This window comes from Streptomyces sp. NPDC052721 (assembly GCF_040678315.1).
Lineage (GTDB): Bacteria > Actinomycetota > Actinomycetes > Streptomycetales > Streptomycetaceae > Streptomyces.
Window position 1 is genome coordinate 14,410 of the sequence record NZ_JBFATL010000006.1, and the last position, 56,910, is coordinate 71,319.

Sequence of the window (56,910 nt, forward strand, 5' to 3'; positions counted from 1 at the left end):
CCGGCTCCCCCGCCACCCGCGGCTGCCCCACCCCGCACGGCCCCGGCACCGACACCGACACCGGCACCGGCACCGGCACCGGCACCGGCACCGGCCCACACCCTGGCCGGCACCCCGCGCGCAACCGCCAGACTGTCGCCGACTCCCGGCCCGCCGTCACCGCCAGGCTCACCCACCACCTCCGGCTCCCCCGCCACCCGCGGCTGCCCCACCCCGCACGGCCCCGGCACCGACACCGACACCGGCACCGGCACCGGCACCGGCACCGGCACCGGCACCGGCCCACACCCTGACCGGCACTCCCGCACCATCACAGACTGCTGCCGACTCCCGGCCCACCTCACCGCCAGGCTCACCCACCACCTCCGGCTGCCCCGCCCCGCACGACCCTGGCACCGACTCAGGCCCACACCCTGGCCGGCACCCCGCGCACACCCCCCAGGCTGCTCAGACTCGCCCGCCCCGCGCGACCCCGGCGAGTGTCTCCAGCGCGTGTCCCAGCCGGGCCTCCGACACCGACCCGAGCCCGAGTCTGACCGCGTCCGGTGTCCGGCTGGGGTCGACGCAGAAGGCCGTACCCGGGGTGACGGCGATGCCGTGCGTCCGTGCGGCGGCCGTGAAGGTGTCCGCCCGCCAGGGTGCGGGCAGCTCCCACCAGGCGAAGTAGGCGGCCGGGTCGGACCGTACGGCGAACCCGGCCAGCTTCTCGGCGACCAGCCGCTGCCGGCGCCGCGCGTCCTTCCGTTTGGCGGCCACCAGCCGCTCCACGGTGCCGTCGCCGAGCCAGCGCACGGCCGCCTCCAGCGCGAAGGAGCCCGCGCTCCACCCGCCGGAGCGGACGGCCCGCGCCACCGCCTCCACGCGGTCGTCCGGTACGACGGCGAAGCCGACGGTGAGGCCGGGCGCGACTCGCTTGGACAGGCTGTCGACGAGGTGGACCAGGCCGGGTGCCAGCGCGGCGAGCGGGGGCGTGCCGCCGGTGTCCAGGAAGGCCCAGATCCGGTCTTCCACCACCGGTGTCCCCAGCCTGTGGACACAGTCGGCCAGCTCCCGCAGCCGCCCAGCGCCGATCGTGCGCGAGGTCGGGTTGTGCAGGGCCGGCTGGAGGTAGAGGGCGGACAGCGGGGCGCTGCGGTGGGCGGCGGCCACCGCCTCCGGCAGGGGCCCTTCCACGTCCGTGGCGAGCGGGACGAGGACCAGGCCGAGGCGCGCCGCGATCTCCTTGACCAGCGGATACGTCAGCGGTTCCACCCCGACCCGGCCGCCGGGCCGGACCAGCGCGGCGAGGGTGGCGGCGATGGCCTGACGGGCGTTGCCGGTGAACAGGATCCGCTCCGGGCCCGTCCGCAGCCCGCTGTGGGCGAGCAGGGCGGCGACCGCCTCCCGGGCCGCGGGGGTGCCCGCCGCCGGGGCCGGCCGCAGCGCCTGACCGAGCGCGTCGGGCCGCAGCAGCGAGGCCAGGGCCGGGGCGAGCAGCTCGGCCTGGCCGGGCACGGAGGGGTAGTTCAGCTCCAGGTTGACGAGCGGGGCGCCGGCCGCCTCGGTCAGGGCGATCCCGGGCTGTCCGTCCGGCGCGGTGGCCCGCACGAAGGTGCCGCGTCCGACCTCGCCCACCACCAGCCCGCGGCGCACGAGTTCGGCGTAGACCCGTCCGGCCGTCGACGGCGCGATGCCGTGCCGGCGCGCGAACGCCCGCTGGGGCGGCAGCCGTTGGCCGGGCCGCAGCCGTCCACCGGTGATGTCGGCGGCGATCCGGTCGGCGATGCGCCGGTAGTCGTCCACAACTCCCCCTGTTCGCCGTCTGATTGGATTGCACCGAGGGCAAAGACCTTATTGCACCGAGCGATGGCGGCACCCTAGGGTCGTTGCCATGCCCTCCTTCCTCGCATTCGAGGACAAAGACCCCGGAATCTCCTCCCGGGTTCCCCTGGTCCTCGTCCACGGCCACCCCTTCGACCGCACGATGTGGCAGCCGCAGCTCACCGAGTTCGCCGCGGCCCGCCGGGTGATCGCCCCCGACCTGCGCGGCTACGGCGCCTCCCCCGTGACCCCCGGCAAGGTCCCGCTCGCCCGCCACGCCGAGGACATCGCGGACCTCCTGGACCACCTGGGCGTGGACACCTTCGTCCTGGCCGGCCTGTCGATGGGCGGCCAGATCGCGATGGAGTGCGCCGCCCGCCTCGGCGACCGGATCCGGGGCCTCGTCCTCGCCGACACCTTCCCCGAGGCCGAGACCCCCGAGGGCCGGAGGAGCCGCGAGGCCATGGCCGGCCGGCTGCTCGCCGAGGGCATGCGCGGCTACGCCGACGAGGTGCTGGAGAAGATGGTCGCCCCCTACGCCGACCCGGAGGTCAAGGCCCACGTGCACCGCATGATGACGGCCACCTCCCCCGAGGGCGCCGCCGCCGCGCTGCGCGGCCGGGCCGAACGCCCCGACTACCGCGCCCTGTTGGCGACACTGCCCGTGCCGGCCCTCGTCCTGGTCGGCGCCGACGACACCTACACCCCGGTCGCCGGCGCCGAGGCGATGCACGCGGCCCTCCCCGACTCCGTCCTGCACGTCATCGAGGGCGCCGCCCATCTGCCCAACCTGGAACGGCCGGAGGAGTTCAACCGCGCGCTGGCGGAGTTCCTGGCGCGGCTGGACGGGTGAAACGTAGGCTCGCTCCGTGACCCAGCACCCCGGACGCAGGCCCGGCACCTGGTGTGCCGGGCTGCTGCTCGCCGGGGTGAGCGTGGTCGTCGGCTGCCGGGTCGCCGACACCGACGGCATCACCCCGGTACCCCAGCTGCTCGCCTTCCTGCCCTGGCTGCTCGCGCCGGCCGGCTTCGCGCTGCTGTGCGCGCTGCTCGCCCGCTGGTGGCCGGGCCTGGTCTGGGGGGTCGCCGTCCTCGGGCTGCTCGCCTGGTACCTGGAGCCGTACGGCAAGACCGCCGAGCCCGGCGGGCCACCCCTCGCCCGGCTCCGCGTGCTCACCGCGAACGTCGAGTCCGGCCGCGGCACGCCCGCCCTGGTCCCGGTCCTGCGCGACCGGCGGCCGGACGTGGTCTTCGTCCAGGAGTGCGAGGCCGGCTGCCGGGCCACCCTGGAAGGGGACTTCGCGAGCGTCTACCCGCACCGCCGGGCCGTCGAGCAGGACGGCTCCAAGGGCTCGGTCGTCCTGAGCCGCTTCCCGCTCGAACCCGCCGCGGGCGTCCGCGGCACGCTGGGCATGCCCGGCGCCGTGGCCGACGTGCGCGGCCACGCCGTACGCCTCCAGCTCGCCCACCCCATGCCCCCGCTGCCGGACCAGGTGGGCCTGTGGCGCCGCGAACTCGCAAGGCTCCGCGCCTTCGCCGCCGCCCACGACGACCGCCCCACGATCCTCGCCGGGGACTTCAACGCCTCCCAGGACCACGCGGCCTTCCGGCGCGTCCTCGACACCGGGCTCACCGACGCGGCCCGCCTCGCCGGCCACGACCGCACCCCCAGCTGGCCCTCCCGGACCGCCTCCGCCATCGGCGTCCAGATCGACCACGTGCTGGTCTCCCGGGACTTCACCGCGACCGGCGCCCGCTTCCTGCGCGTGCCCGGCACCGACCACCGCGCCCTCGTCGTGGACCTCACCCTGCACCGACGGGACTGAACCGTGCACCGACGGGCCTGACCCGGATGGATCAACCCGGTGATAATGGGCGCATGTCCCGAGAGTTCCCCATCAGCCTCACCCCTCCCGACTGGCTGGTCCGGAACCTCAAACCCCAGCCGGCCCCCGTCAACTGGGCCGCCGTGGCCCGCGCCGCCGTCGCCATGGCCCTCCCCATGGCGCTCGGCCTCGCCGCCGGCCGCCCGGCCTACGGCGCCCTCGCCTCCATGGGCGCCCTGTCCGGCGTCATCGGCGACACCGCCGACGCCTACCGCATGCGCGTCCTCAACATCGCCGTACCGCAGCTCTTCGGCGCGGCCGGCGTGACCCTGGGCACCCTGGTGTACGGGCACGGCTGGTACGCGGTGGCCGCGGTCACCGGCGTCGCCCTGCTCTCCGGCATGATCTCCACGATCGGCGCGGTCGCCTCGGTCTCCGGCCTGGTCCTGCTGCTGAACTGCGTGGTGGGCGCGGGCCTCCCCCTCCCCTCCCCCTGGTGGCTGGCCCCGACCCTGCTGACCGGCGGCGGCCTCCTCGTCCTCGTCCTCGGGCTGCTGGCCTGGCCGCTGCGCGCGGGCGTGCCCGAACGGGCCGCGGTCGCGGCGACCTACCGCACGGTCGCCACCCTCCTCGCCACCGCCGGCACCGACCGCACCGAGGAGTACGAGGAGGCCCGCCGCACCGTCACCCAGTCCCTGAACGAGTCCTACGACCTGATCCTGGCCCGGCGCGCCCGCCACCACGGCCGCAGCCCGGACCTCACCCGCCTCCTCGCCCAGCTGAACGCGATCACCCCGGTGATCGAGGCGGCCCCCGCGGCCCACCTGGCGGCCCGCCCGCTCCCCCCGCAGATCCCGGAAGCCCTCCACCACCTGGCCCACGCCGTCGCCACCGGGGCGAGCACCCTCCCGGCCCTGCACCTCCCCGTCCCCACCACGGAGACGGCCCGGGCGGTGGACCACGCCCTGCGCCACACCGCCGAGGTCGTCACCACCCCCGACGTGGACCCCCGGGGCATCGACGACCGCCTGGGCCGGCCGGCCGCCCTCGGCATCCGCACCGCCCGCGCGGCCCGCAACGTCGTGCTGTCCGCCAACTCCTGGCGCTACGGCGTACGCCTCGCGGTGTGCATCGGCATCGCGCAGGCCCTGGTCTCCCTGATCCCCGTCCCGCGCTCCTACTGGGTCGCCCTGACCATCACCTTCGTCCTCAAGCCCGACTTCGGCTCGGTCTTCTCCCGCGCCCTGCTGCGCGCGCTCGGCACGGTCGCCGGCCTGCTGATCGCGGCCGTGGTGCTGGCCGAGGTCCCGCTCGGCTGGTGGGACGTCCCCGTCCTCTTCCTCCTCGCCCCCCTCATCCCGGCCCTCACCCCCCGCGGCTACGGCTACCAGACGGCCGCCATCACCCCGGTGATCCTCATCCTCTCCGACGTCCTCAACCACCAGGGCACGGCGCTGCTGGTGCCCCGGCTGGCCGACTCCCTCCTGGGCTGCGCCGTCGCCCTGACCGCCGGCTACCTCCTGTGGCCCGAGAGCTGGCACACCCGGGTGGGCGACCGCCTCGCCGACGCGGTGGCCGACACGGCGGCGTACGTCGAGGCCGCCTTCGGCCCGCACGCCGACCCGCCCGCCCGGGCCCGCATGCGCCGCCGCCTCTACCGCGACCTGTCCGTCATCCGGACAGAGTTCCAGCGGGCCCTGACCGAACCACCGCCGACCGGCCGGCGCGCCGCAGCGTGGTGGCCGCTGGTCGTCGCCGTGGAACGCATCGTGGACGCCACGACGGCCGCCCGCGTCCGCGTCCGTCACGGGGCGCCGGCGCCCTCCACGGCCGAGATCACCCAGGTCAGCCTGCAACTGCGGGAACTGTCGGAGGGCGTACGGAACGCGGAGACCCTCATCGCCGTCCGCACCGACCTGACCGGCCCGGCGGGCAGCGTCCTGGAACCCCTGCGCCAGGAGGTCGCCGCGGCCCGCGCGATCGCCTCCCCGCGCTGACCGCTCCCGCGATCCGGGGCCGCTAACCTTACGTGTCCGTCCTGGCCAGGGATTGACGGCTACACCTCACGAAGGGTTGCGCACATGGGCATTCTCACTCTCCTGCGGAACGCATTCGGCCGCTCACGCACAGCACGAGCCACCGAGCCGGAGGGTGCGACCGAGACCCCCGCGCACTCCCCCTCGGTCCCGGAACCCCGCCACACCTCCGAGGAACACGAACTGGTGGCGGCGGCTTTCGACAAGGTGAAAACCCCGGCGCAGCCGACGGACAAGCCTGAGGAAAGGACGGAGGAAGGGCCCGAGGAGCCGACTCCGGCCACGGCCGAGCAGAAGACCGAGGAGAAGCCTCCGCTCCCGGCCACCACCGAGATCCAGGACGAGGCCGAGGAGAAGGACACGCCGACCGCCCCGGCGGAGGCTGAGCCGAAGGCCGAGGAGACGACCGAGCACCCGGCCACGGCCGAGGTCCAGGACGAGGCGGAGGAGAAGTCTCCGGCCACGGCCGAGGTCCAGGACCTGACCGAGGAGAAGACCGAAGAGAAGCCCCCGCTCCCCGCCACCACCAAGATCGAGGACGAGGCCGAGGAGAAGTCTCCGGCCACCACCGAGATCCAGGACGAGGCCGAGGAGAAGGACACGGCGACGACCCCGGCGGAGGCTGAGCCGAAGGCCGAGGAGACGACCGAGCACTCGGCCACCACCGAGATCCAGGACGAGGCCGAGGAGAAGGACACGCCGACGACCCCGGCGGAGGCTGAGCCGGAGGCCGAGGAGACGACCGAGCACCCGGCCACGGCCGAGGCCGAGGCCAAGACGCAGACCACCGAGGAGCCCGGGCCGGCGGCTGAGCAGAGCGTGCCCGCGGAGGAGAAGCCCGCGCGGGAACCGACCGCAGCGGTTCCTGCTCCGGAGCCGGGGGCCGGCACGGCTACGGAACCGTCGCCGGCCAGCACGGAGACGACCGAGCCGGAGACGGCGGCGGAGCAGACGACCGGGCCTGCTCCGGAGGCGGAAACGGAACCGGCGGCCGAGCCGGAGGCGGAAGCGGCGGTTGAGGCTCAGCCGAAGGCGGACGCGGAAGCGGAGGCCGACGAAGCCGCCGAGGCGACCACCGCCCCGCAGGCCGCCGACGGCGAGGACACGCCACAGGGGCCACCCGCGGCCGACGACGAGAGCCGCACGGGTGGTGCGGGTGGGAACACGGACGCCGAAGGCGAAGCCGAGGCGGTGGGGAAGCTCGACCCCGCCGTCCCGCTCACCCGGGTACAGTCCCGCACCCCCTCCCTCACCACCGCCTACAAGGCCGCCGCGGCCACCCTCAGCAAGACCGGCCTCACCGGCACCCGCGCCAAGGTCTACCTCGTGCTCGACCGCTCCGCGAGCATGCGGCCGTACTACAAGGACGGCTCCGCCCAGGCCCTCGCCGACCAGACCCTCGCCCTCGCCGCCCACCTCGATCCGGAGGCCACCGTCCACGTCGTCTTCTTCTCCACGGAGATCGACGGCACCACCGACCTCACCCTCGCCCCGGACCACGAGACGAGGATCGACGACGTCCACGCCGGCCTCGGCCGCATGGGTCGTACCAGCTACCACGCCGCCGTACAGGCGGTCGTGGCGCACTACGAGAAGAACGCCACGCCCGGCACCCCCGCCCTGGTCGTGTTCCAGACCGACGGCGCCCCGGACGCCAAGACCCCCGCCACCCAGTCCCTCACCGAGACGGCGGCCGGCCACCCCGCCCTCTTCTTCTCCTTCGTCGCCTTCGGTGACCACGACAACAAGGCCTTCGACTACCTCCGCAAGCTGAAGACCGGCAACACGTCCTTCTTCCACGCGGGCCCGACCCCCCGCGAGCTGACCGACACGGAGTTCTACGAGGGCGTACTGGCCACCTGGCGCCCGTGACTCCACCCGGGGGGTGGACGTCCGTCCACCCCGTCCACCCCCCGAAACGCATGTGAGTCGATCTTCGGCGGGCCAGTAGGATTTCGACTTATGGCGGCCACTGGATCCGAGAAGCAGGGTGGTAAGGCGTACTACGTCTCCACCCCCATCTACTACGTCAACGACGCTCCTCACCTGGGCCACGCCTACACGACCGTCGCAGGCGACGTGCTCACCCGCTGGCACCGTCAGCGCGGCGAGAAGGTGTGGTACCTCACCGGCACGGACGAGCACGGTCAGAAGATCATGCGCACGGCCGAGGCGAACGGGGTGACGCCCCAGCAGTGGGCGGACAAGCTCGTCACCGAGGCCTGGAAGCCTCTCTGGGAGCACCTGGAGATCGCGAACGACGACTTCATCCGCACCACGCAGAAGCGGCACACCGACCGCGTCCAGGAGTTCGTGCAGGACCTGTACGACAAGGGCGAGATCTACAAGGGCGGCTACGAGGGCCCGTACTGCGTCGGCTGCGAGGAGTACAAGCTCCCCGGCGAGCTGCTCGACGGCGAGGGTGAGTTCGCGGGCCAGAAGCTGTGCCCGATCCACAAGAAGCCGGTGGAGATCCTCAGCGAGGAGAACTACTTCTTCCGCTTGAGCGAGTACACCGACAAGCTCCTCGCCCACTACGAGGCCAACCCGGACTTCATCCAGCCCGAGTCCGCGCGCAACGAGGTCGTGAACTTCGTCCGCCAGGGCCTGCAGGACCTCTCCATCTCCCGCTCGACCTTCGACTGGGGCATCCCGATCCCCTGGGACGACAAGCACGTGATCTACGTGTGGGTGGACGCGCTGCTGAACTACGCCACGGCGGTCGGCTACAACGAGAACCAGGAGAAGTTCGAGGCCACCTTCCCCGCCGACGTCCACCTGGTCGGCAAGGACATCCTCCGTTTCCACGCGGTGATCTGGCCCGCCATGCTGATGGCCCAGGGCCTCCCGCTCCCCGGCAGGATCGCGGCCAACGGCTGGCTGATGGTCGGCGGCGAGAAGATGTCGAAGTCGAACCTGACCGGCATCAAGCCGCAGGACCTCACCTCGCACTTCGGTGTGGACGCCTACCGCTGGTACTTCCTGCGGGCCATCGCCTTCGGCCAGGACGGCTCCTTCTCCTGGGAGGACTTCTCCGCCCGGTACACCTCCGAGCTGGCCAACGACTACGGCAACCTCGCCTCCCGCGTGGCCGCCATGGTCGGCAAGTACTTCGGCGGCACGCTGCCGGAGCCGACGGCCGACGGCGAGGCGGAGAAGGCGATCCACGACGGCCTGGCCAAGGCCGTGGCCGAGGCGGACCGCCGTATCGGCGAGGAGTTGGACTTCCAGGGCGGCATCCTGGCCGTCTTCGACTTCGTCAAGCAGGTCAACGGCTACATCACGGAGCAGGAGCCGTGGAAGGTGGCCAAGGACGAGTCCGAGGAGGGCAGGGCCCGCCTCGCGACGATCCTCTACACGGCCGCGGAGGCCCTGCGCGCGGTGGCCGTGCTGCTGAACCCGGTCATGCCGGAGACCTCCCAGAAGCTCTGGGACTCCCTGGGCGCGGAGGCCGGCCTCGGTGCCCTGGCCGAGCAGCGGGTCCAGGAGGCGGGCGAGTGGGGCAAGCTGCCGGCGGGCTCCACGATCACCAAGGGCGCGGTCCTCTTCCCGCGTCTGGAGGAGAAGCCGGCCGCCTGAGCCGTGATGCGAGCGGAATGGCCCGGGAAGCGCGCGCTTCCCGGGCCGTTCCGTTGCCGCGGAGGAGTCCTTGGGGGTCTGTCGTACGTGCCTTACGCCTCCTCAGTGGCCGCCGCGGCGGGAAAAGTGGCCGCTCGTCGCGCATGAGCGGCCGGAAGCCGGAAAGATCTTCCCGTGGACATCCCCGAACCCCATCGCCGGCTCCTCGCGGACGTCGTCGCGGCGGGCGGCCCGTACGGTCTGGTCCTGGCCGGCGGCTACGCCCTCCAGGCGCACGGACTGCTCCGCCGCCCGCACGCCAACCTGGACTTCGCCACCGAGAGCGCCGAGGCCATGGAGCACATCGCCGGTGCCGTCGGTGCGGCCCTGGAGGCGCGGGGGCGGCGGGTGCGGGCCGGCGCGGTCACCGCGCGCACCGCACAGCTGACGGTCACGGACCCGCCGACCGGCGAGCCGTGCGCGCTCGCGCTGCACAAGGAGGCGTTCTGGCAGCCGCCGGAACTGACCGGGTACGGTCCGGCGCTCTCCCTGGCGGACGCCGTCGGCACGAAGATCCGGGCCCTGTACGACCGGGGCGCCGCCGTCGACCTCATCGACGCGCAGGCCGCGGCGGCCCGGTTCTCCCTGCCCGATCTGGAGGAACTCGGCCGCCGGCACGCCCATGACCCGTTCGACCTGCCGACGCTGCAGTCCCGGCTGACGGGCACGGACTTCTACTCCGACGGGGACTTCCTCCGCCACGGCCTGGACGAGCCCCGGATCGTCGCCCTGCGCGCCTGGGCCCAGCACTGGTCCGACGACATCGCCGAGCGGCTGCTGGAGGAGGGCGCGTCCCCGGACACCGATACGGACGAGCAGGGCGAGTGAGCCGGCTCAGCCGCCGTCGTGCGTCTCGTCCGGGGCCACGCCCAGGGCTGCCCGGTGTGGCAGGGTGGCCGCCCTCGTACCCGGCGTCCGTCCAGGTGCCGTCGACGTGCACCTTGACGTGGATGTGCACACAGCGCGGCCCTGGTACCAGCCGGGGAAGACCGTCCGGAAGGTGACGTACCCGCGCTCGGGCCCGGAGACGGCTGTGCGCGCCGATCGTCAAGAGCGGGTCAGGACAGATCGGCGCGCACGGCCGGGCGCCTGCTCGGTTGCCTACTTGGGCTGCGGCTTCCGGATGGTCAGGTGCAGCTCGCGCAGGCGGGACTCGTCCAGCTCGGTCGGGGCGCCCATCATCAGGTCCTGGGCGTTGCCGTTGAGCGGGAAGGCGATCGTCTCGCGGATGTTGGGCTCGTCCGCGAGGAGCATCACGATCCGGTCCACGCCCGGGGCGATGCCGCCGTGCGGCGGGGCGCCGAAGCGGAACGCGCGCAGCATGCCCGCGAACTTCTCCTCGACGGTCTCCCGGTCGTAGCCCGCGATCTCGAAGGCCTTGAGCATGATCTCCGGCTCGTGGTTCCGGATCGCGCCGGAGGACAGCTCGACGCCGTTGCAGACGATGTCGTACTGCCAGCCGAGGATGTCCAGCGGGTCCTGGGTCCGCAGGGCCTCCAGACCGCCCTGCGGCATCGAGAAGGGGTTGTGCGAGAAGTCGATCGCGCCGGTCTCCTCGTCCTTCTCGTACATCGGGAAGTCGACGATCCAGCAGAAGCGGAAGACGCCCTCCTCGAAGTGGCCCGCGCGCTTGGCCGCCTCGACGCGGACCGCGCCCATGATCTTCGAGACCTCGTCGTACTCGCCCGCGCCGAAGAAGACGGCGTGGCCGGGGGCCAGGGAGAGGCGCTTGGTCAGCTCCGCGACGTTCGCCTCGGTGAGGAACTTCGCGATCGGGCCGGACAGCGAGCCGTCCTCGGCCACGCGCACCCAGGCCAGGCCCTTGGCGCCCTGCTCGACGGCGTACTCACCGAGCTGGTCGAAGAACTTGCGGGGCTGGCCGGAGACGTCCGGCACCGGCAGCGCGCGCACGTGCTTGCCCGCGAAGGCCTTGAACTCCGAGCCCTCGAAGACGTCGGTGATGTCGACCAGCTCCAGCTGGGCACGCAGGTCCGGCTTGTCCGAGCCGTACTTCAGCATCGCCTCGCGGAACGGGATGCGCGGGAAGGGGGAGGTGACGTGACGGCCGCCTCCGAACTCCTCGAACAGCTCCGTCATGAGCTTCTCGATCGGCTGGAAGACGTCCTCCTGCTCGACGAAGCTCATCTCGACGTCGAGCTGGTAGAACTCGCCGGGCGAGCGGTCGGCGCGGGCGTCCTCGTCGCGGAAGCAGGGCGCGATCTGGAAATAGCGGTCGAAGCCGGAGATCATCAGCAGCTGCTTGAACTGCTGCGGGGCCTGCGGCAGCGCGTAGAACTTGCCCGGGTGCACACGGGAGGGGACCACGTAGTCGCGGGCGCCCTCGGGGGAGGTGGCGGACAGGATCGGCGTCGCCATCTCGTTGAAGCCCATCGCCGCCATCTTCTGGCGCATCGCGGAGATCACGGCCGTACGCAGCATGATGTTGCGGTGCATGCGCTCGCGGCGCAGGTCCAGGAAGCGGTACTCCAGGCGCCGCTCCTCGTTGACCCCGTCCTCGGTGTTGATCGTGAAGGGCAGGGGCTGTGCCGCGCCGAGCAGCTCGACCTCGGCGACCTCGACCTCGATCTCGCCGGTGGGCAGGTCGGGGTTCACGTTCTCGGTTCCACGTGAAACAACGCGGCCGTCGACGCGGACCGTGGACTCCTTGGAGATCTTGTCCAGAGCCTCGTACGCGGGGGTGCCCGGGCGCGCGACCAGCTGCGTGATGCCGTAGTGGTCACGGAGATCGATGAAGAGGATGCCGCCCAGGTCGCGCCGATTGTGCAGCCAGCCACTCAGCCGGACGTCGGTGCCGACGTCAGAGGCGCGGAGCTGGCCGCAGGTGTGGGACCTGTACCGATGCATCGTCGTTCATCCAGTCTTTGCGGATCGGGTGTCGCCAGGCGGGTACGGCCTAGGCCACCCCAAGGGTACCGGGCACCCCAAGATCGGCTCCCACCATGACCGCGCTCACCGCTCGCCCGCCTACGGTGGCAGGCTTCACCCACCTCTCCATAAAGTGGGGCAATGCGCACAGGCGAGCCTCTGCCGTCCGTGGAGGACGTCCTCACCGCCCTCGCGACCGGGCTCTGGCACTGGGACACGGACACCGGGCTGGTCACCGTGGACGCGGAGGCGGCACGGCTGCTCGGCCTGCCCGCGGAGCCGACCACCCTCACGGAGGCCCAGACCCGGGCCCGCTTCCATCCCGTCGACTGGAACGAGATCACCGGCGTGGTGCGGCTGGCCGTCGCCGAGGGCACCCTCGCCGAGGTGCGCATCCGGATCATGGACGGGGACGGCAACATCCTGCGGGTCGTCCGCAGCCGGTCGAAGCCGTCCTTCGACCCCGACCGGCACACGTACGAGCTGATCGGCACCCTCCAGGAGGTGACCGAGCCGACCCCGGGCACGGCGGCCGCCCGCAGCGCGGTCACCGGTGACTGGCGGCGCTCCCGGGAGGCGTTCCTGCTGGACGCGGGCCGGGCGCTGGCGGAGGCACGGTCCACGGCGGAGGTGCTGCGGGTCGCGGGCGGCCTGTCGATGCCGGGGTTCTCGCCCGACGGGCTCGTGGTGTTCGGCGTCGAGGGCGACCGGCTGACGATCACCGGGCAGCACGGGCACACCCCCGCCGACATGGGCCCCTTCTCGAACATGCCGCTGGAAACCGACTATCCGGCGGCCGAGGTGGTCCGCACGGGCCGCGCGGTGTATCTGTCCTCGCCCGAGGCCTACCGGGACCGCTACCCGGCGACCTGGCCGCTCGCCCGGCACCTCGGGCGCCGCTCCTGGGCGTTCCTGCCGCTGACGGCCGGCGGGCGCACGATGGGCGCCTGGATGGCCGCCTTCACCTATCCGGTGGCGTTCACCCCGGATGAGCGCGCGGTCCTGACGACGGTCGCCCGGATGCTCGCCCAGGCGCTGTCCCGGGCCGGTGCCGCCGAGTCCGCGCGGGAGCTGACGGAGGGCCTCCAGCGCTCCATGCTGCCGTCGCTCGGCCCCGAGGTCCCCGGGATGCGGGTGGCCGCCCGGTACATCCCGACCGGCGGCGGACTCCAGGTCGGCGGCGACTGGTACGACATGATCCCGCTGCCCTCCGGCCGCTTCGCCCTGGTCATCGGGGACGTCCAGGGCCATGACGTGCGCGCGGCCGGCCTGATGGGCCAGCTGCGGATCGCGCTGCGCGCCTACGCCTCCGAGGGGCACCGCCCGGACGCCGTCCTCTCCCGCGCCTCCCGCTTCCTGCACGGCCTCACCCATGCCGCCGGGGAGGACGCGCTGTCCGACCTCCGCTTCGCGACCTGTCTGTACGTGGAGGCGGACCCGCCGACCGGCCGGCTGGAGATCGCCCGCGCCGGGCACCCGGACCCGGTGATCCGGATGGCGGACGGCACCGTGATGACGCGGCCGACGGCGGGCGGGCTGCCCCTGGGCCTCGATCCGGACGCCGACTACCCGACGACCCGGTTCACGCTCGAACCCGGCGAGACGCTGATGCTGTGCACCGACGGCCTGATCGAGACCGGCGGGCACGACATGGAGAGCGGCTGGCGCCGGCTGCGCGCGATCCTGGAGGACCACCAGGGCGACCTGGAGTCGCTGGCCGACGCGCTGGTGCAGGGCGTGCACGGGCCGTCCTCGCACCACACCACCGGCCCGCTGGCCGACCGCCGCGAGGACGACATCGCGCTGTTGTTGCTGTGCCGGCCGGGTGAGGGCCGCGCGCGCGGCGACACCGCCGCGGTACGGCCGGCGGTGCGGCGCACGCTGCTGTCGGTGGCGCAGGACGAGCCGGAGCGGATCGCCGAGGCCCGCCAGCACCTGCGCGGGCTGCTGCACGACTGGGCGTCGGCCGAGCAGGTGGACTCGGCGGTGCTGCTGGTCTCCGAGATGGTCACCAACGTGCTGGTGCACACGGACGCCGACGCACTGCTGCTCGCGGAGGTCATGGGCGAGGGGCCCGGGCGGCGGCTGCGGGTGGAGGTCTTCGACACCGGCGACGACCTCCCGCACAAGCGCCGCCCCGGCGAGCTGGCCTCCTCCGGACGCGGTCTGATGCTGATCGAACTCCTCGCGGACGGCTGGGGGGTGGACCCGCGGGGCGAGGGCAAGAGCATCTGGTTCGAGCTCTACGAGCCGGGGGACTCCGGGGCCGGCGCGTCGGAGGAGGTGGCCTGACGCCCCCGCAGCTCCTGGACGGCCCCGAAGGCCGCCGCGGTCAGCGGGACCGCGAGGAGCATGCCGAGGATGCCCGCGACGGAGGCGCCCGCGGTGATCGTCAGCATCACCACGGCCGGGTGCATCTGCACGGTCCGGCTCTGGATCACCGGTTGCAGCACATGCCCCTCCAGCACCTGCACCGCGAGCACCACCCCGAGCACCCACAGCGCGATGACGAAGCCCCGGTCGGCGAGGGCGACCAGGACGGCCACCGCGCCGGAGAGGAAGGCGCCGAGGTAGGGGATGTAGGCGGCGACGAAGACGAGCGCGCCGAGCCCGATCGCGCCGGGCACCCGGAGGATCAGCAGGCCGACGGTGATGCACAGGGCGTCGATGAGCGCGATGAGGGTCGTGCCGCGCATGAACCCCTCCACCGCGGCGAAGGACCGCCGGGCGATGGCCTCCAGGACCTCGGCGCTGCCGCCCGGGGCGACCGATCGCAGGGTGGCCACGGCACGGTGGGAGTCGCGCAGGAAGAAGAAGACGAGCAGCAGGGCGAGCACGGCCATGGCGATGGACTCGGCGACGACGCTGACGCCGCTGACGACGTTGGACGCGGCGGTGCTGCCGAACCTGCCCAGCAGCTGACGGGCGTTGGCGGCGAGGTCGTCCAGACTCGTGCCGGCGGCGCCGAAGTGCCGCGCGACGCCCTTGGCCGCGTCCCGCAGCGAGGCGAGGATCTCCGCGCCGGTGTCGACGAGCGCGGCGGCGACGATGTACACGGCACCGCCGACGACGGCCACGACGGCGACACAGGTGAGCCCGGCCGCCACCGACGCCTGCACCCCGGCCCGCACCAGCCGCCGGTACAACGGCCCGAGCAGCGCGGTCCCGAGCAGGGCGAGCAGCACCGGCGTGACGGCCGTACGGAACTCCGCGCACAGCCGCACCCCGACCCACCCGACCCCGGCGGCGAGCAGCAGCACGGCACACCAGGCGGCGAACCGGCGGACAGCGACGGGTAGGAACTGCACGCGTCCAGCGGATCACGCGGCGCCGGAACTGTCCTGTGACGCGGGTCCGGGCGGGTGAGGAAACGCCGACCCCGGCCGACGTGCGGCCGGGGTCGACGGGAGCCGGCGGTGTCCGGCGGCTCGTTCATGGCCGCCGGCTTCGCCGGGGAGGGGTCAGATGCCGCCCTCGGACATCCCGTGGACCGCCGGGATGCTGCCGAGCCGGCCCTTCTGGAAGTCCTCGAAGGCCTGCATCAGTTCGTCCTTGGTGTTCATGACGAACGGGCCGTAGTGGGCCATCGGCTCCCGGATGGGCTGTCCGCCGAGGAGGACGACCTCCAGGTCCGGGGTGTGCGAGTCCTGCTTCTCGTCCGCGCGGACGGTGAGCGAGGACCCGGCGCCGAAGACGGCCGTCTGGCCCAGGTGGATCGGGCGGCGCTCGGCACCGACGCTGCCGCGGCCCGCGAGGACGTACGCCAGACCGTTGAAGTCCTCCCGCCACGGCAGGGTGATCTCCGCGCCCGGGGCGACGGTCGCGTGGATCATCGTGATCGGGGTGTGGGTGATGCCGGGGCCCTGGTGGCCGTCCAGCTCACCGGCGATGACACGCAGCAGCGCGCCGCCGTCGGGGGTGGTGAGCAGCTGGACGTTGCCGCCGCGGATGTCCTGGTAGCGCGGGGCCATCATCTTGTCCTTGGCGGGGAGGTTCACCCACAGCTGCAGGCCGTGGAAGAGGCCGCCGGACACGACGAGGGACTCCGGCGGTGCCTCGATGTGCAGCAGGCCCGAGCCCGCGGTCATCCACTGGGTGTCGCCGTTGGTGATCGTCCCGCCGCCGCCGTTGCTGTCCTGGTGGTCGAAGACGCCGTCGATGATGTAGGTGACGGTCTCGAAGCCGCGGTGCGGGTGCCAGGGTGTGCCCTTGGGCTCGCCCGGCGCGTACTCCACCTCGCCCATCTGGTCCATCATGATGAACGGGTCGAGGTGGCGGTAGTTGATCCCCGCGAACGCCCGGCGCACCGGGAAGCCCTCACCCTCGTAACCGCTCGGGGCGGTCGTGACGGCGAGCACGCGGCGTGCCACGGCGTCGGCGGGAGCGGTCACACGGGGCAGCGTCAACGGGTTCTCGACGGTCACTGCAGGCATGGTGGGTACCTCCTTGGTACGCCCACTTTAGTTGAGCGTTGAACTTCTTGCCACCCAGAACAGAGAAAGCCCGGAGGGCATTCCCTCCGGGCTTCCGCGTGTGCGGGCGCGGATCAACCGCCGTCCGCGCGGCGATGGCGTCTAGCCGTACATGCGGCGCATCGCGAAGTCGACCATCTGCTCGACCGCCTTCGCGTCGAAGACCATCCGGTGCTCGCCCTCCATGTCCAGGACGAAGCCGTACCCGGTCGGCAGCAGGTCGATCACCTCGGCGCCGGTGATGACGAAGTACTTGGACTCCTTGCCGGCGTACCGGCGCAGCTCCTTCAGCGAGGTGAACATGGGGATCACCGGCTGCTGGGTGTTGTGCAGCGCCAGGAAGCCGGGGGTGTCGCCGCGCGGGCAGTACACCTTCGACGTGGCGAAGATCTGCTGGAAGTCCTCGGCGGACATCTGCCCGGTCGTGAAGGCCCGCACCGCGTCCGCGAGCGAGGGCGGCGACGGCTCCGGGTAGAGCGGCGGCTGCTGGCCGTACCCGCCGACACCACCCGGCATCTGCTGCTGCGACGAGGCGTACTGCTGCTGGGCAGCGCCCCCGTCCATGGGCTGGCCGTATCCGTACATGCGCGCAAGCGTACCGAGAGCGGGGGCGGGGGGTGGGCGCCGGGGAAATCAACGGAGAGATACCGGGCGGTCACCTGTCTTTCGCGGAACACCGCAAGGACGGGCGTCCTGTTCACGGGCGTGGCCGAGTAGACCCTTCTCACACTTGGCCCGGCAGGGGTTGCTTCTTATTACCGGCGGGTAGCATCATCGTGGCTACTTGTTGGTACGTGAACTAGGTGCGAGGAGCAAGTGCCTCGCCGATCCCTCTACGGAGCCGTCGCCATGGGGCACTACAAGTCGAATCTCCGCGACATCGAGTTCAACCTCTTCGAAGTACTGGGGCGCGACAAGGTGTACGGCACCGGCCCGTTCGAGGAGATGGACGTCGAGACCGCCAAGAGCGTCCTGGAGGAGCTGACCCGCCTCTCCGAGAACGAGCTGGCCGAGTCCTTCGCCGACGCCGACCGCAACCCGCCGGTCTTCGACCCGGCGACCAACACCGCGCCGGTCCCGGCGTCCTTCAAGAAGAGCTACCAGGCCTTCATGGACTCCGAGTACTGGCGGCTCGGCCTGCCCGAGGAGATCGGCGGCACCACCTCGCCGCGCTCCCTGATCTGGGCCTACGCCGAGCTGATCCTGGGCGCCAACCCGGCCGTGTGGATGTACTCCTCCGGCCCCGCGTTCGCCGGCATCCTCTTCGACGAGGGCAACGACGTCCAGAAGCACATCGCCAAGATCGCCGTCGAGAAGCAGTGGGGCTCCACCATGGTGCTCACCGAGCCCGACGCGGGCTCGGACGTCGGCGCCGGCCGCACCAAGGCGGTCCAGCAGGAGGACGGCTCCTGGCACATCGAGGGCGTGAAGCGCTTCATCACCTCCGGTGAGCACGACATGTCGGAGAACATCCTCCACTACGTGCTCGCGCGTCCCGAGGGCGCCGGCCCCGGCACCAAGGGCCTGTCCCTCTTCCTCGTCCCGAAGTACCTCTTCGACTTCGAGACCGGCGAGCTGGGCGAGCGCAACGGCGTCTACGCCACCAACGTCGAGCACAAGATGGGCCTGAAGGCCTCCAACACGTGCGAGATGACCTTCGGCGACAAGCACCCCGCCAAGGGCTGGCTGATCGGCGACAAGCACGACGGCATCCGCCAGATGTTCCGCATCATCGAGTTCGCCCGCATGATGGTCGGCACGAAGGCGATCTCCACGCTCTCCACCGGCTACCTGAACGCGCTGGAGTACGCCAAGGAGCGCGTCCAGGGCCCGGACCTGGCCAACTTCATGGACAAGACCGCGCCGAAGGTCACCATCACCCACCACCCCGACGTGCGCCGCTCGCTGATGACGCAGAAGGCGTACGCGGAGGGCATGCGCGCCCTCGTGATGTACACCGCCTCGATCCAGGACGCGATCCAGATCAAGGAGGCGAACGGCGAGGACGCCTCCGCCGAGCACGCCCTGAACGACCTGCTCCTGCCCATCGTCAAGGGCTACGGCTCCGAGAAGGCCTACGAGCTGCTCGCCCAGTCGCTGCAGACCTTCGGCGGCTCGGGCTTCCTGCAGGAGTACCCGATCGAGCAGTACATCCGGGACTCCAAGATCGACACCCTGTACGAGGGCACCACGGCGATCCAGGGCCAGGACTTCTTCTTCCGGAAGATCGTCCGCAACCAGGGCGCCGCGCTGAACTCCCTCGCCGAGGACATCAAGAAGTTCCTGGCGCTCGGCACCGGCGGCGAGGAGCTGGCCGGCGCCCGCGAGCACCTGGCCAAGGCGGCCGTGGAGCTGGAGGCGATCGTCGGCCTGATGCTGACCGACCTCGCCGCCACCGAGCAGGACACCAAGAACATCTACAAGGTCGGCCTGAACACCACCCGCCTGCTCATGGCCTCCGGTGACGTGGTCGTCGGCTACCTGCTCCTCAAGGGCGCCGCGATCGCCGCCGAGAAGCTGGCCACGGCCTCGGCGAAGGACAAGGCGTTCTACACCGGCAAGATCGCCGCGGCGAAGTTCTTCGCGGCGAACGTCCTGCCGGGCGTCACGCTCGCCCGCAAGGTCGCCGCGGGCGTCGAGCTGGACCTGATGGAGCTGGACGAGGCGGCGTTCTAGCCGGCCCGTCCGGACGTTCCGGACGACCCCGTCGATTCCTCGCACGGGCCCGCTCCTCACCAGGAGCGGGCCCGTGCACGTCGTTAAGGTGAATCCCATGAGCGCACCATCCCGCCCGTCACCCGCCGCCGCCCCTCCAGGGACCGCTGCGCGCGCACCACTCACCTTCGACCGCGGCCACACCGACGACCTGATGTCCTTCCTGGTGGCGAGCCCGACGCCGTACCACGCCGTGGCGAACACCGCCGAGCGGCTGGAGAAGGCGGGCTTCAGGCAGGTGGCGGAGACGGACGCCTGGGACGGGACGTACGGCGGCAAGTACGTGCTGCGCGGCGGCGCGATCGTGGCCTGGTACGTGCCCGAGGGCGCCGAGCCGCACACCCCCTTCCACATCATCGGCGCGCACACCGACTCCCCGAACCTCAGGGTCAAGCCCCGCCCGGACAGCGGGGCGCACGGCTGGCGCCAGGTCGCCGTCGAGATCTACGGCGGCCCGCTGCTGAACTCCTGGCTGGACCGGGATCTGGGCCTGGCCGGCCGGCTGAGCCTGCGCGACGGCTCCTCGGTCCTGGTCGACGTGGACCGGCCGCTGCTGCGCGTGCCGCAGCTCGCCATCCACCTGGACCGTTCGGTCAGCTCCGAGGGGCTCAAGCTGGACAAGCAGCGGCACCTCCAGCCGGTGTGGGGCCTCGGCAACGACGTGCTGGACGGCGACCTCATCGCCTTCCTGGAACAGGAGGCCGGGCTGACGGCGGGCTCGGTGACCGGCTGGGACCTGATGACGTATCCGGTGGAGCCGCCCGCCTACCTCGGCCGGGACCGCGAGCTGGTCGCCGGTCCGCGGATGGACAACCTGCTGTCCGTGCACGCCGGTGCCGCCGCCCTCGCCGCCGCGGCGACCTCCGGCGCCGCGCTCACCCGCATCCCGGTGCTGGCCGCCTTCGACCACGAGGAGAACGGCTCCCAGTCGGACACCGGCGCGGACGGCCCGCTGCTCGGCACCGTCCTGGAGCGCTCGGTCCTCGCGCGCGGCGGGTCGTTCGAGGACCGGGCCCGCGCCTTCGCCGGAACGGTCTGTCTGTCCTCCGACACGGGTCACGCCGTGCACCCCAACTACGCCGAGCGGCACGACCCGACGCACCACCCGCGGGTCAACGGCGGCCCGATCCTCAAGGTCAACGTCAACAACCGCTACGCCACGGACGGTTCGGGCCGCGCGGTGTTCGCCGCGGCCTGCGAGAGGGCGAACGTCCCCTTCCAGAGCTTCGTCTCCAACAACTCCATGCCGTGCGGCACCACCATCGGCCCGATCACCGCGGCCCGGCACGGCATCCGCACGGTCGACATCGGCGTGGCGATCCTCTCCATGCACAGCGTCCGTGAACTGTGCGGTGCCGACGACCCGTTCCTCCTGGCGAACGCCCTGACCGCCTTCCTGGAGGGCTAGTCGGGGCCTCGCCGGGTACCCGGACGGCACCGGAGATTCCGGAACCAGAAGGGGAGGCGAGGTCTCATGGGTCTCGGCGGATGCATCATCCTCATCGCCGTGGGGGCCATTCTGACGTTCGCGACCGACTGGCACATGCAGGGCGTCAACCTCACCGTCGTCGGCCTGATCCTGATGGCCGTGGGCCTGATCGGCGTGGCGACGTTCAGCGGAATAGCCCGCCGCCGCCGCGTGGTGGTACCGCCGACGACCCCGGTGGTGGAGGAGGAACCGCGCCACCACCGCGTCGACGGCTACTCCGACGGCTACGGCGTCTGACGGCTGAACCCACCTGTCACTGAAGGTGGGTTCAGCCGCTTCCCGGCGACGTGCCTGCCGACCGCGCCGCTCAGCCCTGCCCGGGGGCGGTCTCGTCCATCCCGGCCAGCACCAGCGGCAGGCGGTCCGTTCCGTTCTCCGTGAGACGGACCGGGACGCCCCAGTCCTGCTGGTGGACGTGGCAGGCCGGGTATTCGTTGGCGGGGTCGTCGTCGCAGGAGGCCGCCATCGCGGAGACGTGCAGGACGCCCTCCGGGACGGCCGGGTTCAGTTCCAGGTCGCGGGACAGGTCGGTGTCCGCGCCCTCGCCCTTGAGCAGCAGCTCGGGCGGGGTGGCGGAGACCAGCAGCCGGGTCGAGGGGCCGTAGCTCGTGTCGAGCTTCTGGCCGGCCGGGGCCTGGAAGATCACGTCCAGGCGCAGGCGGCCGGGGGCGACCTCGGTCGCGGCGCGCTGGGTGCGGTGGGCGACCGGCTCCACGCGCACCGCCTCCTCCGGCAGCCGCAGCCGGGTCAGCCGGTGCCGGGCCGACTCCACGACCACGATGTCCTCGCCGACGAGGACGGCGTCGCTGGGCTCGCGCAGGTCGGTGGCGAGCGTGGTGACCTCGCCGGTCGCCGGGTCGTAGCGGCGCAGGGCGTGGTTGTAGGTGTCGGCGACGGCGACCGAGCCGTCCGGCAGGGCGGTGACGCCCAGCGGGTGCTGGAGCAGGGCCTGGTCGGCGGCGCCGTCCCGGTGGCCGAAGTCGAACAGGCCGGTGCCGACGGCGGTGTGCACGTCCCCTTCGAGGCCGACCCAGCGCAGGGCGCTCGTCTCGGAGTCGGCGAGCCAGAGCCGGTCGGCGGTGGCCGCGAGGCCGGAGGGCTGGGCGAACCAGGCCTCGGCGGCGGGCCCGTCCACCAGTCCCTCGTTGGTGGTGCCGGCCGCCACGGCGACCGTGCGCGCGGCCGGGTCGTACGTCCACAGCTGGTGGACGCCCGCCATCGCGATCCACACCCTGCCGCCGAAGACCGCCACGTCCCACGGCGAGGAGAGGTCCACCTCGCGGGCCGGGCCGGAGGTCGCCGAGCCCTGCCACCACTGCCTGCCGGTGCCCGCCAGGGTGGTCACCCCGCCGGTGGCCAGGTCCACGCGGCGCAGGGCGTGGTTGACGGTGTCGGCGACCACCACCGAGCCGTCGTCGAGGAGAGCGAGGCCCTGCGGCTCGTTGAAGGACGCCTCCCGCGGGCCGCCGTCGGCGAACCCGCGCGTGCCGGAGCCGAGGCGCCGTACGACGGTCTCGGCGTCCTCGGCCAGCTCCACCAGCTGGTGCCGGGTGGTGTCGCTGACCAGGAAGGTGCCGGATGGCAGCAGCAGGGCCTTGCCGGGGAAGCGCAGCACCGTCGGCTCCGGCTCCGGTGCGACGTACGGCCCGTCACCGCGGCGCAGGGTGCCCTTGGCCTCGTGCTCGGCCTCCAGCTCGGTCACCAGCCGCTCGATGGCGTGCACATGCCCCTCGCCCGCGTGCTGCGCGACGACGTACCCCTCGGGGTCGATCACCACGAGCGTCGGCCAGGCGCGCACCGCGTACTGCTTCCAGGTGGCCAGCTCGGGGTCGTCCAGGACCGGGTGCGCCACGCCGTAGCGCTCGACGGCGTCCACGACCGCCTGGTGCTCCGCCTCGTGCACGAACTTCGGCGAGTGCACCCCGATCACCACGAGCGTGTCCCGGTGCTTCTCCTCCAGCTCGCGCAGCTCGTCCAGGACGTGCAGGCAGTTGATGCAGCAGAAGGTCCAGAAGTCCAGGACGACTATGCGTCCGCGCAGGTCGGCGAGGGTGTACTGCTGGTCCCCCGTGTTCAGCCAGCCGCCCTTGCCTATCAGCTCGGGGGCGCGGACTCGGGCGCGTCGGGGTGCGGAGTCGGTCATGGCTCCAAGGGTGCCACCTGACGCCGACAGCCGTTCCGGCGCCTGTGGAAAACCCGGGCCGGGCACCGCTCGCCCGTGGCCGGCGGTCTGGTGGGTGGGCCGTACGTCGACCGATGTGTCGATGACCGGTCTGCCCTCACCCTTGCGGGTGCCCCGGAAGCGGATCGGGCCGGAGGCGGGGTCGACGTCACGCGGCAGCGGAAGGCTCACGTCCGTGACGCGCTCCCGCCGCAGTGTGCCCTTCGCGCACTCGCCCCGCGCGCACAGCCGTAGGAGCCGCCCGTGAGATCGCCGTACCCCTGGCGGTCGAACAGCACGCCGACCCCGGAGACGACGTCATAGCCGGCGCACGGCCCCCGGTACGAGCACCCGGAACCGGCCGCGAGCAGGACTGCCCCCACGGCGGGCAGACCTGCCCGCCTGATCGGTCTCACCACTTCTCGTCCCCTCCGCGCCCCCCGGGGCCGACCCGACGAACCGGCACATCCTGTGACGATCGACCCGCGCCGGGGAAGCATGACCCGTATGAGATTCCTCGTACGCGACCGGATCCTCGGCATCGGTGACGACTGGTGGATCGAGGACGAACACGGCCGGAAGGTGTTCCTCGTCGACGGCAAGGCGATGCGCCTGCGGGACACCTTCGAGCTGAAGGACACCGAGGGGCGGGTCCTGATCGACATCCACCAGAAGATGTTCGCCCTGCGCGACACCATGGTGATCGAACGCGACGGCGAGCCTCTGGCCAGGATCCGGCGCAAGCGGCTGTCCCTGCTGCGCAACCACTACCGGGTCTCCCTGGCGGACGGCACCGAACTCGACGTCAGCGGAAAGATCCTGGACCGCGAGTTCGCCGTCGAGTACGACGGCGAACTCCTCGCGGTGATCTCCCGCCGCTGGCTGACCGTACGCGACACGTACGGCGTGGACGTCGTACGGGAGGACGCCGACCCGGCGCTGCTGATCGCCGTGGCGGTGTGCGTGATCCACCTCGCCGAGAAGGAGAGGGAGGGGGACTGACGGGGACTAGGTCCTGTCGTCAAACTCCCGTCGTCCGCCCGGAGGGCGGGCCGCGAGGCGTCAGGTGCGTGCTCTCGGCGTGCCGGGCCCCGGCCCTCGTACTGGATGTACTTGGGTCGGGGCCCGGTGCGGCGAGAGTGCGTGCATGGCGTCGCGCGGCAGACGGGAGTTTGACGACAGGGCCTAGGTCCGGCGCCGGGGTGGTTGCAGGCCCAGCACCCGGTCCTTGAGCGCCGGGAACTGTTCGCGGGTCGCGCCGGCCTTCGCCGGGTCCAGGTCGACCGTGAGGACCTCTTCTGCGGAGCCGGCCTCGGCGAGCACCTCGCCCCACGGATCCACCACGATCGAGTGACCTGCCTGCGGAACTCCGGCGTGCGTCCCGGCCGTTCCACAGGCGAGCACGAACGCCTGGTTCTCCACCGCCCGCGCCTGAGCCAGCAGCGTCCAGTGCGCGCGTCGCCGCTCGGGCCAGCCCGCCGGGATCACCAGCGTCTCGGCGCCGGCGTCGACCAGACCGCGGAAGAGTTCGGGGAAACGGAGGTCGTAGCAGGTGGCCAGGCCGAGCGTGGTCCCGGGCAGCCTGACCGTCACCAGGTCCCGGCCCGCGCCCATCAGCACCGCCTCGCCCTTGTCGAAGCCGAAGCGGTGGATCTTGCGGTAGGCCGCGGCCAGATCACCGGAGGGGGAGAAGAGGAGAGACGTGTTGTAGAGGGTGCCGTCCCCCGTGGCGGAGCCGCTGTCGGATGCCGCCCGCTCAGGGATGGAGCCGGCGTGCAGCCACACGCCCGCGTCGCTCGCCGCCTTGGCCATCGCCTCGTACGTCGGCCCTTCGAGCGGCTCGGCCGCACGGCCGAACTCCTCGAAGGCGAAGGCACCGGTGGTCCACAGTTCGGGCAGGACGACGAGGTCGGCCCCGCTCTGCTCCCGCACCAGCGCGGCCACGCGCCGCCGCCGGGAGTCGACCGGTTCGTCCTCGTCCACGGCGATCTGGATCAGCGAGGCGCGCACACTACCACCGTCCTGGCATTCGAGTCGTCCACACAGGCCTACGATCGTCACACGAAAGCACTGCCGGGGTGCCTTTCAGCAGCGTAACTTGGGGGTGCCCCCAGTTCGAGCGCAGCCGAGAACCTGGGGGACTCTCAAGACACCCGCCGAAGTGCAGCCGCCCGCTGGCAATGCCGCCACAACCTGCCCGTGTACCGACCGCCGAGGGGTCCCGTTCCGTGAGTCTGCATCCCACCCTCCAGCCCTACGCCGACGCCTGGACCCACTCCATCGAAGCGATATCCGAGATGGTGCAGTCGCTCGTCGAAGGCGAGTGGAACCGGCGGACGCCCTGCCCCGGCTGGTCGGTGCGGGACATCGTGTCCCATGTCATCGGCCTGGACTGCGAGATGCTCGGCGACCCGCGCCCCATCCACTCCCTGCCGCGCGACCTCTTCCACGTCACCACCGAGCACCAGCGCTACATGGAGATGCAGGTCGACGTCCGCCGCCACCACACGGCGCCGGAGATGACGGCCGAGCTGGAGTACACGGTCATCCGCCGCAACCGCCAGCTGCGGAACGAGGCCCGGGACCCCGCCACCCTCGTGCGCGGACCGCTGGGCACGGAGGTCACCCTGGAACAGGCCTACCGCGCCCGGGCGTTCGACGTGTGGGTGCACGAGCAGGATCTGCGCGCGGCTCTCGGCCGCCCCGGCAACCTGGACTCGCCGGGCGCGTACGTCACCCGGGACGTCCTGCTGGAGGCGCTGCCCAAGGTCGTCGCGCACGACGCGAACGCCCCGCGCAGCTCGGCGATCGTGTTCGACGTGCACGGCCCGGTCGAGTTCCTGCGCACGGTACGCGTCGACATCCAGGGCCGCGGCACCGTGGAGACCGCCCCCGCCCTCGGCCCCGCGGCCACCCTCACCCTCGACTGGGAGACCTACGTCCGCCTGGCCTGCGGCCGGGTGAGCCCCGAGGCGGTGGCGGACCGGGTGAAGACGGAGGGCGACCAGGACCTGGCGGCGGCCATCCTGCGTCACTTCGCGGTGACGCCGTGACGGCATCCGGCCGGCCTCCCGGCCGGCCGGAGACGGGTGGGCACGCGGGAGAACCCCCGGCTCACGCCGCGGGCACGTGCACCGTCTCCACCCGGCTGGCGACCAGCCGCTCCCGCTCGCGCCGCGCCGCACGCCCCCGCAACCGCAGGATCTGACCGACCCCGAGCGCCTGGAGCACGAACACGGCGCTGAACGCCACCGTGTAGTCGTCCCCGGTCGCGTCCAGCAGCACGCCGATCGCGAAGAGCGTCGTCATGGAGGCGATGAAGCCACCCATGTTGGTGATGCCGGACGCCGTGCCCTGTCGCTCGGGCGGGTTGGCCGGCCGGGCGAAGTCGAAGCCGAGCATCGACGCCGGGCCGCACGCGCCGAGCACCGTGCACAGCACCAGCAGCAGCCACATCGGCGCGTGCTCCCCGGGGTAGGCCAGGGTCGCCGCCCACAGTGCCGCGGTGGCGGCCACCGTGCCCAGCGCCAGCGGCAGCCGCGCCGCGTGGTGCCGGGCGACGATCTGGCCGTAGACCAGGCCGATCACCATGTTGGACAGCACGACGAGAGTGAGCAGTTCACCGGCCGTGGCCCGGCTGAGGCCCTGTGCCTCGACCAGGAACGGCAGGCCCCACAGCAGCAGGAACACCATCGCCGGGAACTGGGTGGTGAAGTGCACCCACAGGCCCAGGCGCGTGCCCGGTTCCCGCCAGGACGCGGCGATCTGCCGGCGGACGTAGGCCGCGCCCCGGTGCGGGGACGGCTCCGGCTCCTGACCCTCGGGGTGGTCCTTCAGGAACAGCAGGGTGAGCACGAGGACGACCGCGCCCGCCAGCGCGCTGCCCGCGAACGCCGGGGTCCAGCCGATGCCGTGCAGCAGCCGGGACAGGACCAGGGTGGAGACCAGGTTGCCCGCCATCCCGACCAGGCCCGCGAGCTGAGCGACCAGCGGCCCGCGGCGGGCCGGGAACCAGCGGGTGCCGAGCCGCAGCACGCTGATGAAGGTCATCGCGTCACCGCAGCCCAGCAGCGCCCGGGAGGCGAGCGCGGTGCCGTACGAGGGGGAGAAGGCGAAGCCCAGCTGCCCGGCGGTGAAGAGCACCGCACCGATGCTCAGCACCTTCTTGGTGCCGAGGCGGTCCACGAGCAGGCCGACGGGTATCTGCATGCCCGCGTAGACCAGCAGCTGGAGGATGGAGAACGTGGACAGCGCGGAGGCGCCCACGTGGAAGCGGTCGGCCGCGTCGAGACCGGCCACCCCCAGCGACGTACGGAAGATGACGGCGACGAAGTAGACGGCCACGCCCGTGGACCACACGGCGACGGCCCGGCGCCCGCCCGGCGGATCGCCCGGAAGGGTGGCGTTGCGCCCGGGAAGGCTCATCGGACCTCACCCCGCGCCAGGTGCGAGAACCAGCTCACGTGCCGGTGCACGATGCCGACGGCCGCCTCCGCGTCGCCGGCGCGCAGCGCGCCCAGGATCTCCTCGTGCTCGGCGAGCGTCTTGGCGATCCGGTCGGGATGGGAGTGCATGACGGCGACGCCCATCCGCAGCTGCCGGTCGCGCAGCTGGTCGTAGAGCCGGGAGAGGATCTCGTTGCCCCCGCTGCGCACGATCTCGGCGTGGAAGCAGCGGTCGGTGACCGCGGCGGCGGCCAGGTCACCGGCGGCGGCCTGCGCCTTCTGCCGCTCCAGCAGCTCGGCCAGCCGCTCCAGCAGGCCCGGCGGCGCGGGTACGGCCTTGCGGGCCGCGTGCTCCTCGACCAGCAGCCGGGTCTCCACCACGTCGGCGATCTCCTGCGCGGAGACCGGAAGGACCAGGGCGCCCTTCTTCGGGTAGAGCCGGATGAGGCCCTCGGCCTCCAGCCGCAGCAGCGCCTCCCGGACGGGCGTGCGCGAGACCCCGACGGCCTCGGCCAGCTCCCCCTCGGTGAGCAGGGTGCCGCCCTCGTAGCGGCGGTCGAGCACACCCTGCTTGACGTGGCTGTACACGCGGTCGGCGGCGGGCGGCGGCTTGAGGGACTGCGGGGCGGACTGCTCGACGGCCGTGTTCATGCCCACAGCATAGATACAACACGTACGCAAGGGCGGGACCGTCCATCATGCGGACGTGACGAAGCGCCCCCGGAGCGGCCGCACAACCTTCTGTGCTACTTACGTGTCACACCCATGCGGCCCCCTTCCGTTGCCAGCTCAACTAGGCCGCACTCCAGGGGCATTCACGACATTTGAGGTATATCACTTTGATTACCGGCATCCAGGGCATCCGCCTCCGCCGAGCCGCCGCCGTCGCCGTCACGTCCGGCGCGCTGCTCGCGACCGGTGCCCTCACCGCAGCGCCCGCACAGGCCGTCACCACGCCGTCGATCGTGGCCAAGGGCGGGTTCGTGATGAACAACGCCAACGCCAAGACGCTGTACACGAAGGCGGCGGACACCAGGCGCTCCACCGGCTCCACCACCAAGATCATGACCGCCAAGGTCGTGCTCGCGCAGCCGAACCTGAACCTCGACGCCAAGGTCACGATCAAGAAGATCTACAGCGACTACGTCGTCAGGAACAACGCCTCCCAGGCGCACCTGATCGTCGGCGACAAGGTGTCCGTCCGTCAGCTGCTGTACGGGCTGATGCTGCCGTCCGGCTGCGACGCCGCCTACGCGCTCGCGGACAAGTTCGGCTCGGGCTCCACCACTTCCGCGCGCGTGAAGTCCTTCATCGGCAAGATGAACTCCGCCGCCAAGAGCCTGAACCTGACGAACACCCACTTCGACTCGTTCGACGGCATCGGCAACGGCTCCAACTACTCGACGCCGCGCGACCTGACGAAGATCGCCAGCAGTGCGATGAAGAACTCCACGTTCCGCACGATCGTCAAGACGAAGTCGTACACCGCGAAGACGATCACCAAGACGGGCAGCACCCGCACGATGAACCCGTGGAAGAACACCAACGGGCTCCTCAGCAGCTACAGCGGCACCATCGGCGTGAAGACCGGTTCCGGCCCTGAGGCCAAGTACTGCCTGGTCTTCGCCGCGACCCGGAACGGCAAGACCGTCATCGGCACCGTCCTCGCCTCCTCCTCCATCTCCCAGCGCGAGGCGGACGCGAAGAAGCTCCTCAACTACGGCTTCGCCAAGCTCGGCTGACACACCGACGACAAGGGCCCGCCGCATCCCGTGCGGCGGGCCCTTCGCCGTGGCACCGGCGTGTCGCGGGCGGTCAGGCCCAGGTGATCAGCCGCTTCGGCTGCTCCAGGACGGCCGCGACGTCCGCCAGGACCTTGGAGCCCAGTTCCCCGTCCACCAGACGGTGGTCGAAGCTCAGGGCCAGGGTGGTGACCTGACGCGGCTTCACCTTGCCCTTGTGGACCCACGGCTGGAGCTTGATCGCACCGACCGCGAGGATCGCCGACTCGCCCGGGTTGAGGATCGGGGTGCCCGTGTCGACGCCGAAGACGCCGACGTTGGTGATGGTCACCGTGCCGCCCTGCATCGCCGCGGGGGAGGTCTTGCCCTCGCGGGCCGTCGCCACCAGCTCGCCCAGCGCCTGAGCCAGCTGCGGGAGCGTCTTGTCCTGCGCGTCCTTGATGTTCGGGACGATCAGGCCGCGCGGTGTGGCCGCCGCGATGCCCAGGTTGACGTAGTGCTTGCGCACGATCTCCTGGTTCGCCTCGTCCCAGGACGCGTTGATGTCCGGGTTGCGCTTGATGGCGACCAGCAGGGCCTTGGCGATCAGCAGCAGCGGGTTGACCCGCAGGCCCTGCATCTCCCGGTCCTGCTTCAGCTCCTCGACCAGCTTCATCGTGCGGGTCACGTCCACCGTCACGAACTCGGTGACGTGCGGCGCGGTGAACGCCGAGCCGACCATCGCCTGCGCGGTGGCCTTGCGGACGCCCTTGACCGGGATGCGGGTCTCGCGCGCGGTGTCGTACGACGCCACGGGCGCCGGGGCCGCGGGAGCGGCGGGCGCCGCCGCGACCGGGGCGGCCGGCTCGGCCGTCCGGGGCGTGGCCGCCGCGTGGACGTCCTCACGGGTGATGATGCCGTCCGGGCCGGACGGGGTGATCGCGGCCAGGTCGACGCCCAGGTCCTTGGCGAGCTTGCGCACCGGGGGCTTGGCCAGCGGGCGGGGCTTCTCGGCGACCGCGCCGCCGTGGCCGTTCAGCTCCGCCTGGATCGCCTGCGCCGGCGCGGGGACGGTGACCTCGGGGCCCTTACGCGGGCGGCGCCTGGTGGAGGAGGTCGCCACGCCGTATCCGACGAGGACCGGCTGGCGGCCCTCCGGCTTCGGCTCGTCCTTCGGCTGGGCGGGCGCGGCCTGCTGCGGGGCGGGTGCCGCCTGCGGCTGCTCGGCGGGCGCCTGAGGCGCGGCACCGCCGGCCAGGGCCACCGCGATGATGGGCGTGCCCACGTCCACCGTGGTGCCCTCGGGGAAGTGGAGTTCGCGGACCACGCCGTCGTAGGGGATGGGCAGTTCGACGGCCGCCTTCGCCGTCTCCACCTCGCAGACCACCTGGCCGTCCGTCACCGTGTCGCCCGGCTGGACATACCACTTGAGGATCTCGGCCTCGGTGAGTCCCTCGCCCACGTCGGGCATCTTGAACTCGCGTACGGACGCTTCCGTCATCGTCGTCACGACCCTCTCCTCAGTACGCCAGCGAGCGGTCGACGGCGTCGAGCACACGGTCCAGGTCCGGCAGGTACGACTCTTCCAGGCGCGCCGGCGGATACGGGGCGTGGTAGCCGCCGACCCGCAGGACCGGTGCCTCCAGGTGGTAGAAGCAGCGCTCGGTGATCCGCGCGGCGATCTCCGCGCCGGAGCCGAAGAACACCGGTGCCTCGTGCACCACGACCAGGCGGCGGGTCTTCTCCACCGAGGCCTGGACGGAGTCGAAGTCGAGGGGGCTGACCGAGCGCAGGTCCAGGACCTCCAGGGACTTGCCCTCCTCGGCCGCCGCGTCCGCCGCCTCCTGGCAGAGCTTCACCATCGGGCCGTAGGCCGCCAGGGTGAGGTCCGTGCCCTCGCGGACCACGCGCGCCTTGTGCAGCGGGGCGGGGATCGCCTCGAAGTCGACCTCGGCCTTGTCCCAGTAGCGCCGCTTGGGCTCGAAGTAGATCACCGGGTCGTCGCTCTGGATGGCCTGCTGCATCATCCAGTAGGCGTCCGACGCGTTGGACGGGGAGACGATCTTCAGGCCGGCCACGTGCGCGAACAGCGCTTCCGGCGACTCCGAGTGGTGCTCGACCGCGCCGATGCCGCCGCCGTAGGGGATGCGGACGACGACCGGCAGCTTGACCTTGCCCAGCGAGCGGGCGTGCATCTTGGCGAGCTGGGTGACGATCTGGTCGTAGGCCGGGAAGACGAAGCCGTCGAACTGGATCTCCACCACCGGGCGGTAGCCGCGCAGGGCCAGACCGATCGCGGTGCCGACGATGCCGGACTCGGCGAGCGGGGTGTCGATGACCCGGCTCTCGCCGAAGTCCTTCTGCAGTCCGTCCGTCACACGGAAGACGCCGCCGAGCTTGCCGACGTCCTCACCCATGATCAGGACCTTGGGGTCGGCGTCCAGGGCACGGCGCAGCGACTCGTTGATGGCCTTGGCCATCGCCATCTTCTCGGCCATGTCAGTGACCCCCTTCATCGGCGAACGACGCCTGGTAGGCGGCGAACTGGGCGCGCTCCTCGTCGACGAGCGCGTGCCCGTCCGCGTACACGTTCTCGAAGATGGCGAAGTGGTCCGGGTCGGGCATGGCGCGGACCGCTTCGCGCACTCGTCTGCCCAACGCCTCGGACTCGGTCTCGAGTTCCGCGAAGAATCCCTCGTCCGCGTGGTTCGATGCCTCCAGGTACCGGCGAAGACGCAGGATCGGGTCCTTCGCCTCCCAGGCCAGCCGCTCCTCGTCGCCCCGGTAGCGGGTGGGGTCGTCGGAGGTGGTGTGGGCGCCCATGCGGTAGGTGTACGCCTCCACCAGGGTCGGGCCCTCGCCGTTGCGGGCGCGTTCCAGCGCCCACTTGGTGACCGCGAGGCAGGCCAGGACGTCGTTGCCGTCGACCCGGACGCCGGGGAAGCCGTAGCCCTGCGCGCGCTGGTAGAGCGGGACGCGGGTCTGGCGCTCGGTCGGCTCGGAGATCGCCCACTGGTTGTTCTGGCAGAAGAACACCACGGGGGCGTTGTAGACCGCGGAGAAGGTGAACGATTCCGCGACGTCGCCCTGGCTGGAGGCGCCGTCGCCGAAGTAGGCGATGACCGCCGAGTCCGCGCCGTCCTTGGCCACGCCCATCGCGTAGCCGGTGGCGTGCAGCGTCTGGGAGCCGATGACGATCGTGTACAGGTGGAAGTTGTTGCTGTTCGGGTCCCAGCCGCCGTTGTTCACGCCGCGGAACATGCCGAGCAGGTTGGCCGGGTCGACGCCGCGGCACCAGGCGACGCCGTGCTCCCGGTAGGTCGGGAAGACGTAGTCGTCCTCGCGGGTGGCCCGGCCGGAGCCGATCTGGGCGGCCTCCTGGCCCAGCAGGGAGGCCCACAGACCCAGTTCGCCCTGGCGCTGCAGGGCGGTGGCCTCGGCGTCGAAGCGGCGGGTGAGCACCATGTCGCGGTACAGACCGCGCAGCTCTTCGGGGGTGATGCCGGCGACGTAGGCGTCGTACTCGGCGTTCTCGACCCGCTTGCCCTCCGGCGTCAGCAGCTGTACGAGCTCCGGGTCGGTGCTCTTCTTGACAGTGCTGCGGGTGGTACGGGTGGTGCGCTTGGTGCCGGTGGCTCCGGTCGCGGCGCCGGTGGTGCCGGTCTTGCCGCCGGTGGTGCCGGCCTTGCCTGCGGCGGTGCGTCGCGGCTTGCGCGCGGCACTGCTCTCCACGGTCACGTGTGCTCCTCCGTCGTTCCGGCCCCCGGGGTTGCCGGTAGGCCAGTGCGGCTCACCTGTTTCGACCACCGGGCACGGGGTGGGTGCCACTCGGCCGGGAACAGGCGTGACAGGTGCCCCGGCGAGCGCCCTGCAACCATCACGTTACCCAGTGCCCCACATTTCTGTGAAACCCCGTTTGACCTGCGATTTTGCTTGGATTTCCAAGTAAATCGAGGTGGTGTGAAAGCGCGCTGGTCACAGCCTTGCGGCAGTCCGGAGCACCCGCACGTTATCCCGCGCACCCAGGTCACGGGAAGAGTTTCATGTGAGACCGGCCTCGCACACGAAGACGGAAAAGTCGCGGTATTTCTACTGCATACGGATGAGACACTCGGCCACGAACGGACGAGGCCCCCGGCCGCATCCCGACGAGGCCCTCGGCGCCGCTCGCACGGAGACGCAAGCGCCCACCTCGTGACCGAAAGCGACCGTCAGCGACTGCCTGTGACAAGCCCCAGCTCACAGGGGCTGCGCGTGCCCTACCATCTGGCGCGTGCCGCGCTCATGTGTACCACCCCCCGTGCCCCACGCACTCCCCTTGGGCGCCCTGCTCCGCCTGTACGCCGCGGGTACCGCCCTCACCTGTGAGCCGGTCGACCAGGGCCTGCTCAACCGCGGCTACCGGCTGTGCACCACGAGCGGCCGTTACTTCCTCAAGCACCACTTCGACCCGGACACCGCCGACCCGGCCGCCATCGAACGCCGGCACCTGGCCACCCAGCGCCTCGCCGCTCTCGGCGTCCCGGTCGCCGTACCGCTCGCGCACCGTGAGGGCCGCACGGTCGCCGTCGTCGGCGGCCACGCCTACGCCCTGCATCCCTGGATCGACGGCAGGCACCGGCACGGCGGCCAGCTCACCCGCGGGCAGAGCGCGCGCCTGGGGGCGCTTCTGGGCGCCGTGCACGCCTGTCTGGAGCGCGTGATGCCACCCAAGGGGCGCACGCGCCCGGCGACGAGCCCCCACCCGGTGGAGAGCGCGGACCCGGCCGACACCTTCGCCCTCATCGACGACCTGCTCGCCCATGTGCGCCGGCACCGCCCCGCCGACGCCTTCGACGAACTCGCCCGGCACCGGCTGCTGGAACGCCGCGCGCTCCTGGAACAGCACGCGGACCGGCGCCCGCCGCGCGGCGGTTCGGTGGGCTGGGTGCACGGCGACTTCCACCCGTTCAACCTGCTCTACAAGGACGACGCCCCGGCCGCCATCGTGGACTGGGACCGGCTCGGTGTGCAGCCGCGCGCGGAGGAGGCCGTACGCGCCGCCGTGATCTTCTTCGTGGCGCCCGGCGGGACCCTGGACCTGCCGAAAGTGCGTGCCTACGCGCGCGCGTACCGGCGCGCGGCCGGCGCCACGCCCTCGGAGCTGGCGGCGGCCGTGCACCGGGTGTGGTGGGAGCGGCTGAACGACTTCTGGATGCTGCGCTGGCACTACGAGCGCGGCGACACGCGCGCGGACACGCAGTTCCCGGCCGCGTCGGCCCTCGCGGTGTGGTGGACCCGCGAGTACGACGCGGTGTGCGACGCGTTCGTGCAATGAGCCACGGCCGGCGATGAACGCGCGCGACAAGGGGCTTTCCTGCGGCGGGCGGCGTCACCTCAAGGTGACGCCGTCCCGGCCGCCGTGGGTGTCCTTCAACCGGTGGTGGTGCCCGTGGTGCCGTCCGTCGTGGTGCCCTCGGTGGTGCCGGCGTCGCCGGTGCCCGCGTCCGTGCCGCCGTCGTCAGTACCCGTACCGGCGTCCGTGCCGCCGTCGTCGGTGCCCGCGTCCGTGCCGCCGTTCGTCGGGTCCGTGGGCTGCGACTGCGAGGTCTGCGGCTGCGACGGCTCGGTGCTCGGGGTGGAACTGGCCGTCTTCGACGGGGTGTACGACGGCGTGGCCGCCGGCGGCCAGCCGGAGCCGGTGCCCGTGTCCGAGCCGGTGTTCGTCTCGGGGTCCGAGGGCTGGTCGGTGTTCTCGTCGGTCGGGGACGGGGAGGGCGACTCGTCCTTCGTGTTCTTGGACTGCGTCTTCGTCGGCTGGATGTCGGTGTCCTTGCCGCCGCTGCCGCCCGCGCCGTTCAGGGCCAGCGCCACGCCCGCCGCGATGGCGATGACCGCGAACACGGCGAGGAGCCACAGCTTGCCGCGTCCGCTGCCCTTGTTGCCGTGCCCCTCGAAGCCGCCGTCGTCGCCGCTGCCGTAGCCCGCGGGCAGGATCGGCTGGGGGATCTGCGCGGTGCCCGAGGCGTCCGCCGGGTGCGGCATGACGGTCGTCCCGGCGAAGCCGCCCGCCGGGGTCTGCCGGCCGTCGTGCGTCTCCACCGGGCCGGTGTTCCAGGTGCCGGTGTGCCCGCCCTGGTCGTAGAGCATCTGCAGGCCGTACTGGACGAGCCCGCGCATCTCCTCGGCCGTCTGGAACCGGTCGTCGGGCTCCTTGGCGAGGGAGCGCATGACCAGGCCGTCCAGCTCCGGCGGACAGGTCCCGTCGGAGACCTGCGACGGCGGCACCGGCATGTCCTGGACGTGCTGGTAGACCACCGACAGCGGGGTCTCGCCGGTGAACGGGGGCCGCAGCGCGAGGAGTTCGTACAGCAGGCAGCCGGTGGCGTACAGGTCGGAGCGGTGGTCGACGGCCTTGCCGAGCGCCTGCTCCGGAGAGAGGTACTGCGGGGTGCCCATGACCATGCCGGTCTGCGTCATCGTCGTCGACGCGCCGTGCAGGGCGCGGGCGATGCCGAAGTCCATCACCTTGACGGCACCGCTGTGGGTGATGATCACATTCGCCGGCTTGATGTCACGGTGGACGATGCCGTGCTGATGCGAGTAGGCGAGCGCCTCCAGCACACCGGAGACGATGATCAGGGCCTGCTCGGGGCCCGGCGCCTCGGCGTTCATCAGCAGATCGCGGATGGTGCGGCCCTCGACCAGCTCCATGACGATGTACGGCACGGACTGGCCGCCCACCATGTCCTCGCCGGAGTCGTACACGGCGACGATCGCGTGGTGGTTCAGGCCGGCGACCGACTGTGCCTCGCGGGTGAAACGGGCCTTGGAGACGGGGTCCTCGGCCAGGTCCGCGCGGAGCAGCTTGACCGCGACCGTCCGGCCCAGGCGGACGTCCTCGGCCGCGAACACCTCGGCCATGCCGCCCCGGCCCAGCCGGTGCGTGAGCCGGTACCGGCCGTCGCCGACGAGCCCGCCGTTGCCCCACAGCTCCGGCGCGTCTGACATGCCGCCGCCAGTCGCCTCGGGGTCGGACGGGCCCTGAGAGCGCTGCGTCTGTGCCATCAGTCCTCGCCGTCGTTTCTGCCCGCGGTGCGCGCGGTGTTGTTACGGTCTCCGTCCGCCACGCTACAGCCTCCGCGGGGGCCACCGGTTCGGAACGGCAACCGGGACCGACCCGAGACGGACCGGTCATGAAACCTCTAGCACGTGCTGTCGTGCAAATTCTGTGCGCCGGTCGTACGTCCCCTGTAACGCTTGCACGACGCTTCTTGCGCGTACGGTCACGGAACGGGCACCGAGCTTGACGTGTCAGTGCCCTCCGGCAGACTTGGCCGGGAATGACACATTCGATCAAGGCCTGTCCGCCGGCTGACGGCGCCGCACGGCCGGTGGGGGACGCGGAGAGATGAGCCAGGACGGCGCACACGGCCGGTACGCGGGGCAGGCGCTGGCCGGGGGCCGCTACCAGCTGCGCGACTTGCTGGGCGAGGGCGGCATGGCCTCCGTGCACCTCGCGTACGACGCCGTGCTGGACCGCCAGGTGGCCATCAAGACGCTCCACACCGAACTCGGCCGGGAACAGGCCTTCCGGGAACGCTTCCGCCGCGAGGCGCAGGCCGTGGCCAAGCTCACGCACACCAACATCGTCTCCGTCTTCGACACGGGCGAGGACGAGTTGAACGGCATGGCGACGCCGTACATCGTCATGGAGTACGTCGAGGGCCGGCCGCTGGGCTCCGTGCTGGAGGAGGACGTCCGGCAGTACGGCGCGATGCCCGCCGACAAGGCCCTGAAGGTCACCGCCGATGTGCTCGCGGCCCTGGAGATCAGCCATGAGAAGGGGCTGGTCCACCGCGACATCAAGCCCGGCAACGTGATGGTGACCAAGCGGGGCGTGGTCAAGGTCATGGACTTCGGCATCGCCCGCGCCATGCAGTCCGGCGTCACCTCGATGACCCAGACCGGCATGGTCGTCGGCACGCCGCAGTACCTCTCGCCCGAACAGGCCCTCGGCCGCGGCGTGGACGCCCGCTCCGACCTGTACTCGGTCGGCATCATGCTGTTCCAGCTGGTCACCGGGCGGCTGCCGTTCGACGCGGACTCGGCGCTGGCCATCGCGTACGCGCATGTGCAGGAGGAGCCGGTGGCGCCCTCCTCGGTCAACCGCGCGCTGCCGCCCGCCGTGGACGCGCTGGTCGCCCGCGCGCTGAAGAAGAACCCGAACGAGCGCTTCCCGACCGCCGAGTCCATGCGCGACGAGTGCCTGCGGGTCGCGGCCTCCTTCCAGGCGGTCCCGCCGAGCATCGTGCCGGGCGCCGGTCCGACGCAGAGCGGCTCGGGTGTCGGCTCCGCGGTGTTCCCGCCGGTCGACCAGGCGACCCCGGCCCCGCACGGGCAGGTGCAGACGCCGTACCAGCCGGCTCCGGCACCGGTCCCGAACCCGTACGGCCACCCGACGCCCGCCCCGGCCTACGGCTACCCGCAGCAGGGCGGCTACCAGACGCCTACCGTGGGCTACGGCCCGCAGGGCGCCGCCCCGGCCCAGCCGCCGTACACGATGGCGCCACAGCAGGCCGGCCGGCCCGGCGGCGGCGGCCGGAGCAGGCGGCCGGTGATCGTCGGTTCGGTAGCGGTGGCGGCCGTCGTGGCCGTCGGCCTGATCGTCGCGCTCACGCTGAGGAACACCGGCGACGACGCCAAGGGCGGCAGCGGCGGATCGAGCGCCTCCGCGTCCGCGTCCCACCGGGCGGGCTACCGCGGTCCGGACACCACCCGGCGGATCGACAAGACCAAGTGCACCGATCCGCAGGAGTCCTACAGCGACCCGGACAAGATCGAGCTGCCCGACTTCCGGTACAAGGACATCGGCTCCGTGAAGGAGTGCCTGCAGGCCGCGGGCTGGAAGTGGGACATCAAGCACGAGAACGACAACACCTGGGGCGAGGGGACCGTCCTCGACCAGTTCCCCGCCCAGGGCACCGACGTCGATCAGGACGACGTGGGCACCATCGAGCTGAGAGTGTCGACGGGCAACCCGCCGCAGTGAGCCGCCCCCGGCGGTTCCGGGTACAGGTCGGGCCCGGCGGTCGTCCGCCGGGCCCTTGGTGTGTCCGGCCGAGCCGGCGGGGCTTACAGGTACGGCCCGCCCGAGCGACCGGCCGTGTGCTGGTCGTCGCCGCCCTCGTGGCCGCTCACGCCCGGCGGGAGCGCGCGGCGCATCTGCTCCAACTGGGCCCGCGCGGCCATCTGCTGGGCGAACAGCGTCGTCTGGATCCCGTGGAACAGGCCCTCCAGCCAGCCCACCAACTGTGCCTGCGCGATCCGCAGTTCCGCGTCGCTCGGGGTGGCGTCGTCGGTGAACGGCAGGGAGAGCCGCTCCAGTTCCTCGACCAGCTCGGGGGCCAGACCGTCCTCCAGCTCCTTCACCGAGCTGGCGTGGATCTCCTTCAGTCGCACCCGGCTGGCCTCGTCGAGGGGAGCCGCCCGCACCTCCTCCAGGAGCTGCTTGATCATGCTGCCGATCCGCATGACCTTGGCCGGCTGTTCCACCTGCTCCGTCACCGGGGTCTCACGGGAGTCCTCGTGCCCGTCGCCACCACCGAGCGCCATCCCGTCCTGACCCACGACGAGGATCTGGGGATTCCCCTGCGACCGTTCGTTCCTCGGCATCTCCATGCCGCCATTCTCTCGCACGCCACCACCTCATCACCGTGGTGCCCCCTTGTGGGGCTGATCCACCGTTTAGACCCGACGGCCTAACCTGGAATGCCTTCTTTGCCATGGAATGTGAGGCTTGTTCCCGTCGGTTTTCCATCGGTCACGGCACCTGGGCACCGGGAGGTCACCGACGTGACTGCACGCCCACGACTCACGTTGCGCTGTCTCCGGCTGCTGGTCGTCCTCACGGCGACGGCCCTGCCGGCGCACGGCACGGCCATCGCGTACGGCGGTACGACCGTCCTGGCCGCGGAGCCGGACACCGCCCGCCCGTCCACCACCGGACACCGGGAGCAGGCTGGAACACGGCAGGGAATCAGGGAGGGCGCGGCCCCGGAACACGCCGCCCCGGAACGCGGACGCCCGGGCCAGGGTCCACCGCAGGAGGCGTCCTCGGACGAGACGTCCCCGGAGGAGGCGTCCCCGGACCCGGAGGAGACATCCCCGGACGAGACGTCCTCGGAGGACGCGTCCGCCGCCGTTGCGATGCCGTCCGACTCCGCCTCGGCGTCGGTCCACCCCTATCGCCCCCTCGCCTCCGTGGAGCCGTCCCGGGCGGGCAGCCGGGCCGGTGAGGGACGGATGCGGCCGGGCCGGCCGGACGGGCCGCAGATCGAGGAGGAGGGCGACGACGACCCCCCGCCCGCCACCCCCGCCGCCCAGCCGGAGGAGCCGGAGACCGCGGAGGTGCCGAGTGTCTCCCCGTCGCCCCTGGAGACCGGCCCCGATGCCACCGGTTCCCCGCAGGGGCCCGCCGCCGAGCAGGCATCCCAGCAGGGCGAGGCCCCCACGGAGCCGTTCCTGCGGATCCTCCCGCTGGGCAGCGGTCTGGTCCTCATCGGCCTGGGCCTGGGGCTGGCCCTCCTGGGCCTGCGACTGCGCAAGAGCTGACCGCCCGGACCTCGCGGCACCGCCGCGCACCGTCCCCGCTACGGCGCGACCAGCAGCACCTTGCCGATGTGGCCGCTCGCCTCCACCAGCCGGTGCGCCTCGGCCGCCTCCGGCATCGGCAGCTCGCGGTCCACGACCGGGCGGACGTGCCCGGCGGTGAGCAACGGCCACACGTGCTCGCGTACGGCGGCGACGATGGCCGCCTTCTCCTCCAGCGGGCGGGCGCGCAGCGAGGTCGCGCTGATCGCGGCCCGCTTGCTGAGCAGCGTGCCGATGTTCAGCTCGCCCTTCACACCGCCCTGCATGCCGATGATCGCGAGGCGTCCGTTGACGGCGAGCGCCTGGACATTGCGGTCCAGGTACTTCGCGCCCATGTTGTCGAGGATGACGTCGGCGCCCGCACCCCCGGTGGCCTGCTTGATCTCGGCGACGAAGTCCTGCTCGCGGTAGTTGATCAGCACGTCCGCGCCCAGTTCGGCGCACCGGCCGAGCTTCTCCTTCGTCCCGGCGGTCACCGCGACCCTGGCGCCGACGGCCTTGGCGAGCTGGATCGCCATGGTGCCGATGCCGCTGGAGCCGCCGTGCACCAGCAGCGTCTCGCCCGGACGCAGATGGGCGACCATGAACACGTTGGACCAGACCGTGCAGACGACCTCGGGCAGTGCGGCGGCGCGCGTGAGGTCGACGCCCTCGGGCGCGGGCAGCAGCTGCCCGGCCGGTACGGCGACCTTCTCGGCGTAACCGCCGCCCGCGAGCAGCGCGCACACCTGGTCGCCGACGGCCCAGCCGGAGACGCCGGGGCCGAGTGCGGCGATCCTGCCGGAGCACTCCAGGCCGGGGTAGGGGGAGGCGCCGGGAGGCGGGTTGTAGAAGCCCTGGCGCTGCAGGATGTCGGCACGGTTGACGGCGCTGGCCACCACCTCGACCAGCACCTCGCCCTCGCCGGGCACCGGATCGGGGACCTCGTCCCAGACCAGCGCCTCGGGACCACCAGGTTCGGGAATCGTGATCGCATGCATGCCGGTGACGCTACTCCCCCAGGGGCCGGTCACCCCGGCGGCAGGGGGCGGATGTCCGGGGTGACCCGCGTTTCGGGGGTGGCGCGGACGATGGTGATGAGCCGGTCCGTCAGCTGGAGCGTGCCGACGGACGGGTCGTCGTAGCCGAGCACCCGGTGTCCGCGGACGACGCTCACCACCAGGTCGTCCGTCTCGCGCAGTGTCTTGCCGACCTCGCCGCGGACCACCGGCCGTTCGACGAGGTCCAGCCCGCTGCCCTGCTGGATCAGGTCCTCCATGACCATGCCGGCCGCGGGGCTGAGCACGGACAGGCCGAGCAGGCGGCCGGCCGCGCCGGAGCTGGTGATGACGGCGTCGGCGCCGGACTGCTTGAGCAGCGGGGCGTTCTCCTCCTCGCGCACCGCCGCCACGATCTTGGCGGTCCGGTTGAGCTGGCGGGCGGTCAGCGTGACGAGGACGGAGGTGTCGTCGCGCTGCGGGGCGACGATGATCTGCCGGGCCTTGTGCACCTCGGCCCGTTTGAGCACGTCACTGCGGGTGGCGTCGCCTATGACGCCGGCGTAGCCCTCGGCGGTGGCCGCGTCGATCACCTTGGAGCTGGGGTCGACCACGACCACCTGCTCCTTCTTCAGCCCGGTCGCGCAGACGGTCTGGATGGCCGACCGTCCCTTCGTGCCGAAGCCGATGACGACGGTGTGGTCGCGCAAGGTGGACCTCCAGCGGTTCAGGCGCCATTCCTCACGGGTGCGTTCGGTGAGGACCTCCAGTGTGGTGCCGACCAGGATGATCAGGAACAGCACGCGCAGGGGCGTGATGACGAGGATGTTGGTGAGCCGGGCGCCGTCGCTGACCGGGGTGATGTCGCCGTATCCGGTGGTGGAGAGGGTGACGGTCGCGTAGTAGAACGCGTCGAGCAGATCGACGGGGCCGTCGGAGCTGTCGCGGTAGCCCTCGCGGTCGGCGTAGACGACCAGCGCGGTGGCGACCAGCACCACCAGGGCCATGATCAGCCGCTTGACGACCTGGCGGATCGGACGCTCCACCACTTTTCTCGGAAGTTGCACCCGATGGGTCACCAGATGTTCGCCCGCCTGGCGGGCGATGGCGTCATGGCCCGGCAGTTTCACGTGAAACACACCCCGATTCCGGCGGTCGCCCAGGGCAGGTCCAGCAGCTCGGCCTCCTCACCCTGTCGGGCCCCGCCCGGCGGTACGACGGCCAGCGCGTCGGCGGCGGCGATGCCCCGGAGCATGGCCGGACCGTTGTAGTGCAGCGGCATGGCGTGGTCACCGCGCAGCACCACGGGGACGAGCCGGGTGTCGTGCGGGTGCCCGTGCACCGCCTCCCTGAGCGGCAGCGTGTACGGCTCGGGGGCGGGATGGGCGGCGAGCGTCCGCAGCAGCGGTTCGGCGAGGGTGAGCAGGCCGGAGACGGCCGCGAGGGGGTTGCCGGGCAGGCCGACGAGGTGCTGGTGGTCCTTGGTGCGGGCCAGCAGCATGGGGTGGCCGGGGCGCACCTTGACCCCGTCGACGAGGAGTTCGGCGCCGACGCGTTCCAGGATCGGGTGGACGTGGTCGACCGGTCCTGCCGCGGTGCCGCCCGTGGTGACGATCAGGTCGGCGGCGGAGCGGGTGACCGCCTTCTGCAGGGCCTTGGCGTCGTCGCCGATCCGGCGTACGGCGATCACGTCGGCGCCGAGCGCGCGCAGCCAGGGCGGCAGCATGGGGCCGAGGGCGTCCCGGATCAGCCCGTCGTGCGGCAGGCCCTCGGTGAGCAACTCGTCGCCCAGGACGAGGACTTCGGCGTGGGGCCGGGGCACGACGGTGACCGTGTCGTAGCCGGCCGCCGCGGCGAGGCCCAGGACGGCGGGGGTGACCAGGGTGCCGACGGGCAGCAACTGGTCGCCGCTGCGGCACTCCTGGCCGCGCGGGCGGATGTCCTGGCCGTGGAACATCTCGCGGATGGTGTGCAGACGGCCCTGGGCGTCGATCCGGCCGTGCTCGGTGCGCAGGACGGCGGTGGTGTCGGCGGGGATGCGGGCACCGGTGGCGATGCGGACCGCCTCGCCGTCGCTGAGCGGTTCGGGCTGCGCGTGCCCGGCGAGCACGTCCTCCTCGCGCACCTGCCAGGGTCCGGGTCCGGCGACCGCCCAGCCGTCCATCGCCGAGGTGTCGAAGGAGGGCAGGTCGGTGAGCGCGTCGAGGGGCGCGGCCAGGGCCAGCCCGAGGGCGTCGCCGAGCGGCACGGAGACGGGGGCGCGGCGGGCACGGGAACGCGCCGCACGCGCGGCGGTCTCCCGCGCCTGGGGCCAGGGCGTGGCCCGGTGCCGTTCTGCGGACCGCTCACCGGTCGACCGGGCGGCCGGGGCGGTCGCCCGGCCGGCGCCGCCGTCCGTGCTGTCGTCCCGGGGCTCCCGGTGGGCATCCCTCACGAGCGCCAGAGCCTCCTCGACGTCGAGGTCGTCGGTGTCTTCGGCGGACGCCTCGGCCCGGGTGCCGGGGGCGGTCATCCGGCGTCCGGGGCGCTCGGGCCCCCGCTCCTCGCGTCCGTGGTGCCCCCACCGCTGTCTTCCTCCCAGCGCAGCGCCAGCGCCGCGGCCTTGCGCGCGGCCTCGGCGACGGCCTCGGGGCCGCCCTTGCCCTGGGCTGCGGCGTAGCCGACGAGGAAGGTGGTCAGCGGGGCGGCGGGCCGGGCCACGCCGTGCGCGGCGTCCCGGGCCAGATCGAGGAGGACGCCGGTGTCGACGTCCAGTTCGATGCCCAACTCGTCCTTGACTGCGGAGATCCATTCATCCAACACGGACCCATGCTCCCTGATGCGTGCCCTGGCCGTCGCGATGTCGTCCCAGGTGTCGCAGTCGAAGGAGGCGAGCGGGTCCGGGAAGCGGGTGAGGCGCAGGGCACCGGTCAGCCGGCGCAGCGGCAGCCCGCTGAGGCCGCCGTGCGCGGCGGCGAGAGCGGTCAGCTCCCGGCGCAGGGCGGCGGTGCGGTAGGCGGCCACGAGCGGCTGGTCTCGGCCGTCGGCGTCGGTGAGCAGCGCACCGTCGGCCTCGGTCTCCTGAAGGGCGGTCACCAGGCGTCGGACGGTGGGCTGGTCCAGAAAGGGCAGGTCGGCGGAGAGAACGACGGTGTGTCCGGCGGTGGTGAGCCGCAGGCCGGCCTCCAGCGCGGCGACCGGCCCGCCGCCGGGCGGCTCCTCACGCGCCCAGCGCACGGGGCGGGCGGTGGGCCGGGGCGTGGCCACGACGACGGTCGTCCCGGCGTCCGCGCAGGCCGCGAGCACCCGGTCGAGCAGCGCGCGGCCACCGACCCGGAGCGCCGGCTTGTCGGTCCCGCCGAGCCGCCGGGCGGCTCCGCCGGCCAGCACGACGGCGTCGTACGGCGCGGGGCTCCCGGAAGCAGGGGCCCCGGGATCGGCGGGGGCGGTGTCGGTCACCCTCCGAGTATGTCCTGCCGGTTCCTCCTTCCGAACCTGTGTCTCACAGGAAGCCGGGTCTCACAGGGTGCGCAGCAGCACCGCCGGCTGTTCCACGCAGTCCGCCACATACCGCAGGAAGCCGCCCGCCGTGCCGCCGTCACACACCCGGTGGTCGAAGGTGAGCGAGAGCTGGACGACCTGGCGGACGGCCAGCTCGCCCTCGTGCACCCACGGCTTGGGGACGATGCGGCCGACGCCGAGCATGGCCGCCTCGGGGTGGTTGATGATCGGGGTGGAGCCGTCGACGCCGAAGACGCCGTAGTTGTTCAGCGTGAAGGTCCCGCCGGTGAGTTCCCCGGGGGTCAGCGTCCCGGTGCGGGCCGCCTCGGTCAGCCGGGCGAACTCGGCGGTCAGCGACTCGGCGTCACGCGCGTGGGCGTCCCGGACGACCGGCACGACCAGGCCGCGTTCCGTCTGCGCGGCGAACCCGAGGTGGACCTGGTCGAGCCGGACCACCTCGCGGGCCTCGGTGTCGACGAAGGAGTTCAGCTCGGGGAAACGGGCGAGGCCGGCCGTGCAGATGCGGGCGAGCAGCGCGAGGAGGGAGATCTTCGGGCCTCCGGCCGCGTTCATCGCGGCGCGTGCGCGCACGAGTTCCGTCGCGTCGGCGTCGACCCAGCAGGTCGCGTCCGGGATCTCCCGGCGGCTGCGGGAGAGCTTGTCGGCGACGGCACCGCGCACGCCCTTGAGCGGGATCCGGGTCCCGCCGCCCTGCGCGACGGCCGCCACGGGGGTCCGTACGGCCGGCTCCTCGGCCGTACGGACCGGTGCGGCCCCGGCCCGCAGCGCGTTCTCCACGTCAGCGCGCAGGATGAGCCCGTCCGGCCCCGACCCGGCCAGCCGCCGCAGATCGACGCCGTTGTCCCGGGCGAGCTTGCGCACGAGGGGGGAGATCACGGGGACCGGGCCCTCGGTGTGCGTAGTGGGTGCGGCGGTGGGCGTGGCTGCGGAGGCGGGTGTCTGTGCCACCGCCGGTGCGGCCACGCGCGCGGGGGCGTGAGCGTCGGCCCGGGCGGTCCCGTGCCGGGCGGCCTGCCCGTTGCCCGGGGCTCCGGTCGGCGCCGCCTGCCCGATGCCGTCGGCCGCGCGCCGGACGCTGTGTCCGTCGGCCGCACCCGTGCCCGCCCGTACCCGGCGCCGGCGTGCCGCCGGGGCCTGGGTGCCGTAGCCCACCAGGACGTTACCGGAACCCTCCGGCTCCGGTTCCCGTTCGCCCACGGCCACCGTCAGCAGCGGGGCGCCGACGGGCAGTTCGGTGCCCTCCTCGCCGTAGCGGGCGGTGACCACGCCGCCGTACGGGCAGGGCACCTCGACCATCGCCTTGGCCGTCTCGACCTCGACCACCGGCTGGTCGACGGCGACCACGTCACCGACCTGGACCAGCCAGCGGACGATCTCCGCCTCGGTGAGTCCTTCACCGAGGTCGGGAAGCTTGAACTCCAGCACTTGAGCCATCAGCCCTCGGCCTCCCACTGCAGCCGGGCCACGGCGTCCAGGATGCGGTCGACGCCGGGCAGGTGGTGCCGCTCCAGCATGGGCGGCGGGTACGGGATGTCGAACCCGGCCACGCGCAGCACCGGCGCCTCCAGGTGGTGGAAGCAGCGCTCGGTGACGCGGGCCGCGATCTCGCCACCCGGACCGCCGAACCCCGTGGACTCGTGGACGACGACGGCGCGGCCGGTGCGCCGGACGGACGCGCAGACCGTCTCGTCGTCGAACGGCACCAGGGAGCGCAGGTCGACGACCTCCAGGTCCCAGCCCTCGGCCTGGGCGGCTTCGGCGGCCTCCAGACAGACCGGCAGCGAGGGGCCGTAGGTGATGAGCGTGGCGCTGCGGCCGGTCCGGCGGACCACGGCCCGGCCGATGGGCTCGACGTCCGTCGGCTGCTCGGGGTTCCAGCTGTCCTTCGACCAGTACAGCCGCTTGGGTTCCAGGAAGACGACCGGGTCGTCGGAGGCGATGGCCTGGCGCAGCAGCCCGTAGGCGTCCGCGACGGTGGCGGGGGTGACGACATGGAGCCCGGGCGTCGCCATGTAGTAGGCCTCGGAGGAGTCGCTGTGGTGCTCGACGCCGCCGATGCCGCCGCCGTAGGGGATGCGGACGGTGATCGGCAGGGGCATCCTGCCGCGCGTGCGGTTGCGCATCCGGGACACATGGCTGATCAGCTGCTCGAACGCCGGGTACGCGAAGGCGTCGAACTGCATCTCCACGACGGGCCTGAGGCCGTACATGGCCATGCCGACGGCGGTGCCGAGGATGCCGGCCTCGGCGAGGGGGGTGTCGGTGCAGCGGTCCTCGCCGAACTCCTTGGCGAGCCCGTCGGTGACGCGGAAGACCCCACCGAGGGTGCCGACGTCCTCGCCCATGACGTGCACGGTCGGGTCGGCGGCCATCGCGTCGCGCATCGCGCGCGTGAGGGCCTGCGCCATGGTGGCGGGCTTGACGGCGACGGTGGTCATCGGGCGCCGCCTTCCCGGGCGCCGGGCTCGCCGTGCTGCTCCTGTTCGGCCTCCAGCTCGGCCCGCAGCAGGGCGCGCTGCTCGCGCAGTTGCGCGGTGGTCTCGGCGTAGACGTGGTCGAAGAGGTTCATGGGGTCGAGTCCGGGGTCCCGGTTCATGCGTTCCCGCAAAGCGGCGGCCATCGTCTCGGCGTCCTGGCGGGCCGCCTCGATGCCGGCGTCGTCCAGCAGTCCGCGCGTGGTCAGTTCGCGTTCCAGCAGCTCGATGGGGTCGTGGGCGCGCCACGCCGCGACCTCGGCCTCGCCCCGGTAGCGGGTGGCGTCGTCGGCGTTGGTGTGGGCGTCGACGCGGTACGTCACCGCTTCCACCAGGGTCGGGCCGCCGCCCGCGCGCGCGTGCCGTACGGCGTCGCTGAGGACCTCGTGCACGGCCGCGGCGTCGTTGCCGTCGACCAGCCGGCCCGGCATGCCGTACCCGACGGCCTTGTGGGCCAGGGAGGGCGCGGCGGTCTGCTTGGCGAGCGGGACGGAGATGGCGAAGCCGTTGTTCTGCACCAGGAAGACGACCGGTGCCTGCCAGACGGCGGCGAAGTTCAGCGCCTCGTGGAAGTCGCCCTCGCTGGTGCCGCCGTCGCCGACCATGGCCAGCGCGACCACGTCGTCTCCCTTGAGGCGGGCGGCGTGGGCGAGGCCGACGGCGTGCGGCAGCTGGGTGGCGAGCGGGGTGCTGAGCGGGGCCACCCGGTGGGCGTAGGGGTCGTAGCCGCTGTGCCAGTCGCCGCGCAGCAGGGTGAGGGCCTCTGCGGGGTCCACGCCCCGGGCGACGACGGCGAGCGTGTCGCGGTAGCTGGGGAAGAGCCAGTCGCGCTCCTCCAGGGCGAGGGCGGCGGCGATCTCGCAGGCCTCCTGGCCGGTGCTGGACGGGTAGACGGCGAGCCGGCCCTGCTTGGTGAGGGCGGTGGCCTGCGTGTTGTACCGGCGCCCGCGCACCAGCTGCGCGTACAGCCGGCGCAGCAGGTCGGGGTCGGCCTTGCCGGCCGTCTCGGTGCCGAGGACGCGGTAGGGCTCGGCGTCGGGCAGCAGCGGCGCGGGGTCCATACGGGGCTGCCAGGCGGGCGGCGGCGATGGCCGGTACGCGCCCCGCTGCTCCAGAACCGTCATGACGGCACCTCCTCGTGGGAGTGGCTACGGGAGGCGCGTCGCCTGTGACCCGCCTCACCAACCGATTGTTCGGTCGTCGGCACATTTTGGCTACAGGTGCCTTCAGGCTGTGGACAAACGGTTCTCCACAGCCTGGAATGACCGCAGGACGTCCACGGCGAGGAAGCGGGGGGACATGGGAGCTGAACAAATGGCTGGCGGGCCGCCGGACGGCACCGCGCCGCCGCCGCGCCCCCTGGACGCCATCGACCAGGACATCCTGAAGATCCTCCAGGCGGACGGCCGGGCCTCGATACGGTCGGTCGCCGAGCGCGTCCACGTCTCGCGCGCCAACGCCTACGCGCGCATCAACCGGCTCGTCGAGGACGGGGTGATCCGGGGGTTCAGCGCGCGCGTGGACCATGAACGGGCGGGTCACGGCACATCGGCGTACATCACACTGAAGATCGTCCAGAACAGCTGGCGCACGGTGCGCGAGCAGCTCAGGCAACTGCCCGGCGCCTCCCACATCGCCCTGGTGGGCGGCGACTTCGATGTGCTGCTGCTGGTGCACACGCCCGACAACCGGGCGCTGCGCGAGCTGGTGCTGACCCGGCTCCAGGCGATCCCCGAGGTGCTCAGCACCCGCACGCTGCTGGTGTTCGAGGAGGAGGACCTGGAGCCGGACGGCTGAGGTCAGTCCTGGCGCAGCCCCGAGAAGACCAGCCGGACGACGGCGTCGGCCACCTCCCGGTCGCTCGCGCCCCGCGCGTCCGGCCGGTACCACTCCACGATCGAGTTGATCATCCCGAAGACCAGCCGGGTGACCAGGCGGACCTCCACGTCGCCGCGTACGTCCCCGTCGGCCGCCGCCGCCTTCAGCAGCTCGGCGACCCGGTGGTCGAAGTCGCGGCGCCGCTCCAGCGCCCAGCGCTCGGTCTCGGTGTTGCCGCGCACGCGCAGCAGCAGCGTCACATAGGGCAGCTCTGCTATGAGCACCTCGACCATGCGGCGCACGACGTGCTCCAGCCGTTCGGCCGGACGCCCCACGCGCGCGTGCTCCTCGTCCAGGATGGCGAACAGGCCGTCCAGGGCGCGGCTGACGGCCCGGCGCAGCAGCTCCTCCTTGCCGCTGACGTGGTGGTAGATCGACGACTTGGAGATGCCGGCCGCCTTGGACAGGTGCTCCATGGAGGTGCCGTCGTAGCCGCGCTCGTTGAAGACGCGGACGGCGACGGAGAGCAGCGTCTCGGGGGTGTAGGTGTCGCGCTTGGCCGTGGTCATGAGGTGCCCTCCCGCTTGTCGGTGGCATACGCGTGGCGGTACAGCGCGAGGGAGGGCGCGTAGCGTCCGCTGGGGTCGCGCTCGTGCATCTCGTCCAGGACGTCGAAGGCGAAGTCGCGGCCGAGCCTGCGGTCCCACTCGAAGGGGCCGAGCGGGTAGTTGACGCCCAGGCGCATCGCGGTGTCGATGTCCTCCTCGGTGGCCACGCCCTTGGCGACGGCGTCGTGGGCGAGGTCGATGATCCGGGCCACCGTGCGGGCGACGATCATGCCGGGTACGTCGCCGATGACGCTGACGTCCTTGCCGAGCGCCTGGAACAGGCCGGTTGCCTCGGCGAGGGTCTGCGGCGAGGTGTCCTGGGCGGCGGACAGGGCGATGCGGGTGGCCGTGCGGTAGTCCAGGGCGAGGTCGAAGTAGACGACGTCCCGGAACTCGGCGGAGGTCTGGCCGTCGGCGAGGACGAGCTGGCCGCCGCTGGGCAGCACCAGTCGGGTGCCGTGGTCCTCGTCCTCCTCGCGGACCCGGATGCCCGCCTCGCGGATCATGGTCAGCAGTTCGGCGGCCGGCCCGAGACCGCCCTCGGCGACGACGTGGGCGGGCGGCTGCTCCTTGTCGGCGGTGTGCGGCTCGGGCCGCTCGGCTCCCTCGGCGTAGTCGTACCAACCGCGCCCGCTCTTGCGGCCGAGCCGGCCGGACTCCACCAGCCGGCGCTGGGCCAGGGAGGGGGTGAAGCGCACGTCCTGGAAGAAGGACTGCCACACCGAGTGGGTGACGGACTCGTTGACGTCCTGGCCGATCAGGTCGGTCAGCTCGAACGCGCCCATCTTGAAGCCGCCCGACTCGCGCAGGACCGCGTCGATGGTCGCGGGGTCGGCGGCCTGGGCCTCGTACACGGCGAACGCCTCTGCGTAGAACGGCCTGGCGATGCGGTTGACGATGAAGCCGGGGGTGTCCGCGCAGGCCACCGGGGTCTTGCCCCAGGCGCGGGCGGTCTCGTACGCGCGCGTGGCCGACGTGACGTCGGTGGCGAACCCGGAGACCACCTCGACCAGCGGCAGCAGCGGCGCCGGGTTGAAGAAGTGCAGGCCGACGAAGCGCCCGGGGTGGCGCAGGGCGCCGCCGATGGCCGTCACCGACAGTGAGGAGGTGTTGGTGGCGAGCAGGCAGTCCTCGGCGACGATCTCCTCCAGCTCGCCGAAGAGCCGCTGCTTGACGTCCAGCCGCTCCAGGACGGCCTCCACGACCAGCCCGCAGCCGGCCAGTTCCGCGAGGCTGTCCGCGGGCTTCAGGCGGGCGCGGGCCGCGTCGCGGTCGGCTTCCGTGAGCCGGTCCTTGGCCACGAGCCGGTCGAGGCGGGCGCCGATCGCTTCGGCCGCGTCCCGGGCCCGGCCGGGTGCGGCGTCGTAGAGCCGCACGGGGTGCCCGGCGACGAGCGCGACCTGGGCGATTCCCTGGCCCATGGTGCCGGTTCCGACGACGGCCACGGGGCTGCTGAGGTCGAGTGCTGTCATGTGCGCGATCCTCCCGCACGGGGTTTTCCACAGATGCGGCGGGACCCCCTTGTACCGACCGATCGTTCGGTTACTCTAGCTCTGACCGTCCTATCCCGCTGCTCTTTCTGCCAGGTCCGAACTCGACGACGAGTTCTCCAGACGAGGAGTTGGTCCCGCATGGCCGCCGAACTGACCGCGCCCGAGCTGATCGAAAAGCACCGGCCGACGCTCGACCAGGCCCTGGAGGCCATCCGCACCCGCGCGTACTGGTCCCCCCACCCCGAACATCCCAAGGCCTACGGCGAGAACGGCAGCCTGGACGCCGCGGCGGGCAAGGCCGCCTTCGACGCCGTGCTGGGGACCCGCCTCGACCTCGGCCAGCCCGGCACGGACGACTGGGTGGGCGGCGAGGTCTCGCCGTACGGCATCGAGCTGGGCGTGACGTACCCGCACGCGGACGTCGACGTGCTGCTCCCGGCCATGCGGGCCGGGCAGCGGGCCTGGCGGGACGCGGGCCCGGAGGTCCGGGCGGTGGTCTGTCTGGAGATCCTCAAGCGGATCAGCGACCGGACGCACGAGTTCGCGCACGCCGTCATGCACACCAGCGGGCAGGCCTTCATGATGGCGTTCCAGGCGGGCGGCCCGCACGCCCAGGACCGCGGCCTGGAGGCGGTGGCGTACGCGTACGCGGAGCAGGTCCGCACCCCGGAAACGGCGGAGTGGACCAAGCCGCAGGGCAAGCGCGACCCGCTGGCCCTCACCAAGCGGTTCACCGCGGTCCCGCGCGGCATCGGCCTGGTCATCGGCTGCAACACCTTCCCGACCTGGAACGGCTACCCGGGCCTGTTCGCCTCCCTGGCCACCGGAAACGCCGTCCTGGTCAAGCCGCACCCGCGCGCGGTGCTGCCGCTCGCGCTGACCGTCCGGGTCGCCCGGGAGGTGCTCGCCGGGGCGGGCTTCGACCCGAACCTGGTGGCGCTGGCCGCCGAGCGCCCCGGCGAGGGCATCGCCAAGACCCTCGCCACCCGCCCCGAGATCAAGATCATCGACTACACCGGGTCGACGTCCTTCGGCGACTGGCTGGAAGCCAACGCCCGCCAGGCGCAGGTCTACACGGAGAAGGCCGGCGTCAACACGGTGCTCGTGCACTCCACGGACGACTACAAGGGCATGCTGTCCAACCTGGCGTTCTCGCTGTCCCTGTACAGCGGCCAGATGTGCACCACCCCGCAGAACCTGCTCATCCCCCGCGACGGCATCACCACCGACCAGGGCCCCAAGACGTTCGACGAGGTCACCGCCGACCTCGCCCGCGCGGTCGACGGCCTGCTCGGCGACGACGCGCGGGCGAACGCGCTGCTGGGCGCGATCGTCAACCCGGACGTCAAGGCCCGCCTGGAGGCCGCGGCCGGCCTCGGCGAGGTCGCCCTCGCCTCCCGCGAGGTCACCCACCCGGAGTTCCCGGGCGCGGTGGTCCGCACCCCGGTCATCGTCAAGCTGGACGGCGCCAAGCCGGACGACGAGGCCGCGTACATGAGCGAGTGCTTCGGCCCGGTCTCCTTCGCCGTCGCCGTCGACTCGGTGACGGACGCGGTGGAGCTGCTGCGCCGCACGGTCCGCGAGAAGGGCGCGATGACGGTCGGCGCGTACACCACCGACGCCGGGACCGAGCGCGCCGTCGAGGAGGTCTGCCTGGAGGAGGCGGCCCAGCTCTCCCTCAACCTGACCGGCGGGGTCTACGTCAACCAGACGGCCGCGTTCTCCGACTTCCACGGCTCGGGCGGCAACCCGGCGGCCAACGCGGCCCTCACCGACGGCGCGTTCGTCGCCAACCGCTTCCGGGTGGTGGAGGTGCGCCGGGAGGCCTAGGCCGTGGGCGCCGCGCCGGTCGCGCTCCAGTGGTACAGCGTCATCGCGACACTGGTGGCCAGGTTGTAGCTGGAGACCTGGGGGCGCATCGGGAGGCGCAGCAGATGGTCGGCCCGGGCGCGCAGTTCCGGCGACAGGCCGGAGCGTTCCGAACCGAAGGCCAGCACGGCGTCGTCGGGCAGCTTCGTGCCGCGGATGTCCTCGCCCTCCGGGTCGAGGGCGAACAGCGGCCCGGCGGGCAGCTCGTCGGCGCCGAGGCGCTCGACGGTGGTCGCGAAGTGCAGGCCCGCGCCGCCGCGCACCACCGTGGGATGCCAGGGGTCGAGCGTGCCCGTGGTGACCACGCCGGTCGCCCCGAAACCGGCGGCCAGCCGGATCACGGCACCCGCGTTGCCCAGGTTGCGGGGATGGTCCAGGACCACGACGGGCGCGGTGCGGGGCGTACGGGCGAGCGCGCGCAGGCCGGCCTCACGGGACGGCCGTACCGCGAGGGCGGCCACGCCGGTCGGATGGGGGCGCGGGACGAGGGAGGCGTACGCCTGGCCGGGCACCTCCACGAGGAGGACGTCCAGCGTGTCGCGTACGTCCCCGGCCAGCTCGTCGGCGAGAGCGAGGGCGGCCCGCCGGTCGGTGGTGACCGCGACCGGCACCTCGGCCCCGAAGCGCAGCGCGTGCTTCAGGGCGTGGAAGCCGTCGAGCAGCACGGCGGTGTCCGCGTGCTCGCGCCAGCGGCTCAGCGGGTCGCTCATGCGGTGAACCCTACGCGGTCCGCCGTGCTTTCCTCCGGGGAGCGCGGCGCGGGGACCGAACGGCCATCGCTCGGGGAGAGCCGGCCCCGCGCGCGTGCCGCCAGGTCGCCCAGCCGGCGCAGGAAGGACGTCGGCAGGAACACCGCGTCTGCGGTGATCATCGCCAGCGAGAAGAACGGCAGTCCGAGGACGACCGCGATCACCGCGTGCTCGGTCATCATCAGCACCAGCAGGACGTTCTTGACCCGCCGGTTGAACAGGGTGAACGGGAAGGCGACCTGCACCATGACGGTCCCGTAGGCCACGATCATCATGATCGTGCCGCTGGACGACATGAGGTCGGCGAGGCCGGGCCAGGGCGAGAAGTAGTCCAGGTGGAGCGGGTAGTAGACGGCGGTGCCGTCCTGCCAGCGCGAGCCCTGGACCTTGTACCAGCCGGCCGTGGCGTAGATCAGACAGGCCTCCGCCATGATCACGACCAGGGCGCCGTTGTGCAGGATGTTGGCGACGACGTCCAGCAGCAACCGCGGCTGCTGCCAGGCCTCCCGGCGTCCGACGGCCCACCACAGGCCGAGCCCCGCCCACGCCGTCCACAGCAGCACCGTGATCAGCCAGTCGTTGTCGAACCGGCCGGTCAGCGTCGCCGTGCCCAGCGCCAGGCCGAGCACCGCCCACAGCACCGGCCCCACCCGGTCGGCCGGCGCCCGCTCGCCCCGCGCGCGTGCCGCCGCGCCGTGGGCCGCGCGCCGCGCGTCGAGGGACCACACCTGTCCGCAGCGCGTGAACACCAGGTAGATGGCCATCAGGTGCAGGACGTTGTCACCGCCGTCACCGACGAACACGCTGCGGTTCTGCAGCGACAGCACGCCCACCATGAAGAGCACGGACGCGGTCCGGGTGCGCCAGCCGAGCACCAGGGCCGCGCTGGCGAGGATGGCCAGCGTGTAACAGCACTCGAACCAGAGCTGTCCGTCCGACCACAGCAGCGCCGTGAAGGCGTCGTTGGCGGCGGTCAGCCGCTGGGCGAGGTTCCAGCCCCACGGTCCGGAGGGGCCGTACAGCTCCTGGCGGTGGGGGAACTCGCGCAGCAGGAACAGCAGCCAGGTCCCGGCGAAGCCGATCCGGATCACGGCGCTCTGGTACGGCCCGAGGGCCGCCTCGGTGACCCGGGCGATACCGCGCGACAGCGTCAGGGAGAGACGGTTCACCGCACACCTCCCGCGGCCTCGTCGGCGGTCACGGACCACCAGGGAAGCAGCCGGTAGACCGGCTTGTCGGACACCCGCTCACGGCTCCATGGCGGCGGCTGCACATTGGTGGTGCTGGAACGGACCTGCACGCGCTGTATCACGCCTTCCCGGCTCGTCGGATCGTCCCGGTACAGGCGCATCACCACGATCCGGCGCAGGTACTGCTCGGACAGGGAGCCGCGCAGGCCGACGGGACGGTTGTCGGCGGCGTGCGTGGCGGAGAAGAAGTCCCAGGCCCGGCGCAGCTCGTTCTGCTGGGCGTGGCTGGGCGCCACGTTGCCGTCGATGGCGGCGCCGTCCTGGGCGGACAGGTCGGTCCACCCGGTGGTGCGCAGGCCGCCGTCCCGCATCCGCACCTCGGCGCGGACCTGTACGGCGATGTTCTGCTGCAGCGGGTTCGGGGCGAACAGCTTCCAGTTCTGCTCGAACTCCGGATACACCCACTCCTCTATCGCCTTGCCGTGCTGCTTCGTCACGGTGTTCGAGGGCGCGAGGCTGAGGAAGACCATCAGCAGGTGCACACAGGCGCCCACGGCGACGACGGCGAGCGCCAGCGCGGCACCGACCTGGTAGCCGGGGGAGAGCGCGGCGACGCCGGTGCGGGGCCGGGGCGCGCCAACGGGCGGCGGGGGCGGCGGCGGCTGCGCGGGTTGTTCCGGGAGACGCGTCCCGGACGGGCCCTGCGGGCCCCGCGGGTCCTCGTCGTACGCGTCCATTCCGTCCCGTCCCCCGTTTCGGCTCATGTGGCTGGTCAGTCGTTCGGCCCGCGCGGTCGTGCGGCCAGGTCGTCCGGCCCAGCGGTCGGCTGAGCGCGGCGGCGCGGGAGCGCGACGCCGGGCACCGGCGTCACATGGTGCACGAGAGCCACGTTCGGCGCTCGCACGGAACGGTACTCAGCCCCGGGCCCCGGGCGCAGCCCCGGGTACGGGCCGGCCAGGTGGTCCTCGCCACGCGGTACGGCCCCTGACGCGGACCGCGGGTACGACCTGCCGTGCCTTGTCCGCCCTTGTCCACAGGCTGTGGGCGCAGTTTTCCACAGCGGTTGACACCCATCGCGGCCCGGCACACCATGGACTACGCATGGACCGAACGATCGGTCGGGACACTGGCCGGGACGTATCGACCGGACAGAGTTCACCGCAGAGCCCGAGGTCAGGGGGATCGCATGGCCACAGCAGCCGCGCAGCGCACGGCCCGCACCGAGGCGGACGGCGCGCCGGACAGCGTCGACACCACGGCCTACCAGCGCGACTTCGACGCGGCCGTGGCCGCCGACGAACGCATCGAACCACGCGACTGGATGCCCGACGCCTACCGCGCGACCCTCGTCCGGCAGATCGCCCAGCACGCCCACTCCGAGATCATCGGCATGCAGCCGGAGGCCAACTGGATCACCCGCGCGCCCTCCCTGCGCCGCAAGGCGATCCTGATGGCCAAGGTCCAGGACGAGGCCGGCCACGGCCTGTACCTGTACAGCGCGGCGGAGACCCTCGGCACCAGCCGGGACGAGCTGCTCGACAAACTGCACAGCGGCCGCCAGAAGTACTCCTCGATCTTCAACTACCCCACCCTGACCTGGGCCGACGTCGGCGCGATCGGCTGGCTGGTGGACGGCGCCGCGATCACCAACCAGGTCCCCCTGTGCCGCTGCTCCTACGGCCCGTACGCCCGCGCGATGGTGCGGATCTGCAAGGAGGAGTCCTTCCACCAGCGCCAGGGCTACGAGCTGCTGCTGGCCCTCAGCAAGGGCACGCCCGAGCAGCACGCCATGGCCCAGGACGCCGTGGACCGCTGGTGGTGGCCGTCGCTGATGATGTTCGGCCCGCCCGACGACGCGTCCCAGCACTCCGCGCAGTCGATGGAGTGGAAGATCAAGCGCCACTCCAACGACGAGCTGCGCCAGCGCTTCGTGGACATCTGCGTCCCGCAGGCCGAGTCCCTCGGCCTCACCCTCCCCGATCCGGAGCTGCGGTGGAACGAGGAGCGGGGGCACTACGACTTCGGTCCGATCGACTGGACGGAGTTCTGGGAGGTCCTCAAGGGCAACGGCCCCTGCAACGAACAGCGGATCACCCAGCGCAGGCGCGCCCACGACGAGGGCGCGTGGGTACGGGAAGCGGCCGCGGCCTACGCGGCCAAGCACACCGGCGGCACCGGTGAGACAGGAGCGACGCGAGCATGAGCACCACCGACTGGCCCCTGTGGGAGGTCTTCGTGCGCTCCCGGCGCGGCCTCTCCCACACCCACGCCGGCAGCCTGCACGCGCCCGACGCCGAGCTGGCCCTGCGCAACGCCCGCGATCTGTACACCCGGCGCGGCGAGGGCGTCTCCATCTGGGTCGTCCCGGCCGCCGCGATCACCGCGTCCTCGCCGGACGAGAAGGACCCGTTCTTCGAGCCGGCCGCCGAC

The 56,910-nt window shown here is 72.3% G+C and carries 46 protein-coding genes and 2 pseudogenes (1 of these 48 only partly in view); 21 read left to right on the forward strand and 27 right to left on the reverse strand.

Annotation, left to right across the window (positions count from 1 at the left end; translation table 11 throughout):
* Nucleotides 1–293: pseudogene (locus AB0L21_RS08195) on the forward strand (hypothetical protein); the annotation flags it as partial.
* 154 nt (nt 294–447) lie between these two features.
* Here the strand turns inward: AB0L21_RS08195 and AB0L21_RS08200 are convergent.
* Nucleotides 448–1,782, reverse strand: a complete 1,335-nt coding sequence (locus AB0L21_RS08200) for a PLP-dependent aminotransferase family protein (RefSeq protein ID WP_365782866.1) — start codon at nt 1,780–1,782, stop codon at nt 448–450.
* Between the two features lie 88 nt (nt 1,783–1,870).
* Between AB0L21_RS08200 and AB0L21_RS08205 the strand changes: the two genes are divergently transcribed.
* The 6 genes from AB0L21_RS08205 to AB0L21_RS08230 all read left to right on the forward strand — a co-directional run bounded on the left by AB0L21_RS08205 (nt 1,871) and on the right by AB0L21_RS08230 (nt 10,108).
* On the forward strand, nt 1,871–2,653 hold the full coding sequence (locus AB0L21_RS08205) for an alpha/beta fold hydrolase (RefSeq protein ID WP_365782867.1): 783 nt from the start codon (nt 1,871–1,873) through the stop codon (nt 2,651–2,653).
* Nucleotides 2,654–2,669: 16 nt separating this feature from the next.
* On the forward strand, nt 2,670–3,626 hold the full coding sequence (locus tag AB0L21_RS08210; RefSeq protein ID WP_365782869.1) for an endonuclease/exonuclease/phosphatase family protein: 957 nt from the start codon (nt 2,670–2,672) through the stop codon (nt 3,624–3,626).
* Nucleotides 3,627–3,679: 53 nt separating this feature from the next.
* A complete protein-coding gene (locus tag AB0L21_RS08215; RefSeq protein ID WP_365782871.1) occupies nt 3,680–5,623 on the forward strand; it encodes an FUSC family protein in 1,944 nt (647 codons plus the stop codon).
* A gap of 84 nt (nt 5,624–5,707) precedes the next feature.
* Nucleotides 5,708–7,534, forward strand: a complete 1,827-nt coding sequence (locus AB0L21_RS08220; protein WP_365782873.1) for a VWA domain-containing protein — start codon at nt 5,708–5,710, stop codon at nt 7,532–7,534.
* A 90-nt stretch (nt 7,535–7,624) separates the two neighbouring features.
* Nucleotides 7,625–9,241: a methionine--tRNA ligase gene (metG, locus tag AB0L21_RS08225; RefSeq protein ID WP_365700014.1), complete on the forward strand. Its 1,617-nt coding sequence runs from the start codon at nt 7,625–7,627 to the stop codon at nt 9,239–9,241.
* 174 nt (nt 9,242–9,415) lie between these two features.
* Nucleotides 9,416–10,108 carry a nucleotidyl transferase AbiEii/AbiGii toxin family protein gene (locus AB0L21_RS08230; protein ID WP_365782875.1) on the forward strand — a complete coding sequence of 231 codons (693 nt, stop codon included), beginning with the start codon at nt 9,416–9,418 and terminating at the stop codon, nt 10,106–10,108.
* 47 nt (nt 10,109–10,155) lie between these two features.
* On the opposite strand, the pseudogene AB0L21_RS08235 reads toward AB0L21_RS08230, so the two are convergent.
* Both AB0L21_RS08235 and aspS read right to left on the reverse strand, forming a co-directional pair.
* Nucleotides 10,156–10,294 (reverse strand): annotated as a pseudogene (locus tag AB0L21_RS08235) (dioxygenase); the annotation flags it as partial.
* 87 nt (nt 10,295–10,381) lie between these two features.
* The gene (aspS, locus tag AB0L21_RS08240) at nt 10,382–12,145 is read right to left on the reverse strand and encodes an aspartate--tRNA ligase (protein WP_365782877.1); all 1,764 of its coding nucleotides are present in this window, start codon (nt 12,143–12,145) and stop codon (nt 10,382–10,384) included.
* 162 nt (nt 12,146–12,307) lie between these two features.
* On the opposite strand from aspS, the gene AB0L21_RS08245 reads away from it, so the two are divergent.
* Nucleotides 12,308–14,458, forward strand: coding sequence for a SpoIIE family protein phosphatase (locus AB0L21_RS08245; RefSeq protein ID WP_365700020.1), 2,151 nt, complete (start codon nt 12,308–12,310; stop codon nt 14,456–14,458).
* Here the strand turns inward: AB0L21_RS08245 and AB0L21_RS08250 are convergent.
* The 3 genes from AB0L21_RS08250 to AB0L21_RS08260 all read right to left on the reverse strand — a co-directional run bounded on the left by AB0L21_RS08250 (nt 14,410) and on the right by AB0L21_RS08260 (nt 17,223).
* A complete protein-coding gene (locus AB0L21_RS08250; RefSeq protein ID WP_365700022.1) occupies nt 14,410–15,474 on the reverse strand; it encodes an AI-2E family transporter in 1,065 nt (354 codons plus the stop codon). The two genes, AB0L21_RS08245 and AB0L21_RS08250, sit on opposite strands and share 49 nt — an antisense overlap.
* A 153-nt stretch (nt 15,475–15,627) precedes the next feature.
* Complete coding sequence (locus tag AB0L21_RS08255) at nt 15,628–16,599, reverse strand: pirin family protein (protein WP_365700024.1); 972 nt, start codon at nt 16,597–16,599, stop codon at nt 15,628–15,630.
* A gap of 141 nt (nt 16,600–16,740) precedes the next feature.
* Nucleotides 16,741–17,223, reverse strand: coding sequence for an SseB family protein (locus AB0L21_RS08260; RefSeq protein ID WP_103813517.1), 483 nt, complete (start codon nt 17,221–17,223; stop codon nt 16,741–16,743).
* A gap of 264 nt (nt 17,224–17,487) precedes the next feature.
* Here AB0L21_RS08260 and AB0L21_RS08265 point away from each other — a divergent pair, with 264 nt between their 5' ends.
* From AB0L21_RS08265 to AB0L21_RS08275, 3 genes are all read left to right on the forward strand, one after another.
* The gene (locus AB0L21_RS08265) at nt 17,488–19,314 is read left to right on the forward strand and encodes an acyl-CoA dehydrogenase (protein ID WP_365700334.1); all 1,827 of its coding nucleotides are present in this window, start codon (nt 17,488–17,490) and stop codon (nt 19,312–19,314) included.
* Between the two features lie 97 nt (nt 19,315–19,411).
* Nucleotides 19,412–20,761, forward strand: a complete 1,350-nt coding sequence (locus tag AB0L21_RS08270; protein ID WP_365782879.1) for a M18 family aminopeptidase — start codon at nt 19,412–19,414, stop codon at nt 20,759–20,761.
* 66 nt (nt 20,762–20,827) lie between these two features.
* The gene (locus tag AB0L21_RS08275) at nt 20,828–21,079 is read left to right on the forward strand and encodes a DUF6458 family protein (protein ID WP_014673852.1); all 252 of its coding nucleotides are present in this window, start codon (nt 20,828–20,830) and stop codon (nt 21,077–21,079) included.
* Between the two features lie 70 nt (nt 21,080–21,149).
* Here the strand turns inward: AB0L21_RS08275 and AB0L21_RS08280 are convergent, their stop codons facing one another.
* Entirely contained in the window at nt 21,150–22,985 is a 1,836-nt protein-coding gene (locus tag AB0L21_RS08280) for a thioredoxin-like domain-containing protein (RefSeq protein ID WP_365782881.1), read from the reverse strand.
* A 525-nt stretch (nt 22,986–23,510) separates the two neighbouring features.
* Between AB0L21_RS08280 and AB0L21_RS08285 the strand changes: the two genes are divergently transcribed.
* Nucleotides 23,511–24,005 carry an LURP-one-related family protein gene (locus AB0L21_RS08285; RefSeq protein ID WP_365783058.1) on the forward strand — a complete coding sequence of 165 codons (495 nt, stop codon included), beginning with the start codon at nt 23,511–23,513 and terminating at the stop codon, nt 24,003–24,005.
* Nucleotides 24,006–24,188: 183 nt separating this feature from the next.
* Here the strand turns inward: AB0L21_RS08285 and AB0L21_RS08290 are convergent, their stop codons facing one another.
* The gene (locus AB0L21_RS08290) at nt 24,189–25,013 is read right to left on the reverse strand and encodes a carbon-nitrogen family hydrolase (protein ID WP_365782883.1); all 825 of its coding nucleotides are present in this window, start codon (nt 25,011–25,013) and stop codon (nt 24,189–24,191) included.
* Nucleotides 25,014–25,231: 218 nt separating this feature from the next.
* Here AB0L21_RS08290 and AB0L21_RS08295 point away from each other — a divergent pair, with 218 nt between their 5' ends.
* Nucleotides 25,232–26,056, forward strand: a complete 825-nt coding sequence (locus tag AB0L21_RS08295; RefSeq protein WP_365782885.1) for a maleylpyruvate isomerase family mycothiol-dependent enzyme — start codon at nt 25,232–25,234, stop codon at nt 26,054–26,056.
* Between the two features lie 61 nt (nt 26,057–26,117).
* Here AB0L21_RS08295 and AB0L21_RS08300 read toward each other — a convergent pair whose 3' ends face one another.
* Nucleotides 26,118–27,428 carry an MFS transporter gene (locus tag AB0L21_RS08300; protein WP_365700035.1) on the reverse strand — a complete coding sequence of 437 codons (1,311 nt, stop codon included), beginning with the start codon at nt 27,426–27,428 and terminating at the stop codon, nt 26,118–26,120.
* On the reverse strand, nt 27,425–28,099 hold the full coding sequence (locus tag AB0L21_RS08305; RefSeq protein WP_365782887.1) for a GntR family transcriptional regulator: 675 nt from the start codon (nt 28,097–28,099) through the stop codon (nt 27,425–27,427). The genes AB0L21_RS08300 and AB0L21_RS08305 overlap by 4 nt, the downstream gene beginning before the upstream one ends.
* A gap of 188 nt (nt 28,100–28,287) precedes the next feature.
* Between AB0L21_RS08305 and AB0L21_RS08310 the strand changes: the two genes are divergently transcribed.
* On the forward strand, nt 28,288–29,190 hold the full coding sequence (locus AB0L21_RS08310; RefSeq protein WP_365700038.1) for a D-alanyl-D-alanine carboxypeptidase: 903 nt from the start codon (nt 28,288–28,290) through the stop codon (nt 29,188–29,190).
* Nucleotides 29,191–29,263: 73 nt separating this feature from the next.
* Here the strand turns inward: AB0L21_RS08310 and AB0L21_RS08315 are convergent, their stop codons facing one another.
* From AB0L21_RS08315 to pdhA (AB0L21_RS08325), 3 genes are read right to left on the reverse strand one after another with little or no spacing between them, the layout of a single operon-like run.
* Nucleotides 29,264–30,679: a dihydrolipoamide acetyltransferase family protein gene (locus AB0L21_RS08315; protein WP_365782889.1), complete on the reverse strand. Its 1,416-nt coding sequence runs from the start codon at nt 30,677–30,679 to the stop codon at nt 29,264–29,266.
* Nucleotides 30,680–30,689: 10 nt separating this feature from the next.
* Nucleotides 30,690–31,667, reverse strand: a complete 978-nt coding sequence (locus AB0L21_RS08320) for an alpha-ketoacid dehydrogenase subunit beta (protein ID WP_031026172.1) — start codon at nt 31,665–31,667, stop codon at nt 30,690–30,692.
* 1 nt (nt 31,668) lies between these two features.
* Complete coding sequence (gene pdhA, locus AB0L21_RS08325; protein ID WP_365700042.1) at nt 31,669–32,907, reverse strand: pyruvate dehydrogenase (acetyl-transferring) E1 component subunit alpha; 1,239 nt, start codon at nt 32,905–32,907, stop codon at nt 31,669–31,671.
* A gap of 562 nt (nt 32,908–33,469) precedes the next feature.
* Between pdhA (AB0L21_RS08325) and AB0L21_RS08330 the strand changes: the two genes are divergently transcribed.
* Entirely contained in the window at nt 33,470–34,486 is a 1,017-nt protein-coding gene (locus tag AB0L21_RS08330) for a phosphotransferase (RefSeq protein WP_365782891.1), read from the forward strand.
* A 95-nt stretch (nt 34,487–34,581) separates the two neighbouring features.
* Here the strand turns inward: AB0L21_RS08330 and AB0L21_RS08335 are convergent, their stop codons facing one another.
* Nucleotides 34,582–36,216 (reverse strand): protein kinase, encoded by a 1,635-nt coding sequence (locus AB0L21_RS08335; protein ID WP_365782893.1) that lies wholly within the window; start codon nt 36,214–36,216, stop codon nt 34,582–34,584.
* Between the two features lie 343 nt (nt 36,217–36,559).
* On the opposite strand from AB0L21_RS08335, the gene AB0L21_RS08340 reads away from it, so the two are divergent.
* Complete coding sequence (locus tag AB0L21_RS08340; protein WP_365782895.1) at nt 36,560–38,200, forward strand: protein kinase; 1,641 nt, start codon at nt 36,560–36,562, stop codon at nt 38,198–38,200.
* 83 nt (nt 38,201–38,283) lie between these two features.
* Here AB0L21_RS08340 and AB0L21_RS08345 read toward each other — a convergent pair whose 3' ends face one another.
* Nucleotides 38,284–38,829, reverse strand: coding sequence for a bacterial proteasome activator family protein (locus tag AB0L21_RS08345; protein ID WP_365700050.1), 546 nt, complete (start codon nt 38,827–38,829; stop codon nt 38,284–38,286).
* A gap of 174 nt (nt 38,830–39,003) precedes the next feature.
* Here AB0L21_RS08345 and AB0L21_RS08350 point away from each other — a divergent pair, with 174 nt between their 5' ends.
* On the forward strand, nt 39,004–39,762 hold the full coding sequence (locus AB0L21_RS08350; RefSeq protein ID WP_365782897.1) for a hypothetical protein: 759 nt from the start codon (nt 39,004–39,006) through the stop codon (nt 39,760–39,762).
* Nucleotides 39,763–39,800: 38 nt separating this feature from the next.
* Here AB0L21_RS08350 and AB0L21_RS08355 read toward each other — a convergent pair whose 3' ends face one another.
* The 7 genes from AB0L21_RS08355 to pdhA (AB0L21_RS08385) are packed head-to-tail and all read right to left on the reverse strand — an operon-like array spanning nt 39,801 to nt 47,877.
* Nucleotides 39,801–40,781 (reverse strand): NAD(P)H-quinone oxidoreductase, encoded by a 981-nt coding sequence (locus AB0L21_RS08355; RefSeq protein ID WP_365782899.1) that lies wholly within the window; start codon nt 40,779–40,781, stop codon nt 39,801–39,803.
* Between the two features lie 29 nt (nt 40,782–40,810).
* Nucleotides 40,811–41,908, reverse strand: a complete 1,098-nt coding sequence (locus AB0L21_RS08360) for a potassium channel family protein (RefSeq protein WP_365782901.1) — start codon at nt 41,906–41,908, stop codon at nt 40,811–40,813.
* Complete coding sequence (locus AB0L21_RS08365; protein WP_365700058.1) at nt 41,905–43,290, reverse strand: molybdopterin molybdotransferase MoeA; 1,386 nt, start codon at nt 43,288–43,290, stop codon at nt 41,905–41,907. Before AB0L21_RS08365 ends, AB0L21_RS08360 begins: the two co-directional genes overlap by 4 nt.
* Nucleotides 43,287–44,216: an NTP transferase domain-containing protein gene (locus AB0L21_RS08370; RefSeq protein WP_365782903.1), complete on the reverse strand. Its 930-nt coding sequence runs from the start codon at nt 44,214–44,216 to the stop codon at nt 43,287–43,289. The genes AB0L21_RS08365 and AB0L21_RS08370 overlap by 4 nt, the downstream gene beginning before the upstream one ends.
* Nucleotides 44,217–44,276: 60 nt before the next feature.
* Nucleotides 44,277–45,713 (reverse strand): dihydrolipoamide acetyltransferase family protein, encoded by a 1,437-nt coding sequence (locus AB0L21_RS08375; RefSeq protein WP_365782905.1) that lies wholly within the window; start codon nt 45,711–45,713, stop codon nt 44,277–44,279.
* Nucleotides 45,713–46,717 (reverse strand): alpha-ketoacid dehydrogenase subunit beta, encoded by a 1,005-nt coding sequence (locus AB0L21_RS08380; RefSeq protein WP_365782907.1) that lies wholly within the window; start codon nt 46,715–46,717, stop codon nt 45,713–45,715. The genes AB0L21_RS08375 and AB0L21_RS08380 overlap by 1 nt, the downstream gene beginning before the upstream one ends.
* Nucleotides 46,714–47,877, reverse strand: coding sequence for a pyruvate dehydrogenase (acetyl-transferring) E1 component subunit alpha (gene pdhA / locus AB0L21_RS08385; RefSeq protein WP_365782909.1), 1,164 nt, complete (start codon nt 47,875–47,877; stop codon nt 46,714–46,716). Before pdhA (AB0L21_RS08385) ends, AB0L21_RS08380 begins: the two co-directional genes overlap by 4 nt.
* Before the next feature lie 190 nt (nt 47,878–48,067).
* Between pdhA (AB0L21_RS08385) and AB0L21_RS08390 the strand changes: the two genes are divergently transcribed.
* Nucleotides 48,068–48,550, forward strand: a complete 483-nt coding sequence (locus tag AB0L21_RS08390; RefSeq protein ID WP_365700068.1) for an Lrp/AsnC family transcriptional regulator — start codon at nt 48,068–48,070, stop codon at nt 48,548–48,550.
* A 2-nt stretch (nt 48,551–48,552) separates the two neighbouring features.
* Here the strand turns inward: AB0L21_RS08390 and AB0L21_RS08395 are convergent, their stop codons facing one another.
* Together AB0L21_RS08395 and AB0L21_RS08400 are read right to left on the reverse strand one after the other, a co-directional pair.
* A complete protein-coding gene (locus AB0L21_RS08395) occupies nt 48,553–49,140 on the reverse strand; it encodes a TetR/AcrR family transcriptional regulator (RefSeq protein ID WP_365782911.1) in 588 nt (195 codons plus the stop codon).
* Nucleotides 49,137–50,651, reverse strand: coding sequence for a 3-hydroxyacyl-CoA dehydrogenase (locus AB0L21_RS08400; protein ID WP_365782913.1), 1,515 nt, complete (start codon nt 50,649–50,651; stop codon nt 49,137–49,139). Before AB0L21_RS08400 ends, AB0L21_RS08395 begins: the two co-directional genes overlap by 4 nt.
* Before the next feature lie 159 nt (nt 50,652–50,810).
* Between AB0L21_RS08400 and paaN the strand changes: the two genes are divergently transcribed.
* The gene (gene paaN / locus AB0L21_RS08405) at nt 50,811–52,502 is read left to right on the forward strand and encodes a phenylacetic acid degradation protein PaaN (RefSeq protein WP_365782915.1); all 1,692 of its coding nucleotides are present in this window, start codon (nt 50,811–50,813) and stop codon (nt 52,500–52,502) included.
* On the opposite strand, the gene AB0L21_RS08410 is transcribed toward paaN, so the two are convergent.
* Genes AB0L21_RS08410 through AB0L21_RS08420 form a run of 3 tightly spaced genes read right to left on the reverse strand, consistent with a single transcriptional unit; the run spans nt 52,499 to nt 55,217 of the window.
* Complete coding sequence (locus tag AB0L21_RS08410; protein WP_365700075.1) at nt 52,499–53,251, reverse strand: TrmH family RNA methyltransferase; 753 nt, start codon at nt 53,249–53,251, stop codon at nt 52,499–52,501. The two genes, paaN and AB0L21_RS08410, sit on opposite strands and share 4 nt — an antisense overlap.
* A complete protein-coding gene (locus AB0L21_RS08415; RefSeq protein WP_365700077.1) occupies nt 53,248–54,459 on the reverse strand; it encodes an HTTM domain-containing protein in 1,212 nt (403 codons plus the stop codon). Before AB0L21_RS08415 ends, AB0L21_RS08410 begins: the two co-directional genes overlap by 4 nt.
* Nucleotides 54,456–55,217 (reverse strand): DUF5819 family protein, encoded by a 762-nt coding sequence (locus AB0L21_RS08420; protein ID WP_365782917.1) that lies wholly within the window; start codon nt 55,215–55,217, stop codon nt 54,456–54,458. The genes AB0L21_RS08415 and AB0L21_RS08420 overlap by 4 nt, the downstream gene beginning before the upstream one ends.
* 449 nt (nt 55,218–55,666) lie before the next feature.
* Here AB0L21_RS08420 and paaA point away from each other — a divergent pair, with 449 nt between their 5' ends.
* Entirely contained in the window at nt 55,667–56,683 is a 1,017-nt protein-coding gene (gene paaA, locus AB0L21_RS08425; RefSeq protein WP_365700081.1) for a 1,2-phenylacetyl-CoA epoxidase subunit PaaA, read from the forward strand.
* A protein-coding gene (paaB, locus tag AB0L21_RS08430) for a 1,2-phenylacetyl-CoA epoxidase subunit PaaB (RefSeq protein WP_014673816.1) crosses the window boundary here: on the forward strand, nt 56,680–56,910 show its 5' portion. 57 nt of this gene lie beyond the right edge of the window; the window shows 231 of its 288 coding nt (coding positions 1–231); the start codon lies at nt 56,680–56,682; its stop codon lies beyond the right edge, outside the window. The genes paaA and paaB overlap by 4 nt, the downstream gene beginning before the upstream one ends.

Coding starts and splice junctions, on each gene's coding strand:
- AB0L21_RS08205 (WP_365782867.1), top strand. CDS start 1,871: ATGCCCTCCTTCCTCGCATTCGAGGACAAAGACCCCGGAATCTCCTCC.
- AB0L21_RS08215 (WP_365782871.1), top strand. CDS start 3,680: ATGTCCCGAGAGTTCCCCATCAGCCTCACCCCTCCCGACTGGCTGGTC.
- AB0L21_RS08220 (WP_365782873.1), top strand. CDS start 5,708: ATGGGCATTCTCACTCTCCTGCGGAACGCATTCGGCCGCTCACGCACA.
- metG (WP_365700014.1), top strand. CDS start 7,625: ATGGCGGCCACTGGATCCGAGAAGCAGGGTGGTAAGGCGTACTACGTC.
- aspS (WP_365782877.1), bottom strand. CDS start 12,145: ATGCATCGGTACAGGTCCCACACCTGCGGCCAGCTCCGCGCCTCTGAC.
- AB0L21_RS08245 (WP_365700020.1), top strand. CDS start 12,308: ATGCGCACAGGCGAGCCTCTGCCGTCCGTGGAGGACGTCCTCACCGCC.
- AB0L21_RS08255 (WP_365700024.1), bottom strand. CDS start 16,599: ATGCCTGCAGTGACCGTCGAGAACCCGTTGACGCTGCCCCGTGTGACC.
- AB0L21_RS08260 (WP_103813517.1), bottom strand. CDS start 17,223: ATGTACGGATACGGCCAGCCCATGGACGGGGGCGCTGCCCAGCAGCAG.
- AB0L21_RS08265 (WP_365700334.1), top strand. CDS start 17,488: ATGGGGCACTACAAGTCGAATCTCCGCGACATCGAGTTCAACCTCTTC.
- AB0L21_RS08270 (WP_365782879.1), top strand. CDS start 19,412: ATGAGCGCACCATCCCGCCCGTCACCCGCCGCCGCCCCTCCAGGGACC.
- AB0L21_RS08275 (WP_014673852.1), top strand. CDS start 20,828: ATGGGTCTCGGCGGATGCATCATCCTCATCGCCGTGGGGGCCATTCTG.
- AB0L21_RS08280 (WP_365782881.1), bottom strand. CDS start 22,985: ATGACCGACTCCGCACCCCGACGCGCCCGAGTCCGCGCCCCCGAGCTG.
- AB0L21_RS08285 (WP_365783058.1), top strand. CDS start 23,511: ATGAGATTCCTCGTACGCGACCGGATCCTCGGCATCGGTGACGACTGG.
- AB0L21_RS08300 (WP_365700035.1), bottom strand. CDS start 27,428: ATGAGCCTTCCCGGGCGCAACGCCACCCTTCCGGGCGATCCGCCGGGC.
- AB0L21_RS08305 (WP_365782887.1), bottom strand. CDS start 28,099: ATGAACACGGCCGTCGAGCAGTCCGCCCCGCAGTCCCTCAAGCCGCCG.
- AB0L21_RS08320 (WP_031026172.1), bottom strand. CDS start 31,667: ATGGCCGAGAAGATGGCGATGGCCAAGGCCATCAACGAGTCGCTGCGC.
- AB0L21_RS08335 (WP_365782893.1), bottom strand. CDS start 36,216: ATGGCACAGACGCAGCGCTCTCAGGGCCCGTCCGACCCCGAGGCGACT.
- AB0L21_RS08340 (WP_365782895.1), top strand. CDS start 36,560: ATGAGCCAGGACGGCGCACACGGCCGGTACGCGGGGCAGGCGCTGGCC.
- AB0L21_RS08345 (WP_365700050.1), bottom strand. CDS start 38,829: ATGGAGATGCCGAGGAACGAACGGTCGCAGGGGAATCCCCAGATCCTC.
- AB0L21_RS08355 (WP_365782899.1), bottom strand. CDS start 40,781: ATGCATGCGATCACGATTCCCGAACCTGGTGGTCCCGAGGCGCTGGTC.
- AB0L21_RS08365 (WP_365700058.1), bottom strand. CDS start 43,290: ATGACCGCCCCCGGCACCCGGGCCGAGGCGTCCGCCGAAGACACCGAC.
- AB0L21_RS08375 (WP_365782905.1), bottom strand. CDS start 45,713: ATGGCTCAAGTGCTGGAGTTCAAGCTTCCCGACCTCGGTGAAGGACTC.
- AB0L21_RS08380 (WP_365782907.1), bottom strand. CDS start 46,717: ATGACCACCGTCGCCGTCAAGCCCGCCACCATGGCGCAGGCCCTCACG.
- pdhA (WP_365782909.1), bottom strand. CDS start 47,877: ATGACGGTTCTGGAGCAGCGGGGCGCGTACCGGCCATCGCCGCCGCCC.
- AB0L21_RS08390 (WP_365700068.1), top strand. CDS start 48,068: ATGGCTGGCGGGCCGCCGGACGGCACCGCGCCGCCGCCGCGCCCCCTG.
- AB0L21_RS08395 (WP_365782911.1), bottom strand. CDS start 49,140: ATGACCACGGCCAAGCGCGACACCTACACCCCCGAGACGCTGCTCTCC.
- AB0L21_RS08400 (WP_365782913.1), bottom strand. CDS start 50,651: ATGACAGCACTCGACCTCAGCAGCCCCGTGGCCGTCGTCGGAACCGGC.
- paaN (WP_365782915.1), top strand. CDS start 50,811: ATGGCCGCCGAACTGACCGCGCCCGAGCTGATCGAAAAGCACCGGCCG.
- AB0L21_RS08410 (WP_365700075.1), bottom strand. CDS start 53,251: ATGAGCGACCCGCTGAGCCGCTGGCGCGAGCACGCGGACACCGCCGTG.
- AB0L21_RS08420 (WP_365782917.1), bottom strand. CDS start 55,217: ATGGACGCGTACGACGAGGACCCGCGGGGCCCGCAGGGCCCGTCCGGG.
- paaA (WP_365700081.1), top strand. CDS start 55,667: ATGGCCACAGCAGCCGCGCAGCGCACGGCCCGCACCGAGGCGGACGGC.